The sequence below is a fragment of the Haloarcula terrestris genome (assembly GCF_031624315.1).
Lineage (GTDB): Archaea > Halobacteriota > Halobacteria > Halobacteriales > Haloarculaceae > Haloarcula > Haloarcula terrestris.
Genome location: NZ_JAMQOM010000002.1, coordinates 551,025 through 608,101 on the forward strand (window position 1 = coordinate 551,025; position 57,077 = coordinate 608,101).

Here is a 57,077-nt window from a genome sequence, read left to right on the forward strand (position 1 = left end):
GTCGGAACATTTAGCACCTTTGCACGAGTATTTCCTTTTGGTACAATCGCCATACGTGGCTACGGTGAGAAGGAGCCAGCAACTCGCTTGACTTCTTCTCCTCTCCCTGAAGTGGCTCTCACTGCGGGAACCACTGAATCGAGCCCTGAAGATACGGCTTGCAGTCCTTTGCGACCGTCAGGGAGCAAAATGGGTTGGGGCGGATTCGAACCGCCGACTTCCTCCGTGTGAAGGAGGTATCATAACCGAACTAGATCACCAACCCGATCCAATCGCTTCTATTCGAGCGCATCCCTTAAGAATTGCTTTCCGGCTACGCTTCCGTCTCTTCCTTGCCGCGGTAGTCGCCGATCTTCCCGCGGGCGTCAGCGATCGCTTCCTCGGCTTCGCCTTCGGCTTTCTCCTGCAGTTCTTTCAGGTCGGCCTTGACGGCCTCCAGTCGGCTGGGTTCTGGTTCCTGTTCTTTCCCGGTGAGTTCGCGGAAGCGCTCTTCGACCGGTTCGAGTTCCTCTTTCACGCCTTTGGTGGCGGTCTTGCCGGCGCGCTTCAGGTAGTACCGTGCGTCTTCGAAGTGTTTGTTCATATCTGTCCCTACGCGAAGGACGAATATATCTCTTGTGCCCGAAAAACGATGGAAAGCCCCAGCTAATCAAGGGAGGGCGAGCGTCCACGCAAGTAAACGCACAGCGCGGGTACGAACTGTTTTGCGCGACCATCTGCAACAAGGGGACATGTTCACACGGGTGTCGATTCCGACGCCGTTCCAGATCGGGGCAGTCAACGCATACATCGCGCGACGAACGCTCGTCGACCCGGGACCTGACAGCGAGGAGGCGTGGTCGCGTCTGGTCGAGGCGCTTGAGGCCCGCGAACTCTCACCGGCCGACATCGAACAAGTCCTGGTCACCCACCCGCACCCGGACCATTTCGGCATGGCGAACCGGTTCGCCGAGCGGGGGGCTCGTGTCGTCGCCAGCGAGCCGGCAGCGGAGATCATGCGTGATTTCGCGGCGCAACTGCACGCCGAGCAGTCGTACTTCGCGGACTTCTTCGAGCGCTGTGGGGTCTCTCGTGAGACTGCCGAGACGGTGACGCAGTTGCCGGAGGCGTTCCTGCCCTACGCCCAGAGCGTCGACACCGATCGTGTGCTGGCCTCGGGGGATTCTGTCACCGTCGACGATACCGAACTGACGGTCGACACTGTCGAAGGCCACGCCGCCGGCGAGATACTCTTCTCGTACGACGTTCAGGGCCGTCGTGAAGCGCTCGTCGGCGACAACGTACTGGGCGACATCACACCGAACCCGTTCCTCCAGATACCCGACGAGAGCGGGACGCGCCCGCGGATACTGCCGGCGTTCAACGAATCGCTTCGGTGGCTCCGCGAGCAGGGCCACGACCGCTTTCTCACCGGTCACCGCGAGCCAGTCGAGTCACCACGCGAGCGTATCGACGACATCCTCGCTGAACACGACCAGCGCACCACAGAAGTCGCTGATATCGTCTCCGGCGGGGTGACGACACCAAGCGACGTGATGACGGCGCTGTTTGGCGACCTGCCGGCCACTGAGTACTTCGCCGGGATGAGCGAGGCCGTCGGTCATCTAGACGTACTCGAAGTCACTGGGCGCGTTGAGAAACGCGAGAGCGGCGGCGTGTTCGTCTACGAGTCGGTGTAAAAACGATCGCGTTCAGACGGTTCTTACAGCAACTGCGCGGCCTGGAACGCGACCTCGTAGACGCGGCCGAAGCCGGGCAGCAGGAGCACCGTTACGATAGCAGCACCGACGACGGCGGTGTACAGCCCCATCGGGTAGGATTCGATGGTGCGGCTGCCGTTTGGCTCCTCGATCCACATCGCCTTGACGACGCGTGAGTAGTAGAACAGGCTGAGCGCGCTGTTGATGATGAGCGCGGCGGCCAGCGACCACGCGCCAACCTCAAGCGTTGCCGAGAACAGGTAGAACTTCGAGAAGAACCCGCCGCCGATCGGGAGGCCGGCGAGGCTGAACAGGAACACTGTCATCGCCGCACAAGCGATCGGAGCCTCTTTGGCGAGGCCGTTGTAGTCCTCGAAGGTACGGCCGATGCCCCAGTGTTCGGCCAGTGCGATGAACAGGAACGCGCCCGTGTTCATGAAGCCGTAGACGAGCAGGTGCGACATGCCGGCGCTCATACTGAGGCTCAGCCCTTCGCCGGAACTGGAGACAGCGGCAAGGCCGATGAGGACGTAGCCGGCGTGGCCAACACTGGAGTAGGCCAGCATTCGCTTGACTTTCTCCTGTGTCGCAGCGGCGAAGTTCCCGATGAACATCGTCGCGATGGCGAGGATCTGGAAGGCCATCACCCAGTTGATCGCGCCGCCAGCGGCGAGCAGGTCGCCGATGGGGAACGCGACGGCGAAGGCGCGGAACGCCAGCACGAAACCGGCGGCCTTCGATGCCGAGGAGAGGAACGCCGAAATCGGGGCCGGCGCGCCCTCGTAGGCCTCCGGGGCCCAGAAGTGGAACGGGACGGCGGCGGTCTTGAACGCGACGCCGCCGATAATCATCAGGATGCCGACGCCGAGTATGGACATCGGGACGGCGGGGTCACCGGCCTGGGCCTGAATCGACCCGTCGACGATGGTCTGGACCGTCCCACTGGAAATGGCCGTTGCGACGCCGTCGAACCGGAGGACACCGGTCGCGGCGTACACCAGCGAGATGCCGTAAGCCAGCACCGCCGAGGACACCGCGCCAATGAGGAAGTACTTCAGCCCCGCCTCGACGCTGCCCTTGTTCTCCTTGAGGAAGGCAACGAGCGCGTACGAGGGCAGCGACACGAGTTCCAGCGCGACGAAGGCCGTCGCCAGGCTGTTGGCCGCGCTCAGGAGGCTCATCCCGGTCGCGGACAGCAGGACCAGCGCGAAGAACTCGGCCTGGTAGCTGTGTTCGGCGACGTAGTCGTAGCTCGCGAGCACGACCAGCGTCGTGACGCTGCCGACGATGGCCATGAAGAACAGGGCCATCTGGTCCACCACGATCTGGCTGTTGAACAGCGCGACGCCGGTGCCACCGGCCATTCCCGTGCCGGCGGAGATGAACCAGCCGGCGAACCCGAACGAAACCAGCGAGCCGACGACCGAGATACCGGCGAGCAGCTCCGTGTTCGTCGTATCGGGGTCGACGGAGTCAGCGAGCAGCAACACGAGCGAGGCGAAACCCAGGGACAGGGCCGGTGCGAGCGCGGCCCAGTCAGGGAGTGCGACCATCTATGCACCACCTCCGAGTTCGAGAACCGGTGAAATCGAGTCCGTGATCATTCCAAAGGAGATGTCTGGAGCGACACCGAGTGCGATGACCAGCAGGAGCAACACGGCCAGCGGTGCCACGTCGTGGAACGCCGCCGGGCCGACCTCGTAGTCGGTCTCCAGGCTGAAGGCACCGAACAGCGTGCGCTGCATGGCCCACAGCAGGTAGCCGGCGACGATGACGATGCCGAACATTGCAAGCGAGGTCAACACCGGCGCGGCCCCGCCAAGCGTCGCCGCGTCGAACGAGCCCTGGAAGATGAAGTACTCCCCGGCGAAGCCGGCCATCAGCGGCAGGCCCATGTAGCCGAAGGCCGCGGCGACGAAGATGCCGACCGTCCAGGGCATGCGGTCCGCGAGCCCGGACATGTCCCCGACCATCCGCGTGTGCGTCGTGTTGTAGATGACACCGACGGACATGAACATCAGCCCCGAGATGAGGCCGTGGGCGATCATCTGGAAGGTCGCCCCGCCCATGCCGTAAGGCGTGAACGCGACCAGACCCAGGATGACGTACCCCATCGATGAAATCGAGGAGTAGGCGACGATGCGCTTGAGGTCCCGCTGTGCGAGCGCGAGCATCGCGCCGTAGATGACGCTGACCACGCCGATGATAGCCAGCGGGACGGCGAGGGCACGGGCTGTCTCAGCGAGCATCGTGAAGTTGAACCGCAACAGCGCGTAGGTCCCCATCTTCAGGAGGACGCCGGCCAGCATGACCGACACCGGCGTCGGGGCCTCGACGTGGGCGTCGGGCAGCCACGTGTGCAGCGGGAAGACGGGCACCTTCACCGCGAACCCGAAGAACATCAGGATGAACGAAATCGTCATCAGGTTCACTCCGGCGATGGTCGGCAGGCCGCTTGCGGTGCGGAACGCCTCGGCCATCGCGGGCAGGGAAAGCGACGTGAGGTCAGTGCTGAACACGAGCGCGAACAGGCCCGCGAACATGACCAGCGACGCCACGTTCGTGTAGACGAAGAACTTGATAGCGGCGTACTTCCGGCGCGGGCCGCCCCAGACGCCGATGAGCAGATACATCGGGATGAGGACGCCCTCCCAGAAGACGAACCAGAGGAAGAAATCCAGCGCGGAGAACACGCCGATGAGGCTCACTTCCATGAACAGCATCAGCCCGTAGAACTGGGACTGGCGCTCGTCGATGGGCGTCCACGCCGAGACGATTGCCAGCGTCGTCAGCACAGTTGTCAGCACCAGCAGCGGCATGCTGATGCCGTCGAGGCCGACGAAGTACGACACTTGCAGGTCACCGAGCGTCAGCCACGGGATCTGCTGGCTGAACGCGATGTCAGCCGGCGACAGCAAGGCGTTGCCCGTGCCGCCGTACTGCGTGAGGTACACCCAGTACATGTAGAGACTGCCAACCGCCGGGATCACGCTGATCGCGGCCGCGAGCTTCCCGGCGTACTTATTCGGGGAGAGGAACACGACACCGGTCCCGAGCAGGGTCACCAGCAGGAGTGCAGCGACCCACATTCAGAACCACCCTCCCATGACGCCGAAGGCAGCCAGCAATAGCACGAGCCCGAGCGTCAGCAGCGCCGCGTAGTTGCTGACGACGCCGGACTGAATGCGCCGGATGCGGCTGCCACCGAACAGGCTCACGCTGGAGACGCCGTTGACGACGCCGTCGACGACGCCCTGGTCGAACTTGTTCATCACACGAGCGATCGGGTAGGTGACACCCGTCGCGAGCCACACCTGATACTCGTCCTGATAGTAGTTGTGCATGAGTAGCGTCTTCAGACCGCCAAGCTTGTCCGTGTGCTCGACCGGGTCGGCACCGGCATAGAGGCTCCGTGCGACGAGCACGCCGGCGACTGCCAGTGCGAGCGAGAGACCGGCCGATGCCAGGAGCGTTCCGATAGCGCCGAGCGGTTCACCGGCAGCGACACCGCTCACGTCATGGAGCAGCGTCTCGTACCGAGCGAGGCCGGTTCCGAGTTGGGCGGGCCAGCCGCCCTCGTCGGGTCCGTGAAGCCACGTGTGCAGGAAGTCGATGTGTGCGCCGGTGAGTTCGGCGACGGGCTTCATGTTGATGAAGCCGATCGTCGCGGCGAGCACGCCCAGCACCGCCAGCGGGCCCTTGACGTTCCAGTGAACTGGCTCGGGGTCGCGTGCGGTGTCCGAGCGGGCGTCGCCGTGGAAGGTCAGGTACACCATCCGGAAGGTGTAGAAGCCGGTGAAAAACACGGCCAGTAGCCCCATCGCGTACGCAACCAGGTAGGCGACGCCGAGGCCGCCCTGGCTCCCGAGCCCGTGAATGAGCGCCTCGTACAGCACCTCGTCCTTGGACCAGAAGCCCGCGAACGGGAGGATGCCGGCGAGTGCGAGCGAACCGGAGAGGAACGTCCAGTAGGTCACCGGCATCCGGTCTTTCAGACCGCCCATGTCCCACATGTTCTCGTTGTGGTGCATGGCGATGATAACCGACCCCGCACCGAGGAAGAGTAGCGCCTTGAACACGGCGTGGGTCGTCAAGTGGAAGACGGCGGCGATGTAGCCACCTGACCCCAGCGCGAGCATCATATACCCGTACTGGGAGATGGTGGAGTACGCGAGCACCTGCTTGATCTCCTGTTTGACCAGGCCCATCGTCGCCGCGAACAAGGCGGTGAAGCCGCCGATAAGCGCGATGACAGCCAGCGCCGTCGGCGAGATGGCATAGAAGCCGTACATGCGCGCGACGAGGTAGACACCGGCCGCGACCATCGTCGCCGCGTGGATCAGTGCCGAGACCGGCGTCGGGCCTTCCATCGCGTCGGGCAGCCAGGTGTGTAGCGGGAACTGTGCGGACTTGCCGACGACGCCGCCCAGCACGAGCAGGCCGAGCACGGTGAACCAGGCCTGTGGCCCCATGCCGACCGTCTCAAGCATCGCAATCGCTTCAGTCTGGCCGTCGACGACAGCCTGTTCGGCCAGCATCGGGAAGCTCTCCGCGACGACCTCGCCGCCCTGCGTGATCGGGGCGAACAGGCCCGTTCCGAAGGTTGCGAAGATACCCACCACGCCGATGAGGAAGAAGTAGTCACCGAAGCGGGTGACCAGGAACGCCTTCTTCGCGGCGCTGGGCGGGCCGTCATCGCGGAACCAGAAGCCGATGAGCAGGTACGAACACAGGCCCACCAGCTCGAAGAACATGAACGCCATCAGGAGGTTGTTGGCGACGACGAACCCGAGCATGCTCGCCGTGAACAGGCCGAGGCCGGCGTAATAGCGCGGGAGTCCGGTCTCGCCCTCGTCGTTCATGTAGCCAAGCGAGAAGATGTGGACGAGGAACGAGATGAGACAGACGATAAGCAGCATGAGTGCCGACAGCGGATCCAGCAGGAGTCCGAAATTGAGCTGGAGCGAGTCGACGCTCGTGGTCCACTGGTACAGTATCTCGTTGTACGAGGTACTGCTGCCCGTGAACCCGCCGACAGTCAGCGCGACCCAGATCGACAGTAGCAGCGATCCACCCGTCGCGGAGATGCCCGCGAGCGCACCGCCTTTCGGCATGCGGTCGCCGGCAAACAGCGCGACGAGGAACGATACGAACGGCAGCAGGACAATCGCCGGAGCGTATGTGAATGCAGCCATCTGTTACCACCTCATCGTCGTCGCCTTCGTCACGTCCACGTCGCTGAAGTTGCGGTACAGGACCAGGATGATACCGATCCCGATGGCGACTTCCGCGGCGGCGAGTGCCATCGTGAACAGGCTAAAGACCTGGCCGGTGAGGTTCCCGTGTTGCAGCGAGAACGCGACGAGGTTGATGTTCGCAGCGTTCAGCATCAGCTCGACGGACATCAGGAAGATGAGCGCGTTCCGTCGCGTGAGGATGCCGAACAGGCCGATACAGAATATGGCCGCCGAAAGCAGGAGGTACGTCTCGGCTGGGATCACGAGTCGTCACCTCCGGGGCCACCGTCAGCGGCTACGGCCATGTCGTCGTCATCTGTGGTTTCCACACCGAGTGTCACCGATTCGCCGGCGACCTCGCGTCGAGCGAGCATGACGGATCCGACGAGTGCTGCCACCAGTACGATGTCGATGATTTCGAAGGTGACGAGGAACCCTTCACCGGGAACGGCCGTCTCGCCCTCACCCATGATCGCGCTCGGGGCGATATCGAACATCGCCGCGCCGAGGCTCTTGGTTATGGCCGCCCCCTCGCCGAACCCTGCCGGCGCGGGAAACGAGACGCCCATGAACACGGCCCCGAGGACGATAAACAGGGCAACGGCGGCCAGTCCCGCAACGAAACTCCCCTCCGTCTGTAGTTCAGGTTTCGTAGTCATGGTGTCACCTCGATCACCGACTCGTCCTCACGGGTCAGCATCACCGCGAAGGTGATGAGGACGAGGACGCCGCCGACGTACACCAGGATCTGCATCGTTGCGACGAACGCCGCCTGGTTCATTACGTAGAACACTGCGACGCTGACGAGTGACACGCCCAGTAACAGCGCCGAGTGCCAGACGTCCCGGACTAACACGACGCCCGCAGCGCTGCCCACCGTTACCATAGCGAACAGCGCGAACGCAATTGACTCTGCCAGTGCCATCTTACTTGGAGACTCTTTGCGGCGTCCCTTTGAAGATTCCTCTTTCGTCTCGCCAGTAGAGCCACTGTTTGCCGGTATGACCCCCATATTTCGGGACACTCTCGTCCCGGTGGCACACACCTATCAATGTCTGGATAGGTTCCGACGGCGGAGACCGTAACTCAACTCTGGGACTGACTGGAAAACCGGCTCCACTGAGCGGACGGTGGTTTCGGCACAGAACAAAACAAGCGCGACGCTTGTCCCGATAGCAAACCGCCGGAAAATCCGTCGCAGCAGGAGTTACTGGTAGTCGACTTCGCCGTCGCCCTCGCCAACCCGACGCCACCTTTTTCCGCGTCGGATTCGGTCACTCCATTCCCGACTCACTCTCTGCTCACGGCGACGAAGTCGCCGTTCGCATGGTCAGCGGGACCGGCGGCCCCGCTCGACTCGAAAAACGTGGGCGAAAAAGGCCGAGTGCTCGCGTTACTCGCACTCGGTGAAACCGCGCCTTCGGCGCGGTATGCTACCTGAACTATTGGTAATCCACTTCGCCGTCGCCTTCGCCGATCCACGCGCCCCGGTCGGGTTCACGGGACTCCAGCGGGTCGATGTCCTTGTACCACGGCACGTTCTTGAGTTGTTCCTTGTCGTAGGCGAACTCGTCTTTCGTGTCCGCGGTGAACTCGAAGTTCTGGGTCAGCAGAATAGCGTCGGTCGGGCAGACCTCCTCACACAGCCGGCAGTAGATACACTGGCCGATATGGAGGTTATACTGCTCGCCGTTGCGCTGCTCGTCCATCACGATCTGGATCGTGTTGTTCGGGCAGACGTTCTCGCACTGCCGACACCAGATACACCGCTCCTGGCTCCACTTGTGGACACCGCGGAAGCGGGGACTCACCTCGGGGGCGACATCCGGGTATTCCACCGTGAACGTCTCCCCGTCGAGGGCGTGTTTCATCGTCGTCGCCATTGATTTCAGGATTCCAATCATGAGAGGTCACCTCCAGTCGCTCGTCGGTCGGTGGCCGTCATTGGACGGTCACCCCGACGATAACTGCGGTCAGCAGTAGGTTCGCAAGCGACAGCACCAGCATTCCCTTCCAGCCGATCTCGATGAGCTGGTCGATCCGGACACGTGGGACCGCCGAGCGGGCCCACTGCGTGAACAGGAAGACGCCCCAGATCTTGATGAGGAACCAGACGATGCCCGGCAGGACCGGGCCGGCCGGCCCACCGAGGAAGATCGTGGCGATGATCGCCCCGCCCAGGAAGATGTGGATGAACTCCCCGAGATAGACGAGGACGAAGTACACCGAGGAGTACTCGGTCTGGTAGCCAGCGACGATCTCGGTTGGCGCTTCCGGAATATCGAACGGGTTCCGGCCGACTTCCGCGAGGTTCGCGATCATGAACAGCACGAAGGCGAACGGGTTCACGAAGGCGTACCACGACGGCAGCGGACCGATAAGGGACTGCTGCTGAGCCGCGACGATCTCGCTCATCTGGAGCGAGCCGGCGAAGATGACCACCGACGCGCCAGTCAGGATGAGCGGAATCTCGTACGCGAGGTTCTGTGCCACCGCGCGCAGACCGCCGAGGAACGAGTACTTGTTATTTGACGCGTAGCCGGCCATCACGAGGCCGACGGAGGCCATCGAGGCCGTCGCGAACACGTACGCGAGGCCGACCTCGGGGTCGGCGAGCTGAATGCCGTTGCCCATCGGAATCACGGCGAAGCCAAGCAATGCGGTGCTGGCGATGATTAGCGGTGCAAGGTCCCAGGCCGGCCGGTCAACGCCCTCGGGGACGATGAGTTCCTTCGACAGCAGGCGAACGGCGTCGGCCACAATAATGAACAGCCCGTACGGACCGATGCGGTCGACGGCGATGCGGTCGGTGAACGCGGCGGTAATCTTTCGTTTCGCCCACGGGCCGGCAAGCGCCGTGTTTGTCATCATGAGCGTCCCGATGAGCCCGGCTCCGATGAGGCTCATCACGATCATCACGCCCGTGTTGTTGGGGTCAAGTCCCAACAGGTTCGCGAGCGTTTCCGGTAACGGCGCCGACTGCATTACCGGTCCACCTCCCCGAGCACGATGTCGAGGCTCCCGAGCGAGGCGATCATGTCAGGGATGTACTCGCCCTGGGACATCTCCGGCAGTGTCTGCAGGTTCGAGAAGCACGGGCTGCGGATCTTGAATCGGGCCGGCTTGTCCGTCCCGTCCGAGCGGATGTAGATGCCGAGTTCGCCCTTCGCGCCTTCGACAGAGCGGTAGATCTCCCTGTCAGGGTCGGGGCGGAGGGTGCGGGGAACGTTGGCCTGGATCTCGCGGTCGTCTTCCGGCCACTGCTCCAGCAGGTCGACACACTGTTCGATGATACGAGCCGACTCCTCGACCTCCCGAAGGCGGACGAGGACGCGGCTGAAGTTGTCGCCACCCTGCTCGGTGACGACGTTCCAGTCGAGTTCGTCGTAGTAGCCGTACGGGTCGTCGCGCCGGAGGTCGTAATCGACGCCCGAGCCGCGTGCCACGGGGCCGGTCGCGCCGTACTGCTTGACCTGCTCCGGGGAAAGGACGCCGGTGTCGACACACCGCATCTGGAAGATCTCGTTGCCGGTGACGAGGTCGTGGATCTCTTCGAGCTTGTGCGGGAGGTCATCGAGGAAGTCGCGGATCTTCTCGAAGTACTCCTCGCGAGGCTCGGGCAGGTCCCAGGCGACCCCGCCCAGCCGCAGATAGTTGAACATCAGCCGCTGGCCGGTCAGGTCTTCAAGTAGGTTCTGGACGATCTCGCGGTCGCGGATGCCGTACTGGAAGACGGCAGTGAAGTCACCGAACACGTCCAGTGCGAACGTCGCCAGCGCGAGTTCGTGGGAGGCGATCCGGCACATCTCCGCCGACATCGTCCGGATGATCTGTGCGTACTCGGGAACCTCGATGTCCGCGAGGTCTTCGGCTGCGCGCGCGTACGCCCATTCGTTGAGGATCCCGGCGGAAATGTAGTCCCAGCGGTCCGGGTACGGCATGATCTGGTGCCGGTAGGTCCCCTGCTGACACATCTGCTCCTCACAGCGGTGCAGGTAGCCGATGTCGGGTTCGAGGTCGGCGATCTGCTCGCCGTCAAGCACTGTCTCGACGTGGAGCACGCCGTGGGTCGCCGGGTGATGTGGACCGATGTTGACGAACATCGTGTCCGGGTCGTCCTCGCTGCGCTGGTCGTCCTGGAGCGGGTTCGCGTGCTCGCGCAGAGAGACGATCTGTGGCTGGTCCTGGTTGTAGTCCTGGCTCAGGGGATGGCCCTGCCAGGTCTCGGGCAGGAGGATGCGACGCAGATCTGGGTGGTCGTCGTAGTCGATACCGACCAGGTCATACGCCTCCCGCTCGTGCCAGTCAGCGGTGTCGTAGACGCGAGCGGCCGACTCGTTGTGCGGGTCGTCTTTCGGCGACGGGACGATGATCGACAGCTCCTGTGTCGGGTCGTTGTACTTCCGCAGGTGGTAGATCGACTCGTACCGGTCGTCGTACTCCTGTGCCGTGACACAGGCACAGTGATCGAAGCCGGCCTCCTCTTTCAGCGTCGAAAGAACTTCTTGAACCTCGTCGGGGCGGATGACGAACCCCTCGGCGTTGACGTGCGCTTCGCGGTCGAGGACGTGGCCCCCGAGTAAGTCCGCAAGCGCGTCGTAATCGAGGCCGTCCTCTGTTACGCCGACATCGAGCGCCGTATCGCGTGATGGTTTTTCTAAACTCATGGCAGGTTAGGGAGAGTCGTTCCAGTTGTACCGCATGACGAGGTCTTCCTCGTCGATCTCGCTGGCGAGTTTGTCCACGAGCTCGTCCTGTTCGAGGTCGCCGAACTGCTCCAGTTCGTAGGGTTTGACCGTCACCGGCGAGGACTCGCCCTCGGCGATGCGCTCTTGGAGCTTGGCGACGCCGTAGATGAGTGCCTCGGGGCGGGGCGGACAGCCCGGGACGTGGATGTCGACCGGGATGACCTCCTCCGCGCCCTTGATGACGTTGTACCCTTCCTGGAACGGCCCGCCGGAGATGGTACACGACCCCATCGAAACGACGAATTTCGGCTCGGGCATCTGGTCGTAGACGCGCTTCATCCGCGGTGCGAACTTCGAGACGATGGTTCCCGGGACGATAATCACGTCCGCCTGCCGCGGAGATGCGCGTGGCACCCCTGAGCCGAAGCGGTCGAGGTCATGTTTGATCGCGTAGGTGTGGATCATCTCGATGCTGCAGCAGGCGATGCCGAACTGCAGCATGAACATCGATGACCCCCTGACCCAGTTCATGAACTTGTCGAACTTGGTCAGGATGAACGGCGTCGACCCGAACGCTTCGCGTAGCGTCGAGTTGAAGCGGTCGTCGGCCCCGTCGCCCATACGGGCCTCCTGTGTCGATACGTCTTCGACGGCCGGTGGTGTCTGGTCACTACTCATATGTGTCTGCCCCCTTCGTGGCGCGCGGACTGCGCACCCACTGAACTGCACCGTTACGCCAGGCCCAACCGAGTCCGACAACGAGCACGCCGATGAATACGACCATCGGCAGCAGTGCCTTGGTCATCCCGACTTCAGCGACGGCGTCGCTGTAGATGACCGTCCACGGGAAGATGAGGACGGTCTCGATGTCGAAGATGACGAACAGCAGCGCGACCATGTAGTACTGGATATTAAACTTGATCTGCTGGCTGCTGCCAGTCGGCACCTCGCCGGACTCGTAGGTGGTGCGTTTGCCTTGTTCCGGCACGCTGGGCCGCAAGAGGCTCGAAACTGCCATCATCGTCAGTGGGATGGCTAGCGCCACGACCGCGAGCGCGCCGATGGCGATCCATGGATTACTCATTCCGGTATCTCCTATCGTCTGCCGGTTAGAAGTACTCGCATATAAGGGTTCATTGTTCGGTTTTTCGGCCCTGTGGGTCGTTTAAGAGCCGACGATACAGCAGCCGGGAAATGTCATTGTTCCGACCCCATATCACGAAATTTGAAACCCATTGTCCGTTACTCTTCCCAGTACTCGTCTTTGAATCCCGGCGTCCCGAGTTCGTGGAGGTCGCGCGACACCTCGCCGACAGCAGTCTGTAGCCCCTGGTGATACGAGACGAGGCGGTCCCGAAGCTCGTCGTGTTGTCGTGCGAGAATCTGCGCGGCGGAGAGCGCGGCGTTGAACGACTTACCGGCATCGACCGCGGTCAGCGGTGCGCCCTGTGGCATCCCGATGACCGAGTCGACGGACTTCTCCTGGACCGGGACGCCGATGACCGGCAGCGGGTAGGCGATGCTCGCGGTCATGTTCGGCAGGTCCGCGGACTTGCCGCCAGCGCCGGCGATAATCACGTCGATGCCGCGGTCGGCGGCCGTCTCCGCGTACGCGTACATCAGTTCCGGCGTCCGATGGGCCGAGCAAACGAACGTCTCGAACGTGAACTGGCTTTCGGGCGCGTCGGTGTAGTCCGTCTGTTCCTCGAACCCGAGTTCGTCGGCGAGCGCTACGTAGGCCCCGGGCCGCTTGCCCTGGCCGCCGGCCATCGTCGGCAGGTCCGAATCCGAACCCATAATGATACCGACATCCGGCGTCAGATCGTTCGGGCGGTCCATCTCGGCCTCTTCGTGTAACTGGTCGATGAGCGACTGGACGCTGTCTGCGGGCATACAGCCGACTGGTACCGGGATCGGCGTAAGTGTAGGCGGTTTCCGGTCAGTCGGCCAGCGCCTGTTCCAGTTCGGCAAGCAAGGTCTGTGGTTCTGCGGGGAAGCATCTGAGCGGGTCGGTACGGCCGGAAACCTGTATTCTGAGCGCGTACCGCTTGCGATACGTGAGCGCGAGGCTCGCGGCACCGACCACAGCGAAGGCCCCGCCAAGGAAGACAGACCGGTCGAGTGACAGCAGACCGAACCCGATCAGTGCGACACTCATCACCGCCAGAAACCAGTCGATGTCCTGAAGGCTCACCTCGACCACATCGTCGAGATCGACGACCACCGGTTCGTCGTCGCGGTCGACCACCAGACGGTCGACACCGAGGACGACTGTTCCGCCGGTTCGGAGAGCGCCGGCGTACCGCTCGGTTCGAACGGGCAATGCAGTATCTGCAGTCACGCCGTCGGTGTCGTCGCCCACGGTCAGTCGTCGCTCACTGCGGGCGGGCGGTCGCCGCCGCGTCCACGGATGCGGTCTATCGCCGAGACGTATTCGCTGTCGTCCTCCGTGAGTGCGGCCCAGGCCGCGAGACCGCGCTCCTCGCGGGTCCCGGGAACAGTGTTGTCGAGGACGAAGGCGACGATACCGCCGACGACCATCCCGGTGCCGCCCATGACGAACAGCGTGGTCGAGACGACATCTGTCCCGAGTACGCCTCCCAGGACCGGAACGGCCGCCAGGCCCTGCTGGAGGGCCGTCGAACCGCCGACATCCATCCCCTGCCCGACCTGGCTCATGTACTCGGGCACCGCCAGACCGGCAAAGAGCGCGAAGCCGACGATGAAGACGTTCCGGTTGGCGTCGAGGTCGACGTACTTGAGTTGCGAGAGGCCGACGGCAGCGATCTGTCCGAACATGACGATGTAGAGCCCGCCGATGATCGGCGACGGGATGGTCGCGAATAGCTGGCCCGCCGGCCCGAAGTAGCCGACCAGAATCATCACGACGGCCCCGATCTGGACGACGTAGCGGGAGGCGACGCCGGTGATGGCGATGGCCCCGACGTTCTCAGTATAGGAGGTACAGCCGTTGCCGGTGCCCATGACGCCGGCGAAAACGTTTCCGATGCCCTCCATGCCGATGCCGTGGTTGATTCGGCGGCCGTTCGGTGCGCCGCGACCGGCAATGCGGGCGACGGAGTGGTAGTCGCCGAAGCTCTCGATAACGGAGGCGAGCATCCCGGCGAACATCCCCACGATGAAGCCCGGCGTGAACTGCGGGAGTCCCCACTGGAACGGGTAGACCGGCTGGACCAGTGGTGCGTTCGTTACCGAACCGAGCGAGACGTAGCTGACCGAGCCCGCGGCGAAGACGCCAGTGATCGAAAGGATTGCTGCAACGCTCCACGCAAATAGAATGCCCAGCAGTACCGGGAAGAGCTTGAACGCGCGGTGACGGCGGTCGAGATACTGCGAACACGCGACAATCGAGAGCATTGTCAGCCCGAGTAACCACCAGTTCTGGCCGGTCCCGGGGTCGCCCATATTCGGGTTCGCTATCTGTGGAACGTTGAACAGCGCCAGGCCGATGAGCGCGATGACCGGCGCGATGACGACCGGACCGACATACCGCTTCAGCTTCCCCATGAGGCCGCTGTAGCCGATCACCATCTCGACGATGCCGGCAACGATGACGGCCCCCTGTAGCTCGACGAGCATGGTCTGCCAGTCCGCCCCCTGCTGGGCGAGCACGCCGATTATCGCCAGCCCGGGTGCGAGCATGGAGAACGTCCCGCCCTGGACAATAGGGTATCTGTTCCCGAGCGTCGTCTGGGCGAGCGTCGCGATGCCGGAGACGACAAAGAACGTCCCGATGAGACGGCCGACCTGATCCGGCGCGGCCTCTAGCATCCCCATCGCACCCGCGAGCCCGAGCGGGATCGCCACGGACGCGCCGATCATGGTCAGGTAGTGCTGGACGCCGAGCAGTATCGCCTGCTTTCGCGGTGGCTTGTCGTCGATGCCGTACTCGACAAAGCCGGCGGTTGTCGGTTCCTCCGGTGTGGTCGTGTTCTGGCCGTCATCCGGTGGCGTCTCGTCAGTCATGCTCGCTACCCATGGCACTGCCACTCCCGATACATATTCTTTGCTCGTTGGCCCAGCGACGACGGTACGCCACCGCCTCGAAAGGAAAACGCTCTTGGCCCGCTCCGACACAGTCCTGAACATGAGCAACGGGGACGACGAGGCCGACGCGTCGGACGACGCCGAGGCAGCGGACGAGAACGACGTGACCGCCGAAGAACTGGAATCGCGTCTCACAGCGGCCGGTGAGGAGCTTGAGGCCGCAGAGACGGAGGCCGACCTCGACGACGTGGAGTCGTCCCTCGACGACATCGAGAGCGACCTCGAAGCCGCCGACCTGCCCGAGCCTGACGAGGACGACGACGAGGCCGAGGACCCGCGCGAGGAACTGGAGTCCCAGCTTTCGGACCTGCGCGACAACCTCGAGGAACAGCGCGGCCCCTACGCCGAGGACGTGGTCGCTATCGTCACCGACGCACAGGACACCGTCACCAACAGCGAGTGGACCGACGATGGCGAGGGTGAGGCCCAGGAAGCCGTCGAGACGTTCCTCGACGAGAGCGCAGAGTTCGTCGACCACGACGCCGACACTGGCGGCGATTTCGTCGCCGCCGGGGACGCGCTGGGGACGGTTGCCGACGCCATCGAGGCCGAGAACCTCGACCCCGACGAAGACACGGAGACTATTCAGGGCCTCCTCGAAGCGGCAGAAAAGCTTGATACAGGTCTCGACGAGGCCGAGGTCTGGGACGACCTGACGGTACAGGAGCAACTCGACGCCCGCGGGTTCTACGACGTGTTGACCAACGAGAACCGGAAGGACTTCCCGCCGGAGTGGAACGCCGCGAAGCTCCACGCCGAGGACGGGAACTTCGAGCAGGTCCTGTTCGCCTACGACAAGCTCGGGTCGGAGTTCTTCGACGGGTACATCGTCGACCTCCTGTACAACCTCGGTAGCGACGCCGAACCGGCCTTCGACGCGATGCATCAGCGCGCCCAGAAGCGCGACAAGGGGCCAATCGAGGTGCTTGGGAAAATCGGCGACGAGCGCGCGACCGAGACGCTGCACGACTACATCGACGGCGACGGCGACCCCGCACTCCAGAAGGTCACGCTGCGCGCGCTGGGCGCTATCGGCAGCGCGGAGTCGGTCCAGCCGGTCGCCAACCGACTCGACGCCGACAGCGAGGAAGTCCGCTCAGTCGCGGCCCGCGCGCTCGGCCTGCTCGGTGACACCCGCGCTATCGACCCGCTGGGCGACCTGCTCGAATCCGACGACAGTGATTCCGTGCGCGCCTCTGCCGCGTGGGCGCTCCGACAAATCGGGACCGAAACGGCACTCGATGAAGCCGCCCGCTACACCGACGACCGCGCGTATCTCGTTCAGGCCGAAGCAGAGAAGGCAGCGAGCCCCTGAGGCTGAGAAGGTTTTTATGCGAACGGGCGGCCAGACGCCCCGATGCGGTCGCTCGCCCCACTCATCTGCTGCGTGCTCGTCCTCGTAGCTACAGCCCCGTCCGCCGCCACTGGTCAGGTGTCATCGCCCACCAGGACAGCCAATAGCCCCGCGGAGCCGTCGATTCACGCGGTGTACCCGGACCCCATCGCCGGCGGCGATGAAGGTGAGTTCGTCGTCCTCGACGTTCCCGACGGGACCGATATCGGACAGTACGCCCTTACCGACGGCGACGGCACTGCCGACATTCCGAACACGACTGCGCGCGGGCGCGTCGTCCTCTCGACAGCACCGAACCGGACACGCGCTCTCACCGACCGACCAGTCGTCGGTTTCGACAGCCATCTCGCGCTGGCAAACGGCGGCGAGCGGGTTCGGCTCCAGCGAGGCAACAGGACCGTCGACACTGTCCGATACACCGACGCTGTCGAGGGCGAACTGGGCGTCGTGAACGGGTCGGTTATCCGCTGGCGGCCGCTGGGTGCGACGGACCATCCGGTCGTCCGCGCCGCCGGCGGCGAGGTACAGGCGTTCGCGCTTCCGGACTCGCCCGCCGCTCCGATTCGACCGATACGGAACGCCAGCGAACGGGTGTACCTGGCCGGCTACACACTCTCCTCGTCTAGAGTCGCCGACGCCCTCATCGCCGCCCAGCGCCGCGGCGCGACGGTCCGGGTCCTGCTTGAGGGGGAACCAGTCGGGAGTCGCACCGCCACTGAGGCCAGCACCCTCGACCGGCTAACTGATGCCGGCGTCTCGGTCCGGGTATTGACGGGCTCGCGTGCCAGATACCGCTACCACCACGCCAAGTACGCCGTTGCCGACGAGCAGGCTGTCGTGCTGACGGAGAACTGGAAGCCTGCCGGCACCGGCGGCAACAGCAGCCGCGGCTGGGGCGTCATCACGACGCAGCCGCGGGTCGTCAACGGGCTGAATCAGACGTTCCGATCCGATATTGGGTGGCAGGACAGCGAACGGTGGCAGGCGTACCGGCAAGGCCGACAGTTCGAGCGAGGGGAGCCAGCGGCGGGGTCGTACCCGAGTGAGTTCCAGACGGAGGCGGTGGCCGTCCAGCGGACGGACCTGCTTGTCACTCCGGACAACGCACAGGGCGCGCTCGTCGGGACGATAGACGACGCCAACGACTCAATCGATGTTATCCAGCCCACAGTCGGGGACTGGGACAGCCCACTGCTTCGAGCACTTCGCCGCGCTGCGTCGCGCGGCGTCGAAGTCCGCCTGCTCCTCAGTGATGCGTGGTACGTCCGCGAGGAGAACACGCAGACGGCACAGCGGTTTCGGGAGTGGGCCGACCGCAACGACGCGCCGCTGACGGCGAAGGTGGCCGACCCCGACGGTCGCTACGAGAAGATTCACGCGAAGGGGGCCGTCATCGACGAGGAGCGGGTCGTCGTCGGCAGCCTCAACTGGAACGAAGCAGCGGCGACCTCGAACCGCGAGGTCGTGCTGGTGTTGCACGGCAGCGATGCGGCGGACTACTTCGGCGCTGTCTTCGCCGCCGACTGGGACGCCGGCGGGTTCGACACGCCGGTCGGGATCGTTGTGGCTCTGCTCGGTATCCTCGTGGTGGCCGGACTCGCCGCTCGACGGCTCGTATTCGAGCGGTAGAAACCGAGTGTGGCGGTTCGCTGGCGCAGCGTCGCCGGCCTACACTTCTTCGGGCAGCGCCGTCGAGCTTCCGAGTTCTTCGTCGATCTCGGCTTCGGCCATCTTCTCGACGAGGGCGTCGATGACCGACTCGCGGCGACCCTTGACGAACTTGATGGAGCCGACGACGAGGTGGCCGCCGCCGGAGACACCGCCGCCGTCGACCTCCTCGGTCAGTTCGGTGACCATCCGCGGGATGTCCAGCCGGACGCCGTCCGAGCGCAGGACGGCGAAGTCCGGGCCGTAGCCGATAGTGATGACGGGGTCACCGGTCTCGGCGACCTTCCGGTCGTGGATCTCGCCGGTGGTCTTGCCCGGCGCGGGGTAGGTGAAGCGGTGGGCGTGGTTCTCCACGTCGATCGTGTAGAGGTGCGCGCCGTTGTCGAGGCGCTCGTGCTCGACGTGGCTCATGGCGGCGTCGAGCTGGTCCTCGACATCGCGCTCGGCGCGCTCGGCGAGGAAGTCGACGACCTCCCCGTGGCGGTCCCGGTCGTCACAGTCGACGTTCAGCACATCGGTGATGAGCTGTTCGCCGGAGTTGTAGCGCAGCCAGTGAGTTGCGTAGTCAAGCGCTTCGCCGATGTCGCGCAGGTCGCTCTCGTCGTAGTCCTTCTCGGCGGCGAGGTCGATGTAGTCCCGCATCGCCTCAGCTTCGGAGCGGTCCGACAGGCCCGCGACCGCAGGGACGTGCCGGAGATCCTCCGTGAGGTCGGGGTCGATCATCCGGGCGAGTTCGACACACAGCATCCCCGTGGTGATGCGGTAGTCCTCGTCGTGGAGGTAGGGGTTGACGTGTTGCTCGATGAGCGGCTCGACGGCCTCCGGGTCCGGGTGGTGGTGGTCGACGACGACCACCGGGATGTCGTAATGGCGGAGGTTGCGGTAGGCCGGCGTGTCTTCCTCGGTGGAGCCGTTGTCGAGCATCAGGAGCATCGGGAGCTTCTGGCCGTGCCGGGTGCGATCCTCAAGCGCGAAGTTGAGGTCCCGGGTCACGTCCTCCATCTCGTAGTAGGGGGCCTTGCTCGGCAGGCGCTTGAGGAGGTGCTGGGGCGCGCTGGCGTCCTCGTACTGGGAGGCGATGAACGACTCCAGTGCGACCTGCAGCGGGACGCTGGCACAGAGGCCGTCACCGTCGGCGTGGTGACGCATCCGGATCGGACGGCCCGAGAGGACGGTCTTTCGGAGTTCCGTCGCCACATCACGGAGGTCGTCCCACAGTTTCTCGAAGGCGGGCCATTCGACGAGTGGCTCAACGTCGGCCGGTTCGGCGGCCTCGGCCAGCGCCGCGTCGAGATCGCTCTCGATGTCGGCGGCCTCCTCGCCATCGAGGACAGTCAGCGATTCGGCCTCGACCTGCAGGCCGTCGTCGCGTTCCTCGGCGCGCCCGGAGATGCGGACGATATCGTCGATCTCAACGTCGGGGTGGGCGCGGACGCCGGCCTCTTCGAAGGCGGCACACGGGACGATGCCGGTCTCGTCGCGGACCTGGAACACGGTGGGGCCGCCGGTCTGTTTGATCTGGACGACCTGGCCCTCGATGACGACCGTGTTACCGGTGGCGTCGCCGAGGTCCGCGACGGTGGTCGCGTCGCCGTGGACGACGCGCTGTTCCTCGTAGTCGGCGACCCGCACTTCCTCGAAGCTCAGGTCGCCGTCGGGGCGGATCTCCCCGAGTTCGACGATGAGGTCATCGCCCACGCCGTACTGTCCCAGGAGATTCGAGTCGTGAACGAGCCCGGAGACAGCGTCGGAGAGGTCGACGAACACGCCGTATTCGACGGTGCCGTTGACAGTTGCGTGGTACAGTGCGCCTTCTTCGAGATCGTCGGACGTACATTGGTCCGCAAGATCATAGACGATGGTCCCGCCGTCGGGGACCGTGGCACCGTCACCGGTGCCAGTTGGCGAAGACATTTGCCAGTTCTTCGGCGGTCCTCGGTTTGTACTCTTCGGAATCGGTGGCGGGACGAACACAACGCGTAAAAAGCGGCCGGCCCGACTGCGTGGTATGGGGTTGTTCCGAACGAGCGGGATACTCGGGATCGCGGAGTCCGCACTCGAATTCGCGCTCGCAGCCTCCGAGGAGGCCCATCCCAACGAGTACATGGGCTTTCTCCGGGGCGATGACGCCAGCAAGCTCGGGCTCGACGAGGACGGCACGGTGCTGACCGACGTGCTGGTCATCCCGGGGACGGAATCGAACCCGGTCAGCGCGACCGTCAAGACGAGCATGGTTCCCAACGACATGCGGGCGGCGGGGTCGATTCACTCTCACCCGAACGGCGTCCTCAAGCCCAGCGACGCCGACCTCGCCACGTTCGGCCGCGGCGATGTGCATATCATTATCGGCTACCCGTACGGCCGCGACGACTGGAAGGCCTTCGACAGCGACGGCTCGGTCGTCGACCTCCCGGTACTCGACGTGGAGCCGCCGGAGGAGTCCTTCTTCGATTTCGACCAGGCCGACATCGACGCGGAGCTCCGCGAGGAGGAGTTCGACAAGTGACCCGCGTCGTCGCACAGGGCACGTTCGACATCCTGCACCCGGGCCACGTCCACTATCTCGCAGACGCCGCCGACATGGGCGACGAACTGCACGTCATCGTCGCTCGCTCGGTCAACGTCACTCACAAGGAACCGCCGGTCGTCCCGGACGAGCAGCGCCGGGAGATGGTCGGCGCGCTCAAACCGGTTGACGAGGCCCATCTCGGCCATCCGGAAGACATCTTTGTCCCCATCGAGCGAATCGAGCCGGACATCATCGCGCTTGGCTACGACCAGCACCACGACGACGACCAGCTACAAGCGGCGCTATCGGCACGGGGCATCGACTGTGACATCCGCCGGGCCAGTCCACTGGAAGACGAGGCGGCTGACCGGCTCCTGTCGACCGGCCGGATCATCGACCGGATCGTCGACGAGCGTAGCTGACTCGGTTCCGCAGTTTCCCACTCTTATCAGTACATTAGCAAAATTATTTTACACCCCTGTATCGCTAATGTAATCACCAGTTGGGACGATACAATGGGGATGGTCACAGTCAATGATGTCGATTCACGGTCGTACCGCGCTGTAGAGATACTGCTGCTCTTGCCGACCCTCCTGTTTGGGTTTCTCGGGCTCGGGTTGATCGTTGTCGGGATCGGGGGCGAGAGTGTAAGTAACGGGCCACTCGGAATGGCCAGCATCTTCGGGACGTTCGGCGTCTGGTACCTCGGCGGCATTGTCGTGGCGCTGATATCGTGGCTCGTAACGCCGGTTTTCCTCTACTTTGATACAAAGAAGGTGCAGGATGCAGACGTGGACTGGGACCCAAATCCAGTCCTGTATGCGGTCGCCAGCTTCTTCCTCGGCTACCTGATGAAGCTGCACCACCTGTACAAACGGCATCAATATATTGTCGACTGGGTTGACCGGGACTGGTGGTGGATGGTTGTCGCTATCGGGACCGTGCTGCCGCCCGTTTGCCTCGTTCTTGGGGGCGTACTTGCTTCGAGCGGCAGCGTCGGTATCGGACTTGTTTTGATTGGCGTCGGGATCCTCACCGCCGTACCGTTCTCTGTCGCCATCTACCGCGATGCGACCTACGTCCGTCTTCAGTCCGGGACCTGGCAGCCTAACCCGGGGAACTACGTCAATCTCGGTGTCTTTTTCCTGATTCCCGGGCCGATAGTGTACCCCATAATCGGTTGCTACTACCTGTTTCGTCGCCACCGGGCTATCGGGACACTGTAATCGGTGACTCAGCCGTCCCTGTTCCGGCCCGAGATACGAACGTGGTGCTCACAGTTCCTGGGGGCGTGATGTGAGTGTCCGCCTGATTCCAGGCGAACCACAGTATTCATCCCGCAACAGTAACAGTCGCCTCCGAGACGACGCGTTCGTCGGAAGTGTCCGTGCCGGCCTCGACTGCCAGCGTGTACTCGCCGGTCGACGCGTCGTCCGGGACCGCGATGGCCAGGCTGCCGGTCACCGAATCAGCGACGGGGTCCCAGACTAACTCGGGCGGATAGGACTCCCGAACGGCAGTCGGCTCCGGTTCGAAGCCCTCGTGTGTTACCTGCCAGCTCTCGGGAATCTCGGCTAGCTGCCACGTCATGACGCCGACGGACGAGGCCTGCACCTCAATCGTCGCCGTCTCGCCGGGCGCGGCGGTCGCGTCCGACGTTTCGATACCGAGACTGCCGCCCGAGCCGCCGGGCGCGCCACAGCCCGAGAGACAGAGCGTGCCGGCCGAGAGGGCAAGCATGGTTCGACGGGTTCGCATACCGGGTGTTCCAGCGGCTGGGGGAAAACGGTTCGCACGGAAACTGCGACACTGTGTCCGGATCGAGCTTCCGGCGGGCAGAGAATGACGCAAAACTCCCGCAAGAACTGCGCATTCGTGTGTCTTCTCCGGCTGGTGGTGTAAAAGACGACCATGAATACCAGGGGTTGGAATTTATCAGGCCGGTGATTGTCCCCGGCCGCGAAGGAGAAACCGCCATGCCAGCCACCGCAAGCGCGGTCGTGTTACAGACAGGAAGCCCAGCGATCACCGGCGAGGCCGCCAGGTACCTCGCCGGGGGGCTCGCGGCCCTCGCCGTCGGGTTAGCGGCGCTGGGCTCCGGGTTCGCCGAACGTGGTATCGGTGCGGCGGCGGTCGGGGCCATCGCTGAGGACCCCGATATGTTCGGCCGTGGACTCATTCTCACCGTCCTGCCCGAAACGCTCGTCATCCTCACGCTGGTGACGGTGTTCGTCGTAACGTAGCGAAAGTATAGATTAAAAATCAACGCACACCTGATCGCACTGCTGTCGTGCGATCAGTGTGTAACTCGTTTCAATTGTGACTATAGCCGCTTTCGCGGCTTCCTCCACTTTTTTGCCCCGGCTCAGACGGTTGGCATACCGAGCGTCGCCGAGAATGTGTACCGCCAGTTCTTCAGATAAGGTCGGCCTCGGCGAGGCGGTCGACGGCCTCTTCCAGTCGCTCCTTGCTGTTGGCGTAGGAGATACGGGCGTAGCCGGGCGTCCCGAACGCGGTCCCGGGAACGGTGGCGACCTGGGCCTCGGAGATGGCCTGGTCACACCACTCCGTATCATCGCCGTCGGGCGCGATTTCGGGCATCATGTAGAACGCGCCCTGTGGTTCGGGGACGTGGACGCCGTGGTCCTCGAACAGGCCCATGAGGAACTCGCGGCGCTCGGCGAAGGCCTGTCGCATCTCCTCGACGGCGTCGTCGGTGTTCGTGATGGCCTCGACACCGGCGTGCTGGACGAAGTTCACGGCACACGAGACTGAGTGGGAGTGGACCTTGCCGGCCTGGGAGATCAGCTCTTCCGGCCCGGCGAAGTAGCCCAGCCGCCAGCCGGTCATCGAGTAGGCCTTCGAGAAACCGTTGAGCGTGATGGTTCGGTCCTCCATCCCATCGAGCGTACCGAGCGAGATGGCTTCTGCGCCGTCGTAGGTAATCTCCTTGTAGATCTCGTCGGAGATGACCGTGATATCGTGCTCGACGGCGAGGTCGCGGACGCCCTCCATAGCCTCGCGGGAGTACACCGCACCGTGGGGGTTGCCCGGCGAGTTGACGACGAGCAGTTCCGTCTCGTCGGAGACGGCGTCGGCGAGGTCGTCCAGCGCACCTTCGAGCTGGAAGTCGTGGGCGGCGGTGTCGACACGGGTCAGCGAGCCGTCAGCGAGTTTCGCCATCGCCTCGTAGGACACCCAGGCCGGATCCAGCAGGGCCACCTCGTCGCCGTCGTCGATGACAGTCTGGAAAATTTCGTACAGGGCCTGCTTGCCACCGGGCGTGACGATGAGGTTCTCCGGGCCGTACTGGGTGAGGCCGTCGTCGTGGAGCTTGTCGGCGATGGCTTCCTTCAGCTCGGGGATGCCGTTGGAGGACGTGTAGCCGGTGTGGCCGGCGTCGAGTGCGTCCTTGGCGGCGTTCTTGATGTTTTCCGGCGTGTCGAAGTCGGGTTCGCCGACGCTCAGGTCGACGACATCTTTCCCCTCGGCTTCCAGCTCTGCGGCCTTGTTGCTGATTGCGAGGGTCGCGCTCGGTTCTACACGTTCGACGCGGGAAGCGAAGTCCATAGTCATTGTTCGAGTTCCGTGGCGAGGTCGATCGCGCTCTGGACGGCCGACGCGCCCTTGTCAGTTCGGGCCTCGGCTTCGTCCTGGCTCATGCCCGGGCCGATGATGCCCAGCGTGACGGGGGTATCGCGGTCGAGGGACACGTCGGTCAGCCCCTGTGCGGCGGCGGTGCCGATGACCTGATCGTGGTCGGTGTCGCCGCTGATGATTGCGCCGAGGACGGCGACGGCGTCGATGTCCGACCGGCGCGCGAGCCGGTCGGCTGCCAGCGGCGTGTCGTAGGCCCCCGGAACGGCGAGCGACGCGACGACCTCGGCGTCGTTGTCGTCGGCGGCCTCGCGTGCGCCGCGCTCCATCTCGTCGATAACTGCCCCGTGTTTGTCGTACTGGGCGACGACCAGCCCGAGCTGCACCATACCTGACACCCGGGCAGGGGCCACTAAAGAACTACCGTTCCGTCCCGCTCCAGCCGGTGGCAACCACAGTCTATCAGCCCCGTGACACCTGTTGGAAACCAGAAAGATTCTAATGCCCCATGTGCTTGAGCCAGATATGGCTGCGCCGTCCCTGCTGTCTGCTCTCCACGATCTCCGGGACCGGAGCCGGTCCTGGGTTGCGGACGACCCCTACGCCACCGTCAAGCTCGTTGTCGCCGTGACGCTTCTCGGGCTGGTCCTCAGAGTTGCGGCGCTCGGGAGCCGCGTCGCCCACTTCGACGAGGGTCGGGTCGCCTACTGGGCGCTCAATCTCCGCGACTCCGGCTCCTTTGCCTACCGATACATCATCCACGGCCCGTTCATCCAGCACGTCGATAGCTGGCTGTTCACCGTCGCCGCGCCGACTGATTTCACGATGCGGCTCCCGGTGGCGATCATCGGCGGCCTGCTCCCACTGACGGCGCTGCTCTTTCGAGAACACCTCCGGACTGACGAGACTGTTCTCACAGCCGCTTTTCTCGCGCTTAATCCGGTCCTCCTGTATTTCTCGCGGTTCATGCGCAGCGACGTACTGGTCGCGGCGTTCATGTTCACCGCCTTCGGCCTGCTGGTTCGGTTCGTCGACACCCGCAAGCCGCGCTATCTCTACGGCGTTGGGGCGTTCATGGCGCTGGGATTCGCCTCGAAGGAGAACGCCATCGTCTACGTGCTGACGTGGCTCGGTGCGACCGGCCTCCTGCTGGCGAAGGTGCTCGTCCTTCCGAACGGCTACCGCGACGCGTTTGGCTTCCTCCGGAGCGTCCCGAGCGCCGGCGCGATCTGGGGGCGACTGCGAGGGCGCTTCTGGGCTGACGTGTCCCTGGTCCGCGATATCGGCCGCTCGTTTCGGGACCGCCACGACAGCGCCGCCTCCGTCCTCGCGGCGTACGCGAGCCACATCGTTCTCGCCGCACTGGTGTTCGGTCTCGTCTCGCTGTTCTTCTACGCTCCGCGTGGGGCCGGCGTCGCCGGCATCGAACACCCGCCAGCCCCCGCGGCAAGCGGTGACGTGAACTTCTGGTCCGGGGTGACGAACCCGTCGCTGTTCCCCGAGCTCGTGCAGGTGACCTGGGAGCGCGTCGTCGACCAGTACACCGAGTGGTTCTCGCCGGCCTCGGAGAAGGCCACGACGACGGAAACCGGCCTCGTCGAATCCATCGAGACGTTCTACGAGAGTGTTGACGGCCACTACGAGATACTGTTGAAGGCGCTTGGCTACACCGCGGCACCGTTACTCCTGTTCTCGGTGTTCGGGTACGCGCTCGACCGGCTCGGAACCGTCGAGCCGCGCCACCTCGTCCCGTTCCTGGTCTACGGCGGTTACGTCTCCATTCTGGGCTACCCCATCGGGACCGATATCGGCGCGCCGTGGCTCGCCGTCCACGTCGTCGTTCCGCTGTCGGTTCCAGCCGCCGTCGGACTCGCCGCCGTGATTCGGTGGGGGAGCGAATCGCTGTCGGCCGAGGATGTGACCGGTGTTGCAATCGCCGCGACAATCCTCTTGCTCGTGACTGCACTCGTCGGTAACACGGCCGCCACGCGAGTGTACACGAACGACCATCTGGAGGGCAATCCGCTGGTTCAGTACGCCCAGCCACAGGAGTCGCTCCGGGCCGATCTGACGGAGATGGACCGCATCGCCACGGCCCACGGAAACGGGACAGATGTCGTGATGTACCACGGGGAGAGCGGCGACGCCTACGACGGCGGCGACGCCTACGTCAAGGAAGACCGCAGCGAGTGGAACGACTCCTGGTGGGTCACCAGACCGACCTGTCTGCAGTGGCACAACTCGCTCCCGCTCCCGTGGTACTTCGCGGCCGACGACGTGAACGTCTCGTGTGAGAACCGACCCGAGGTCCTCCTCGGGCAGGCACAGGAGGGACAGCCCCCGATAATTATCACCCAGCAGGTAGACAGCACGGTGCCCACCGACCGGCTGGAAGCGGCCGGCTACGAGCCCCGAACCCATCGGATGCGGACGAAGTACAGCTCCAACGACATGACCGTATGGGTTCACGAATCATACGGGCGAGAAACCAACGCTTAACCCCGCCGCTGTGGAAGCGCGCGGTATGACGCTCACGTCACCAGGACCGACTGTCGGAGTCGTCGGCGGTGGCCAGCTCGGCCGGATGCTGGGCGAGGCGGCCGCGCCGCTGGGCCTCGAACTGCTCGTGACCGACCCGACGCCGGACTGCCCGGCCGCGCCGGTCGTCCGCGACCAGCTCGTCGGCGACTTCGACGAGGAGGAGACTCTGCGGGAACTCGCCGAGCGCGCCGACTACCTCACGTTCGAGATCGAACTGGCCGACCCCGACGTGTTAGAGCGGGTCGCTGAGGAGACCGGCACACCGGTCCATCCCGACCCCGAGACGTTGCGGACGATTCAGGACAAGCTCGTCCAGAAGCGCCGGCTCGCAGACGCCGGCGTCCCGGTGCCGGCGTTCCGCGCCGTCGACACCGCCGAAGACCTCCGCGAGGCCTGTGAGGACCTGGGCTACCCCGCGATGCTCAAGGCCCGGACCGGCGGCTACGACGGCCGCGGGAACGTCCCCGTCGAGACCCCCGAAGATGTCGAGGACGCCGTCGACGCCATCGCCGGCCCCGCGATGGTCGAGGAGATGGTCGACTTCGAGCGCGAACTCGCGGTCATGGGCTGTCGCGGTGCGGACGAACGGGACACGTTCCCGGTCACCGAGACGATTCACCGCGAGGAAATCCTCCGGGAGTCCGTCGCGCCGGCCAGAGCGTCGAAAGCCGTCCGCGAGCGCGCGCGAGATGTCGCCCACGACGTGCTCGACGTGATGGACGGTCGCGGCGTGTTCGGCATCGAGCTGTTCGAGACGAGCGACGGCGAGATCCTGCTCAACGAGATCGCACCGCGCCCGCATAACTCCGGCCACTGGACTATCGAGGGGTGTCACACCTCGCAGTTCGAGCAGCACCTGCGTGCTGTCACCGGCAAGCCGCTTGGGTCGACCGACCAGCGGTTCCCGACCGTCTCGACCAACATCCTCGGCGACGTTGCGGAACGGCAGCCGGCGGAGCTGGAGGGCGAAGACGACGTGTTAGCGACGCCGCGGGCACACCTGCACTGGTACGGCAAGCGCGAGGTGTACGAACTCCGGAAGATGGGCCACGTGACGCTGACCGGAGCGGACGCGGACGACCTGCTCGCCGACGCACGCACGCTCCGGGACGGACTGACCTTCGAGTGAGCGGCACGGACTGACCTTCGAGGGCCGCGAGTCGGAACCGAGCGGTCTTTGGCCGTTCGGTTCCGAGTCCGAGTATGGAACGACGGGCCTTCCTCCGGGCTGTCGGGCCGGCGGCCGCCGCCGGACTGGCAGGCTGTCTCGGCGGCAGTACCGCTACGGGCGACTACGACGTGGGGATGTCGGCGGCGGCGTTTCGCCCAGTACGGATCGCCGTCGAACCGGGCACGACCGTCCGATGGCTCAACACGAGCAAGCAGGGCCACTCGGTCACTGCATACGAAGGCGAAATTCCCGACGACGCCGACTACTTCGCCTCCGGCGGGTTCGACACCGAGCAAGCGGCCCGCGACAACTGGGGGAGTTCCTCCGGCGGGACACTGTTCGAGGGCGAGGACTTCACCCACACCTTCGAGGTACTCGGCGAGTACCCCTACTTCTGTATTCCACACGAGCGAGCCGGGATGGTCGGGACCGTCGTCGTAACCGAGAATCCGGAGACAGTGACAGGCGACGCGTAGCGCCCGTGCTGTCCCGGCGACGAATAGCGAGTAGCGCCTGTGCTGGTGCCCGACTGCGGGAGCGCCCGCCTCAGTTTTCCTGAATAGGGTCCGGAACGGAGATGCCGGCCGCCGGCGCGTCGTCGCTCTCGTCGCTGACGCTGACCGTCAGCACCGGCATCGGAGCGACGCGCACGACCTTTTCCGTGACGCTGCCAAGCAGGTACCGGTCGTATCCGGTCCGGCCGTGGGTCCCCATGACGATGAGACCGATATCGTTTTCGGTGGCGTAGGCGACGATGCCGGCCGGCGGATTGCCCCATCGGACCTCCCGAACCGCGTCGAGTCCGGCGTCGAGCGCGCGCTGGGCGACCGCTTTCGTCGCGTCCTCCCCGTCCGCAGTGAGTGTTTCCTCCACGCGCTGTTGCACGTCGTCGGGCACCGACCCGTACGCCCGGTCGTCGACGACGTGGACCGCGTGGACCTCGGCCCCGAACCGCTCGGCCAGTGCGACGCCGTGGTCGGCGACCACGCTCATGTCTCCGCTTCCGTCGGTCGGAATCAGCACTGACTCGTACATGTATTATGTTACCATATGCCACAGTATAAACCCACGTCTACGGGTTCGCCGTTGCGACTCGGGATCTCACTACGACGGAAAAAGGTCGAGCGTCGGTGCTGAACCGCGTTAGGCTTCGACGTCGACGTCCTCTTCGTCCACGTCGACGGCCGTTTCCTCTTCGGCGGCGACTTCTTCCGGCCGCGCTTCGAGTGTGGTCTTCTTGATCTCGACGCGTCGGAGCGGGTAGATGTCCTTGGCCTCGCCGTAGATGGCCGAGGAGAGGCGACCCTCGACGACGCTGTCGATCAGCTGCTCGAAGGTGCGGTCTTCGGCCGTCTCGCGGACGAGGTCGATCATCGTCCGGCGGATGGCCTTCTCCTGGGAGGCGTCGGCCTTCTTCGTCGTCACGGCGACGGGCTGGACCTGGACACGGTAGTCGTCCGTGGTCAGCACGGTGACGTAGGCTTCGACCTTCGAGGAGCCGCGGCGGACGAGCGAGCGGAGGTAGTCCCGCGTGAGCTCGTGGCGGATGAACTCCGTGTACGCCGAGTCCGAGGCGACCTCGTTGATCTTGAAGGTCAACTTCGTGTTGTTCTCGCTGGCGTCGTTGGTCAGTTCGCCGAGCGTTGTTTCGATGGTGCGTCCGAGCACCTTGTCCGGTTCGTCTGCCGGTGTCTTACCGAGAACCTCCCGGTCGAACTGCTCGGGAGCCTGCACGGTGTACCACCGTTTCTGTTCTGCGCGCTTTGAAACGCTTCGTTCACTCATGATTGGATTGTGTGTGTTGGTCTGCGAGCTGTGCTGCAACCCGGATGTTGACGACGTAGTCGTCGACGGTCGCCTGTAGGCCGCCGGTCGAGTCACGCTCGACGGTCGTGACCACGGCGTCGCCCTCGACGCGCGTGGTCATCTCGTCGGTGTTGTCGGGCCGCACCGCGCGTGCGACGCGTTCGGGCGAGTCGTGTGTCGTGCGGATCTCCGCCCGTCTCATACTGCCTCCCGGAACGCTTCGATGAAGTCGGCCGTCGAAACGTCGAACCGAGCGCGTGCCCGGTCGCCGGTCCCGACGGCGTCACCGCCGACCGTCTCGGCGGCTGCGTGCATCGTTTCGGCCACGTCCCGGCCGTCCGTGGCGCGGGCCGCGGCCTCCGTGTCGGTGACGACGAGCGTCACCGGTTCCGGCGCGCGGAACTCCGCGAACAGTCGGGCGACGGTGCCGGTCGGCATCGCGTCGCCGCGGGCGACGAACAGGCCGTCGTACCGGCCCGTGGTCGCCTCGGCGACCGCTTCGTGAGCGCGTGCCGCGTGGCTGCGCCAGGCTGCCAGCGCGTCCTCGCGGACGGCTTCGTGGCCGAGTGCGAGCGCGACGCCGGTGCCGGGCTGTTCCCGTGCGACGGCGTCGAGTACGTCGGCGTAGCCGCCGACCGTCTCGAAGGGGCCACCCACCCTTGGGCGAAGCGCGCGCTGGACTGCGTCGGCGGCCCGGGGCGGCGCGTCCGCGGTGACGGCCAGAGCAACCAGCGACGCGAGGCGTCGGTGGTCGTCGGCTGCGAGGGAGTCAGCCTGTGCCGACTCCGCGTCGAGACCCAGTTCGGCGAGTGCAGCCCGCGCTGTGTCGGCAGCACCCGAGAAGGGCGCGACGAACAGCGTCGAGTGGGCCAGCCCGTCCGCGAGGTCCGCTGTCGGAACGGCGACGCCGGGCCGGCGTTCGAGCCCCGCCTGCTCGGCGGCTTCGGCGATGGTCCCGTCGACTTCGCCGGCGGCAATCGTGCCGGCCAGGGCGAGCGCGGGGTCGGCCGTTCCGCCGAGTTCGCGGGCGGTTTCGAAGGCGGTCGCGGCGGCGCGGTCGGTCAGCGTCACGTCGGCGGTCGACTGCGTGCGGCCGATGGCGACGGTGATGTCGGTCTCCGTGGTCCGATCGGGGTTCTCGAACGGGCGGACGACGCTCGCCTGGAACGGCGTGTCGTCCAGCGCCTGCGCCAGCAAGCCGGTCGCCGCAAGCGCCTCGCCGGTCGCGTCGCTGACGAGGCGCACGAAGGCGGCCTCGCGGAGCGACCCGGCGAGCTCGCCCGGCGATGTGGCTGGCGTCGGTTCCCGACCGGTCGCCGACATCTATTCGAGACCCAGGGCTTCGACGGCGTTGTCGTAGCTGTAGGTGAAGTCCTCGTCGACCTCGTCGCCGCGGTAGTAGTCGATGAGGCGTCGGATCTTCGACTGCGTGTTCTGGAGCGCACGCTTGTTCTGGTAGTCACCGGGGTTTTCGTCCATGTGATCGCGCAGGCGGACGGCCCGCTCGAGCAGGTTCCGAAGGTCCTCCGGCAGGTCCGGCTCGGCCTCGTTCTCCTCGAGGATCTCGGTGACTTTCTTGCCGGTCGCGAGCGAAACGTCAGGGATCGGCGTGCCCTGAACGCCTTCGTCGCGCAGCTTCAGGCCGATCTCGCTGGGCGAGTGGCCCTGTTCGGCCAGTTCGACGACGCGCGCTTCGATGGCGTCTTCGTCGACATCACTCCACTCCGGGGGTTCGTCTGCCGCCGGTTTGTCCGAATCGGACGAACCGCGACGGCGTGTATGCATTCGTGCCATTGTAATCTGGTTGGAACGGCACAGACCGCTGTGCTGCAACAGGTTTCGATGCGGTGTTGGCGCTGGTGCGCCGAACACGGCCGCAATCCCAAGCCGTGAAAGTCCACGGCGAGTCAGATTTGCGGTCGTGCAGTTCCCGTTGTCGTGTCGGCGGTCACGCGACTAAACCGTTTTCATCTCCACACGGACCGTCAGCCCGTCGACATCCTGGCCACTCAGCTTATACGGAAAGAGATGCTCCACAGGGTATGCACGGTAATGGTCAGGCACCAAACCGGGGACAAAGTGGCCCGCTCGGGCTCATCCTCGTGTTCGCCCTCGTCATTGCCTCGACGACGGCTGTTGTCGTCATCGGTGCAGAGGCCATCACCACCACACAGGGCCGACTGGATGTCGAACGCACCGAGAACACGATGACGCAGTTCGACTCGAAGGTCGCGCTCGTCGCCCTCGGCCAGTCGAGTGTCCAGCAGGTCGACCTGCCCGCCAGCAGCGGATCAGCGTACGACGTTCGCGGGGACGCGGGGTGGATGAACATCACCTACACCAACGCCACCGGCGACGTGACGACCATCAGGAACGGGTCCCTCGGGGCGGTCGTCTACGACGGCGACGGAGCGGAGATCGCGTATCAGGGCGGCGGCGTCTGGCGGACCGACGCCGACGGCCAGGCGGTCATGATCTCGCCGCCGGAGTTCCACTACCGGAGTCGGACGCTGACGCTCCCCCTTGTGACCGTCTCCGGCAACGAGCGAATCGAGCAACGAGCCGCCGTCACGCGCAACGACACGACCCAGTACTTCCCCGACACGGCCCGGGACGAGGCCCTGCGGAACCCGCTCAACGGGAGCGATATCAACGTCACCGTCCAGAGCGACTACTACCGCGCCTGGGGGTCGTACTTCGAAGAGCGGACCGACGGGACGGTCACCTACGACCACTCGGCGGAGACAGTGACCGCCGAGCTCGTCATCCCGTTCAACGCGACCTTCGAAAACAGTGTTGCCACTACCGCTCCTGAAGGCCTGACAGTGAACGGTGGCGACCCAATCGACAATAGTGAACAGGGAATCGCCTTCCCTTCAGTCGACGAACGAATCGAAGACACGGTTTCGGACTGCGAAAGTAGTAGTTGTAAGTCATCGACCTCGACAATCGATGCTGGCGGCACCTATTATTACACCACCGATCCCGGGGACCTGACAGTCAATGATCCCGGAGACAACGTCACCATTGTCATCAATACGGGCGGGTCCGCGTTCAGTACCGATACCATCGAACTCACCAATGTCGACGACAACCATCACGTTACTATCCTCGTCCGACACTCGATGGATCTCAACGGCGACTCTGTCAACCATGTCGACGGTGACGCCAGTGAATTGAAGGTTCTCGTTCATTCTGACGGAGACGTAGACTCTAATGGGAAGTCGGATTTTGTCGGTCTCCTTATTGCTCCGGGGTCGTCGTGTGACATGAACGGCGTTGGGTATCTCGAGGGTGCCATTATCTGTGAAACCGTAACTGTCAACGGTAATTCAGGAACCGTCAAGTATAATGATGCTGTCCAAGAGCTCGACCTTGACCTGACCGACCCCAGCGATACGCAGATCACGTATCTCCACGTCTCGGTTAACGACGTGAACGTGACCGACGGCTGACCTACCGCTCGAAGTCGATCCGTATGTCGTGGCTGACGACGTACACGCGTTCGACTGTCCCACTCGTCGGGTACTCACAGCGCATCAGTGTCTGTGTCTGCGTGGGGCAGTCAAAGCCCTGTCCGAGGAAGTACTCGGTCCACAGCGGCGCTCGTGGTGACTCGATTCTGACGGAGACGTTGCTCGCTGCGCCCGCAGTGTCGTTATACCGGACGGCGGAGCCGTCGTTGAGCGTCCGGATGAGCGCGGTCGACCCGCCGACGCTGGTCTGGTTCGACGACCGGAGGACGACCATATTGAGCAGGAGGCGGTCGTTCCGGATCACGTGTGGTGGCTCCCGGATGACAAGCCCGCCGTCGGGGTTCGTCCTGAAGACGGCCCCCATGTTGTACACCAGGCGCTGGTCGCGGTCGTTGCGGTAGACGATGGGCGACGAGGTCCGGTTCAGGACGGGCGTCCCGTTGACAGTCACGTTCAGCGTCGTCCCCTCGGCGGTGTACAACGTCGATTCGCCGACGCTGACCTCCGTCCCTCTGCTTGGGGCACCTCGCATGTACACGTCGGCGACGTTGTCGGCGAGGATGTCGAAAGCCCGCTCCGCGTTGTCGAGTTGCTCGTTTTGCTTTACGTCCTCCAGCGTACCGAGCCCGCTGACGGAGACGACAGCGACCGCGGAGATGACGAGGCTGAACACGAGGACGTATCCGAGGACTTCGCTCGCCGCCCGAGCGTCCGTCGGCTCACCCATCCTGTACCTCCAGCGCGTCGCTTGCCCCGTTGTAGGCAACCTTGACCGTCCCGCCGTCGACCGTCGATTCCCGGAGGGTCGTTCGGTTCGTCACGCTCACCGTGACTCTGACTTCGGGAGCAGCCGATGTCAGGACGAGCCGCTCTGCACTCGGATCGAGAGACAGCCGATAGCTGCTTCCGGACACCCGTTCCGGGAACGTCTGTCGGGTGGTGGCCGTCAGCGACGTGCCGCTGCTGTCTGCCGCTACCACCAGTCTATCGACACGCTCGAATTCCGCGGCCACCTGCTGGCCGATAACTGACAGTTCCTCCCTGATGACGCTCTCCTGTCGTTGCTCGACGAAGCCGGTCCCAGCTACCAACAGCCCGGTCACCAGAACCGCTGTTATCGCCAGCGTGAGGGCGTACCCGAGCGGCGTCGAAACGGCACGGGACTCACGCATCCGGCTCACCCGGTGCGACCCGCACCGACGTATTGTACCACACGTCCGGTCCGTCGTACACGAACTGGACTTCGGCGTCGTAGATGGCATCGTCGGACAGAGTTGTCAGTAGGATTGACGGGCCGCCACCGGAGTAGACGACCATCTCGAAGTCACCGGTTGTGTAGTTCGTGTTCTTGAAGTGGACATCGTACTCGTCCCCGGCCCCGTTCCCGAACCAGAAGTTCGCGCCGCTGTCGTTCCGCCGCAGCGCATCGCAGGGCTGACCGTTTACCAGTCCGGCTGTCACCTCGATTCGGTTCGCTGTCGACGATGGAACTGAGCAGCGTTCGGTCCGGTTCTCCGACGCTGACGTTCCATTTCGAAACGTTTTGACGTGTACATCACTGGTGGTTTCCCAGATCTGTGCCCGCCAGCTGTTCCGATCACCGGTGGCCGTTGTGTCGTTAACCTTCACGACCAGCGGGGTACTCTCGCCGGGGAGGTCGGAGGCATTGAACACCAGTCCACGGGTTCCGTTTGCACCCGAAACTCGCTCTACGCTGTCGGCGACGGTGTAGCTGTTATTCGTCCTGTCGATAGCGCCGCTGACACGCTTGCCGTTCCGATGGCCGGCGTACGTGACGTTGCTGAGCGTTCCGGAGGTTGCTGACAGGGCTTCGGTCTGGGTACTCACGTTCCGCAGGCTTCGGTTGAACGCATCGACCGGAGCGGACGGGTTGTAGTGGTTCGCTTGCTCGATGGCCGTGCCGGCGTTTGCCTCGGTGGCTGCCCTCGCTGCCAGCGCCCCGCTGCTCCCGGCTGTCTCGCCCCGGCTCGCAAGGTTCTCGGTGAAAATAGCCGAGTTGACCACCAGGGCCAGTCCGATGAAGACAAGCGCGAGCGCGAGTCCGGCGACCAGCAACAGCTGTCCGCGGCTGTCGTCTCTCAGATGCGCCACGAGACCACCTCTACACGGACCGTGTTGTAGACGGTGTCCCCTCTGTCCGGGATGGGGAACCCCGACGCTTCAGACAGCGTCGTCTCGTTTTGCGTCCCGTCGGTGTCGTACAGATGATCGTCGTCCGTCAGCGTGATGGTGTACGAGGCCGACACCGCGTTGTCGCTCGGGCGGCCGTTGTACAAGTAGATGATCGGGCTCTGGCTCCGGTCGCCACGGAACCTGATGTAGACGTTGTATGCGATGCCTCGCTCGTCGAAGACCCGCTCCAGCATCCCGCCGAACGTGTTGCTCGGCGGCGTGCTGGCGTACACGCCGAGACCCGTCCCGCTCGCGTTGTGGTACTGAGCGCTGCTGTTGTCCCAGTACAACAGCGCGGGTTTGAGGGCGTTCCGCTCCGCCGCGGTCGCTAACAGCCCGTCGCTGATCGCCCGCTGCTGGTTCTCGATGTGTTGGCTCGACGTGCTCGCAGACAGCGGCGTCACTGCCGTCATCTGCAACGCGAAGATGAGTCCCGTCAGGAGCACGAGACTGGCGACGATAGCCTCCAACGTGTGTGCTTGCCCCCGCATCTACCACACCTCCACAACGACGGTCACGTCTTGCCCGTCTAACCAGACGACTCGCAACGCCGTCACGGTCGCCTCGTTGTCCGCCGGCAACGGCTGTCCCCGTGTCAGGATCACATTGGCGGTGTCCTCTGCGTCCGGACAGGCAGTCGCCGCGACCAGCGAGTCGTCGCTGTCGTCCCAGCAGAGCGTGTCACGGGCCGTCGCCGTCGACGAAGCGTTCCCGACGACGGTCACGTTGGCGTTTTGCGTGGCGGGATCGAGGCCGAGCTGTTCGGCGAGGGATGTGTCCTCGAACTCACACCCTGAAGACTCATCGAAGAACTGGACTGTACAGTCCGTTCGCAGCGAGTACGGACTCCGTGGCGACCCGAGTACCGACTTGGTAAGGTGGTCGACGGCCCGGTCTGCGGTGACAGTCTGTGCCTGTGCGCTGGCCGTGAACGGCGACAACAGCCCCGGAACGAACAGGAAAATGAAAATGAGGACCCCGAGAAAGAGGCTAATGCCGATGGCGAAATCGAGGTTCGTCTGTCCCCGCGACGCGGCTCCCGCTTGTGGCTTCTCGTTTGAACGCCTGCGTGTCCTGTCCCCTTGCATGCTCACTCCGGCCAGTAGTGTCTGCTTGTCTCTGACGCTGGATACTCTTGTACATTGTGGCCCCCGGGGTGGTGACGGACGCCACTGACTCACACCCCCGCAACGGTTCGATGCCTTTATCAAAAGCCACTGGATACGATTAGGTGCAACGCGGGCTCGTAGATCAGGGGTAGATCACTCCCTTGGCATGGGAGAGGCCCCGGGTTCAAATCCCGGCGAGTCCATCCTAATTTTACCGTCGTGGGCGGGAGCTTGGCAACACAATTAGACAGGTCAGGGATATAGCCCGGCGGATTTTATAATGAACCAGACAATCGAAGTCACAATGCTATTCAACCAAGATATTAGGAAAAAGGCGGTCAGAGACATTACTAAGCCAATAATTACGCGCCGTTCTCCGGATTCAATTAAAAAGTTGGCCGTGGTGAATCGCCAGACGTAGCTTGATTTCACGGTTTCAGCGACTTCTTGATGTTGTGAACGACACATATCAAAACGAGCTCACGAAATTCACCGTACCAAGTTCGCGCACGCACGGCGTCGCCGAGCGTGCGCTTAATCGTCGAGAAGACGGTTTCACACATCGCTCTCTGGCGGTATCGAGGCCCATCGATCCGCGCGTTATGCGCGTGATCGATGGGCCGGAACTCTCGATGTTTAATCAGCGGTCTTACGCCCTCTTCGCGGAGTTTGTCGCGTAAATCCATCCAGTCATAGCCTTTGTCCGCAGCGAGGCTGGCGAGGTCGCCCGCATTGCGGCGGGCGACCTGCCAGCCGAGCTGTGTGTCGTGGCGTTTCTCGGTCGTACCGTGAACGTCCAGAATGGCTTGGCTTTCCGTGTCGATGAGAGCAGTCGCTTCGAGCGTCTGAACCCGGTAATTCGTCCGGCGGCAGTAGTGCTTGCTAGCGTTTTCTCGGTCGAAAAATGTCGCGTCGATCGCGGCGTGACCACTCGTGTCGTGCAGCTGCGCCGAGAGGCGCAGCAGCACTCGCCAGAGTGCTGTCTTGATTCTATCAAACCACTTGACTAGCGTGGAGTGATCGGGGAGATCGGCCGCGTCGAGGCCGATATCCCCGAGTATTTGTGGCATCTCGCTTAGCAAATCGAATGCTTCTCGGTAAGATTTTTCCAGGTAAACCCGCAGACAGTGCAGCGATACCACCGCATACTCGGCGAAGCCGCCACCCCCTTCGGGGGCGGCGACTTCGCCTCACTCACCAACAGCATTTTTAGCTAACTGAACGACGTTGCTCGTGAAGCGGGAAATTTTCGACATAGGCATCGACGGTTTCCCGCTTCAACTTCCTAGTTCTAACGGTCGAAACCGACGCTGTCCAGCGATTCACCAGAGCCAAAAAGTCAAATTGATCCCAATCCGCGTTACGCAGGTAGCTCCTGATCCTCCATATACAAACAATGAGTACTCCGAACGCAACTACGGCCTGTAGAAATGTCACTACAGACAGTAATTCAGTCAACATATAGGATGATAGCATTGGCAGAAATATAGTATTGCTGAACAGTCATTGTGATATCAGTAAATCCAGGCTACGACACACAGTCGGTAGTCTGTACCGGGTGGATGCTCGTTGAGAGTGAATATGTGCAGTTAGTGTATCTCTGATAGAACTGTTATCGATACGAGGTGAAACAGTACACTTATGTGTAATAGTTGGTATGTAATTGAATATGTTCGAGTGGGGCAGCCGGGGGGCTGGAGACCGGGGTGTATCGCACGTTTTGGGCGTGGTGTTGTTGGCGAGTGCAGTTATCATCGGTGCCGTACTGATCGTCCAGGTGGGCCAGCAGACGATTGGTGATGTCAACAACGACGCGAACGTCGAGCTCGCAGAAGAGGTGATGCTGTCGGTGGATCAGAGCTTCCAGCGGTCGGACACCGACGAGTCAATCGAGATCCCGGATCGTGTGCGGTCCGATGTCGACGTTTCAAGCGAGGCGGCGTACAATCTAACGCTGAACGGACGCCCGGCTTGTTCAACGGGGAACCGCTCGCTACAGACGATGCGATATCAGGAGGACGGGCAACAGGTCGGCTACCAGGGCGGGGGCGTGTGGCGGATGACCGAGTCGGGGGCAACGATGTCATCGCCACCTGCGGTGAACTACGATGAAGGGGCGCTGTCGCTCTCGTTCGCGAACATCTCGGGACAGCAAATTAACGGTGATTCCGTGTCAGTTCACACGGATAGGAACGCTACGCGCAACCATGAACAGGCGCTCGGCGAGGCCTTATACACTAACTGGTCCTACGCGAAAGCCCGAAGCAAACTAAACAATGAGAGCACGCTCTCGGGGACACAGAAATGTGACCCGCGGCGAGTCACTGACGCGAATCTGACAATCAAGAACAGTGACTATGCTCGCGCGTGGGCAGACTGGGCACAGAGTACATACGACGACAAGTACGTCGAGGTGACGCCGAACTCGGCCGAACCAGGTGAGACGATCCACATCAGATTCGCACTCGGTGACGTGAGCGATCCGGCGTTCGAGGTGGATCGCATGTCAGTCAAGGAGAACTCGTCGGATAATCAAAAAGCACTGGTAACCGCTACGGTCCGGAACACCGGTGGCTTGCAGGACACACAGGCCATTCAGTTCAATCGGTCGGGCGCATCGAAGAACAAGACGGTCGAAGTCACACTCGCTGAGGAGGAATCGATCACTGTAAACAAGTCGCTGAACGCCGATAACGGTACGCACAACTTTACCGTGGCATCTAACGATGACGAAGCCTACGAGATAATTAACTATACGTCAGTTCCCGGGTCACCATCGCTAAATATCACCAACGCCTCGATTCCTGCATCAGCGCGGCTAAATCAGGTCCCATCGGCTACCGTTACAGTCAACAACACTGGTACTATGACGGCCGATCAGAACGTCACGTTCCTCGTTAACGGGTCAGTCAACGCCACGCGGAGCGTCACGATCCATCCGGGCAACAATACAACGGTCGACTTCGGGCCGGCGATGCCGACCAGCGAGAACGGGACCTACGACATCGAAGTCACGACGGACGACGATACGTATTCTCAGTCCAGTGAGGACGGCCACTACTTCGTTGTCGGTGACTCAGGCGTCTACGAGATCACGTCAGTCTCGCCACCCGGTGGACTACAGAGCGGCGAGAAAGCAACTATCGGTGCGACCATCGAAAACACCGGTGACGTTCGGAAGTCAGAGGTCGCTACGATAACTATCAAAAACGAGTCCGGGACAGAAGTGTACTCGGAGTCAAAAACACTCACGCTCGATGGGACCCGGAGTGGGGCCGAAAACGAGACGGTGTCAATTACGAGTGGTGCGCTCACTACACCGTCGTACAGCAACTACACGTATATTGTCGAGACGCCGGACGACACTGTCAACGGAACGTTCACCGTCGGTAAGTCGGCCCCGCCGGTGTTCGATGTCACCAGCGTCTCCGTCGATAATCCGGTCGGACCGGAAAACGAAACCGAGGTCGGATTCACGGTCACGAACACCGGTGGAGAGCCGGATAGTCAGACGCTTCGCATCAGTAGCGACTGGACGGACGATACATCGTCGGATGAGCAACTCGACCCCGGTGAGAATACGACAGTCACACAAACGGTTACTGCTCCGTCCGAAGAGGGTTTCTACCGCCTGAACTTCACTACTGAAAACCAAACCACTTGGCGGATATTGAACGTCCAGTCGGATTTGGTCGTCGAACGAGACGGCTCGGGACTCACCACGAAGGAGCGAGTCAACGCTTCAATTGAACTTAAAGGAGCAGAGCTCGAAGGAAGTGGGTGGGATTACATAAGTCACGCCTATGTAACCATGTCGTTAGATGTCCAAAACCAGTCTGGACAGCACACGATTCCACTGTGGCGCGATGTCGGCTATGACTTCGAAGACGGGGATGTCAACGGCCCATACGCCGAACGACGACTCATCAACGATGCGTATGCTGACCCGTACGAGTACTCGAAAACATTTGAAAAGAATTCGAGCATTTCTGTCGTCGCCAAGTCATACAGCTGTCATCGGTATGAGTATACTGGAGTCACATTTAAAATAAATGAGAGATGGTACGATACCGCAAGATGCAGCGACCCAGCTGGAGTCCGTATTTCGATTAGCGATCCTGAGAACAGTCAGAACGTCGATATCCTAGCCGACGGGGAGCGGCTACCCGGGTACGGCCAGGCAGAGCCAGAACAGCGTAGTCTTGAAGATATGCTCGGTGAGCAACGGCTTAACGAGACCGAAGACAGCGACCGCGCGTCGCTGAACCTCGCCGACGGGGAACGCGTGTTCCTCTATGAACTCTCGAAAGAGGACGCAAATCCCGACAATGCTGGGAGTACAGGTGACCCGGACTACAACGACGCAGTCGTTCTCTTCCGGACGAACGCTCTCGAACGGGATGTCACGGAGCCGCGGTTCAAGATACTCGACGTTGACGCTCCGGCCCGTGTTGACGAGAACACAGACGCGACGGTAACAGCGACTATCAAAAACGTTGGTAACGCTAGCGGTACCGCGAAACTCACCACCACCTTCGACGGCAGCCCATACAGTGTGAAGACTGAAACTCTCGAAAGCGGCTCGAGACACCAATTCGATATCGACTTGGCGACTTCGAGCAAGACCCCGGGCCAGTCGTACCAGTACAAGCTTAACCTTACCAATCCAGACAGTAATGCGACCGCTGGCGGGAAGGAGTGGGGCGGGAACGTCTACGTCGGCGAGGAAGACGGACCGTTCATGCAGGTCGATTCGGTGCGGGCCCCAGGCACAATCAACGACGACGAGTCTGCAAACGCAACAGTCACCATCGCGAACGTCGGTGAGGCGAAGGGAACTGCCGAAATCGAACTCTATACGAAGAACACGGACCACCCCAGTCCGTCCTTCTCCCAACATGACTCTGCAACTATTTCACCACTCAATTACAGTGAGACGGAGCAGCTAAACCTCAGTCTGCCGACCGACCGCGGTAACTACACGTACTACGTGACGACTCGGGACAGCACGTCGGCCAAGCAGTCGTTCTTCGTCGGCCAGTCACACGTCGTGGTGAACGACACGCAGGGAGTCAACATCGGCGCAGAGGCGTACGATACCTCGACGCTCATCGAACGCCGCGGGGGCGCACAGCGGATGACCGTCGAAGTCCTCAATACCGGCACAGTTGGTGACGACCGGAAGGTAAAACTCACCGTCGAGAACAAGAGCGACGGGGGGACAGCGTTTACTGGGTCGACGACCGTCACAGCCGGCAGCGGCGACCTGACTGGCGTCGAGGAGTACCCAGCGTGGGCTGGCTACGATGTCGATCTTGACCCCGGTTACTACACCTACGAGGTTGCCGTGTACAACGAAACGTCCAGCGACCCCGAAGACACCGCGACTGGTGAGCTGTATCTCAAAGAAATCGACGAGCGTGGCGCGACCGGCAATGACTCACCGATCTCGATTGATTCCGAGATGGTGACTATCGGCGGCTGAGATTTCGGTCCCGCGATGTTGCGTCGACCGGTGGTCAGTCAGACGCTGTCTGATACCCGCTACGTGTCGTGGCGGTTGCGCTTCACCGCCTGTCCAATTGCAGACTGCGATGTTTAAACTATCTTATCAGGGCCGGAGCCGCTGGTAATATGGCCGTACGGGATCGCTCAGGCCGGTCAGTTGTCCCTCACAGCTTTCGAAGGAAACTGCACACAGCGGTCGCTCGCCGGGGGAAGCCACCGAAAGAAAAGCGGGTCTGTGTGTCGCCGAATTAGCCGAAGAGTTCGCCGAGGCCTTCGCCGCTTGCCTCGTCGTCCTCGTCGTCATCGTCGTCGCCGCCGTCGTCGGCAGCCTCTTCTTCAGCGTCTTCCTCAGCTTCCTCGGCCTCGTCAGCGTCACCCTCGGCGGGTGCGGCCGCGCCGCCGCTTGCCGGCACCGGTGCCGCAGCGGCCTGGTCGACGGCCTCCTCGATGTCAACGTCTTCGAGGGCGGCGACGAGGGCCTTGACGCGGGACTCCTCGACATCGACGCCCGCAGCGTCGAGCACGTCGGTGAGGTTGTCTTCGTTGATCTCTTCGCCCGATTCGTTCAGGATGAGTGCAGCGTATACGTATTCCATTGTTGTAGTGTGAGTTGTTAGAACATCTCTCCGAGTGCGTCGCCGGCGTCGCCGTCATCGTCGGCCTCATCGGCCGCGTCGGAATCGGCGTCCGCCTCGTCCTCGGATGCGGTGTCCTCGTCTTGGTCGTCAGTCGGTTCTTCGGTGGTCGCGTCGGCCTCGACGCCCTGAAGCTCCTCCGGGAGCGCCTCCTCGTCGTCGATCTGCGAGGCGAGCGCACGGACCTGTGCGTCGGCCTTGCTCACGAGGTCAGGCACGACTTCGGGGTCCTCGATGGCCGCCTGAAGCGCGAGGCTCTTGGCGTCGCCACGAGCGGACTGGAGCATTGTCGGGGCCGTCGTCGCGGTCGGATAGTCGGCGTTGACCGAGAGGTTGAACGCTCGGCCGGCAGCCGCCTGGATGTCGCTCCGGTACTCGTCGACATCGAGTTCCAGTTCCTCGGGTTCGAACAGCACGCCGTCGGCGAAGACGGCACGAAGGTCGAGACCGACTTCCTTCGGTTCGATGCCGAGTTCGTTCAGGACGTTCGCGAGTTCCTGGGAGACTTCCTCGCCGGTGTCGAGCACGACCGAGTCAGAAAGGACCTGAATGGAGCCTTCCTGGATGCGTGCGTCGGCACCGACGCTCTGGAGTTCGCCCACGAACGGGCCGGGGTCGACGCCAGTGTCGCCTTCCGGAATCACGATATCGTTCGGGGCCACCTCGCCGGCACCGATGGGTGCGGGCGTCTTGGAGGCCTCGAGTTCCTGGAACAGCGAGAACGGGTTGTTGTCAGTCCCGATAAGACCGACCTGCCCGGTGATGTAACCGTTGAGGTCTTCGAGCCCGTCGTCGACTTCGTCGAGCGCACGCTTCAGAAGCGTGTTCCGGGAGACACGAAGTTCGGCGGTCCCGTGCAGGTCACGCCGCATGTCCTGCAGTTGTCGGGACGGGATCCCGGCGATGTTGACGACGCCGACGCTCTCGTAGGACTCGATCATGTCCACAATGGCGTCGACCTCTTCCTGCTTCCACTCGGGGATGGTTTCGGTCTTGCGTTCGGATTCGGCGCTCATATCAGGCCACCTCCATCGCAGGCCCCATCGTCGTCTTCACGTAGACGCTGTCGATGTTGAGCGGGCCCTTCTCGAGGTCCGCGTGCAGACGGCGGAGGATAACGTCGATGTTGTCCGAGATGTCCTCGGCGGACATGTCCTCCGCGCCGACCCGCGTGTGGAACGTTCGCCGTTCCCCGCTGCGGAGCTGCACGGTGTTTTTCATGCGTTCGATGACCTCGACGACATCGTCGTCGGGGTCGAGCGGTTCCGGCATCTTCCCACGCGGACCGAGGACGGTCCCGAGGTAGCGACCGATGTCCTGCATCAGATCCTTCTCCGCGATGAAGAAGTCAGTGTCATCGGCGAGGTCCTTGGCGGCGTCGTCGTCGCCACCCAGTTCCTCGAGTTCGTCCTCGTCGAGTACGTCGTCTGCGACTTCCTCGGCACGGAGGGCGGTTTCGCCCTCAGCGAAGACCACAATAGTGGTCTCCTGACCGGTGCCAGCAGGAAGCACGACGGACTCGTCGACGCGGTTCGACGGGTCGTTAAGATCTAAGTCGCGCAGGTTCACAGCGAGATCGACCGTTTCGCGGAAGTTCCGCTCAGGTGCGTCCTCGAGTGCGCGCGAGACTGCGTTCTCTATTTCCTGATCTGCCATTGTTCACCTCCGTAGTACGCCAATCGGCTTCTACGGGTCAGTGAAACAGGCGGATGCCTGTCTCGTAGGGGTAGACGCCAATGCGACACTTAAACCCGTCGAACCAGCCCAAGGGCCGCTGACGGGCGTGTTTCCGGTTCGCAGGGGCCGGTCGGTAACGGCGGTTCGACCGATTGCGCAGCGGCTCGGTAGCGTCGAAAGCAAGGAAAAACACACGCAAGTCGCGTGTAGCAACGCCAGTCCGACTTACGCTTGTGCTTCGGCCGCGAACACGTCGTCGTACTCGCCCGCGTCGATGCGCTCCTTGAACTCGCGTGGGTTCTCGCCTTCGATGGTGACACCGAGCGAGGTACAGGTGCCGACGACTTCCTTCGCGGCGTTCTTCAGGTCGTAGGAGAGCAGGTCGGAGTGCTTCTGCTCTGCGATCTGTTTCACCTGGTCGACCGTGAGGTCAGCGACGAAGTCCTCCTGGGGTTCGCCGCTGCCGGTCTCGAAGCCGGCTTCGTCCTTGATGAGTTCAGCCGTCGGTGGGACACCGACTTCGATCTCGAAGGAGCCGTCGTCGTCGTACTCGACGGTGACGGGGACTTCAGTGCCGTCGAACGCTGCCGTTTGGTCGTTGATCTCCTGTACGACTGCCTGCACGTCTACCGGTGTCGGGCCGAGTTCCGGACCGAGCGGCGGGCCAGGGTTGGCCTCTCCACCGGGAACGAGGACTTCAATAGTTCCAGCCATACATAGTGGAATCCTCGCGGCAGTTTAAAGGATTGCGTTTCGCGGATCGCTGCGTGAGGCCCCCACACGCACGAACGCTCACCGTTTAGAGCCTATCGACAAGCGGCATCCGCCAACTCAGGCGATCGTCACGCCGTTTCGTGCGAGGAAATCGCTTGCGTCTTTGATTTCGACTGGGGAGCCGATTATCCGAACCCGTTCACCGTCGTGGTGAACGCTTACTGTGAACCGCTGCTCCAACTCCTCACGGATGCCGTCCAGCGCACCCGCTGGCAACAGTATCTGCGTACTGTCGCGGAATCGACTCGCCGCACCCATTATCGACATATGACGGAGGGCAGCCTATAGGTGTGTCGAATTACATGAGTGGCGTTTGACCATTCTGAACGCCAGGACAACAGTGTTCTCACGCGCCAGTGGGGGAGCGTCGGCGAGGGAGGAAAGCCTTATTCGGTGTGAGGGGCCGACATACACCTAATGGGGCTCGAAGAGGAGATTCAGGAACTCGAAGACGAAATCGCCAGCACTCCCTACAACAAGTCTACAGAGGCCCATATCGGTCGGCTGAAGTCCAAGCTCGCGGAGAAAAAGGAGAAGCTGGAACAGCAGGCGTCTTCAGGCGGTGGCGGAGGCTATGGCGTCGAAAAACACGGCGACGCGACCGTCGCGCTCGTCGGGTTCCCCAGCGTCGGGAAGTCGACGCTGTTGAACGCCCTCACCAACGCCGAGTCCGAGACAGGGGCCTACGAGTTCACCACGCTCGACGTGTATCCGGGGATGCTCAAATACAAGGGCGCGAACATCCAGATCCTCGACGTTCCCGGGCTCATCGAGGGAGCCGCTGGCGGCCGCGGCGGCGGCAAAGAGGTGCTGTCCGTCGTCCGAACCGCTGACCTCATCGTTTACCTCATCTCCGTCTTCGAAATCGACCAGTATGACCGCCTCAGTGAGGAACTGTACAAGAACAAGATCCGCCTCAACCAGGACCCGCCGTGGGTCAACGTCCGAAAGAAGGGCAAGGACGGCATTTCCGTCAACACCGCCAGCGACGTAGCACTCGACGACGAGACCGTCAAGGCGGTTCTGCGCGAGCACGGCTACGTCAACGCCGACGTGACCATCGGCTCGGATATCGATATCGACCAGCTCGTTGACGGCGTGATGGACAACCGCGTGTATCTGCCTTCCCTCGTCGCCGTCAACAAGGCCGACCTCATCGAGCCCGACTACCTGCCCAAGGTAGAAGACGAACTCCGAGAGCGGGACATCGATCCCGACGAGGCCATCTTCATCAGCGCCGAGGAGCAAAAAGGACTCGACAGCCTCACCGAACGCATCTGGGAGGAACTGGGTCTCATTCGGATCTACATGGATAAACCTGGTCGAGGCGTCGACCGCGAGGAGCCGCTGATACTCCGAGAAGGAGATACGGTCGATGACGCCTGCGAGAAACTCGGCGGGAGCTTCGACGACCGGTTCCGGTTCGCTCGCGTGACCGGGCCGAGCGCCAAACACGACGAACAGCAGGTCGGTCGCGATCACGAACTCGCGGACGAGGATATCCTCCGCATCGTCGCCAATCGATAACTTGCTTGCTTTACGTCACTCGCGTGCACGCGCATGTCTGTGCAGAGTAGATGCGTTCATGGGTATAGAGTCCTGCCACCACGTATGGACCACGGTCCCCGACGCCGCCTCGTCGCCGTCGTCATTGCCGGGCTTGTTCCCTGGACTGCGGTGCTGATCGGGACAGAACTGACGCTTGTCTTCTCGTTTGGCCTGTTCAACACGAACCCGCCGGAGCTACTGCCCGTCTACGACTACTTTCTCCGGTTTACTGGTAGACTCCCGCAATTTATCGAGTCGTGGGGATCGGGCGTCTTGCTGTACGTGTTTGCCCTGAGCAGTGCCGTTGCTGGCGTCGTCTGGCGCGAAGACGTTCGGCTCACGGCCCTGGCCCTGGCAGGTGCAGGGCTGTCCCAGATTCCAGTGTTCCTGGGATTCAACAGACGACTCAACTACGTGGCCGTCCCGGTCGGCTCCCTCGTCTTGCTCGCCGTCGTCTGGTGGTACTACCTGCCAGCGATCCGCAGCGACTGAGTAGCGCAGCGGTCCCCGTATTGAATCCGGACGGAACCACCTGTGGCGGTAGCCTTTTCGCCCGCTCGCACTATGGGCCGTGTATGTGGTCACTCGATCATACGATGATGCGCGTTGCGGATCTGGACGCGTCGCTCGACTGGTATCAGACACATTTCGACTACGAGGAGAAGGGTCGCTGGGAGGCCGACACCTTCACAAACGTCTTCCTCGGGCCGGAGGACGTTCACGACGAGGGCGCGCTGCTGGAACTTACCTACAACCACGACGGGCGCTCGTACACGATGGGCGACGCGTGGGGGCACATCGCTGTCCGCTGTGACGACGTGTACGACGCCTACGACGAACTGATGGACGCCGGTGTCGAGGACTACCGCGATCCGGACTCCTGTGGCGGCTCCTACGCCTTCGTCACGGACCCCGACGGCCACGAAATCGAAATCGTCGAGCGAGATCACGGCGCGAAGTGGTCCCTCGATCACACGATGATCCGCGTCGAGGACGCCGAGCAGGCCATCGGCTGGTACACCCGAAAGCTCGACTACGACCTGTTCCGCCGGGAAGAGTTCGACGACTTCGCGCTGTACTTCCTCAAGCCCGAAGACGCCCCCGACGAGGCCATGTCGGTCGAACTCACCTACAACTACGACGGCCGGTCCTACGAACTCGGCGATGCGTGGGGCCACGTAGCGGTCCGCACCGACGACCTCCACGGGGCCTGGGAGACGCTGCTGACCCGCCACGCCGAGGACTACCGCGATCCCGAGAGCTGTGACGACCGCTACGCGTTCACGAAGGACCCCGACGGCCGCGAGATCGAAATCGTAACGAACTGACGGCGCTGGTTCGTAGTAATCACAGACCGCGATCTCTTCTTGCGCAGGTAGCGACCTTCCCTGTAAGTGGCTCCTGATCCAGCAGTTATCCCGTGGAGAGAACCACTGTCTCAAGCCGCTGCCAGCGCCACCGTTATCTAAATCCGTGCGTCAGACGACCGAATGACAACCGTGCGAAATGAACCGCAAGCCGCCTTTACCGCACTCTAGCCGCCGCTGACGGCAGTTCTGGACTGTGGCAGTTCATGACGGTCAGATGTCCTAACCACAAAACATTTATAATAGACAGCTAACGTTACGACTGTACCCCTACCCATGGCGCCAGAAGTGAGTACACCGGTTCGGTCTATGCGCGATCCTCGCGTTCCGACCACGTGGAAAACGGCTGGGGCCGCCCGATAGCAACAACAAACTATGACAGATACAAACGAAAAATTGCGCAGCCTGTTCCTGGCCGCGATCATGGTGTTCTCGGTATTCGCCATGACAACCGGCTTTGCGGGCAGTGCTGCCGCGGCTAATTTGGACGCTGGGACGTTCTACAGCGGCCAAGATGTAGAGCTTGACGTATCGAATATAGACAGTAGCGAATTCGAGGTCCGGACCCTCGACGACAGCGGTGACAATGACCAAGTCGGCTCGCTACGCCGCTCGCTCTCGCCTGAAGACGGTGTCATCGACTTCGAACTCGACGGCCGTCTTAGCGAAGGTGAGTTCGTCATCGTCAACGATGATGGTAACCCAATCGATCTTGACACTGGGGACATTGGTGAAGCCAACGATGTCCAGCCTAGTGAAACATTCGAGGTCGTTCCGCAGGACCTGACCGCTGACTTCGATGATGATGAGGTCGGCACCTCCGGTGACTCGGCTGATGTCGACTTCGAGATCGCGTCCGATGTCCGGAACGGCTACACGGTCAACGTCTCGGCTGATGGACTTGACCGAGATGAGCTCTCGGACATCCTCACTCGATCGGGCGATCTTACCGACGATCAGGTACTCGACGACCCAGACACCGAGAAGGATGACCTCGAGGGTCTCAGCAAGGACCTCGGCGACGCAGACCGCCAAGAGGCCGAAGATGAGTTCTTCGACGACACCGAGAAGGTCCAGATCACCAGCGCAGAAGGTGACTACACGCTGGACTTCACGGACATCGACGAAGGTAACTACACGTTCGAGACGAGCGTGGTTGACGCCAACGCCTCGGACACGGACGACATCGAGGTTGTTGACACCGGTGACGACGAAGGGTCCTTCGAAGACGGCGTCGTCACTGAGGAACGCGGTGACGTGGCAAACATCACCATCCAACTCGACAACACCGACGAAGCAACCGTGCAGATCGGTGACGAAGAGGACGATAACTACTACGCCATCGCCGAAGTGACTGACGACAACAACGACGACGAAGTCAGCGTCAAGTTCAACAGCTTCCAAGCTGGCGCCGGTGATGCTGACGATGTCATTGTCCCTGGTGACGGCGAAACCACTATCGATGCTGTCGAACAGGGTGGCGCCTTCCATGACGATCTGGATGAGGAGGGTGCCGCTGCTGGCGACGATATCCTTGAAGCGACGGACTACGACATGCTCGTTGTTGAAGGCCACAACGTTCTCGATAATGACGACACCAACCTCGACATTATCGAGGAAGAGGACGACGTCGGAACGCTCTCCCTCGGAGAGCGGTCCACTGAAAACGTTCAGGTATGGCGCGCTCCGAGTGACACGTACGGTGACGACATCAACGACCTCGAAAGCGATGAAGCCGCACCGGTCTACGATCTGATCGAGGCCGGTAACATCACGGAAACCGACGAAGCGGCGATTGACGATGTCAACGACGACATCATCGTCCAGGTCGAGGCATCCGGTTTCGAAGGTGTCTTCACCGACAATAACGGTGACATCGATACGAGTGACTACGGTGGTCTCTCCGCCGCCGAGGATGAGGATGACCTCAATGGTAATCCAGCTGTGTTCCAGCACGGATTCGAAGATGCTGACCCTGGCGCAAACACCGATACCGCTGTTACGGACATCGGCGCGCTTGAAGATGGTGACTACACGGTCATCTACGACGAGGCCAACGACACGCACTTCGTCGCCATCGACGGAGCGGCTCTCGCTTCGGAAGATGCACTTAACCTTGAAGACGAAGACGAGTACGCGGCAAACTTCACTGTCTTCGACGGAAACAGTGACCTTGTCGACGATGACGACGACAGCGAGACCGTCACCGACGACGTTGAGTTCTTCGAGGCCGACGCAACGCTGAACAACGAGAACGACATCACTGTCCAGGCCGCAGCTGGGCAGCAGATCTCTGGGACGACCAACGTCGCACCCAGTACCGAAGTGACGGTCCGCCTCCGCAGCGAAACGAGCAGTAGTCCGTTCCTGCTCCAGCCGGAGACAGCCGTCACGCCGAACGGGACCTTCACTGCGACCGCTGACTTCAGCGAACGCAGTCCCGGTGCGAACTTCACGGCACAGACCCGTGTCGCTGGTACGAACGTCGGTGACGATGTCGACGGAGAGATCGTCGACAGCCCGACAGCCACCGTGAGCATCAGCGACCAGGAATCCGACGGCAGTGAAGTCACGGTCGACAGCGTGCAGATGTCGGCCGGCGGCTTCATCGCCATCCACGAGGGTGACGCAGGTGGCGATGTCATCGGTAACTCCGAGTACCTTAACCAAGGTAGCCAGGAGGACATCACGATCACGCTCGACGAGCCGATGGACGAGAACTTCACTGCGGTTGCGATGCCGCACCTCGACACCAACGGTAACGAAGAGTACGAGTTCTCCGGTGGCTCCACGGACGGTCCGTACACCACCAACGGCTCTGCTGTGACGGACAGTGCGAACGTGACCGTCTCCGCTGAGGAACCGACGGACACTGAAGAGCCGACGGACACCGACGAGCCGACGGACACCGACGAGCCGACGGACACCGAAGAGCCGACCACGATGGACCCGGGTACTGACGAACCCGAGACCACCACCGCTGCAGACGGTCCCGGCTTCACGGCAGTCGTGGCGCTCATCGCGCTCATCGCTGCTGCGCTCCTCGCTGTCCGACGCAACAACTAACTGGAGTAACTCCAGTCCCTGAACACCGTTCTTTCTTTCGACGCTACGCTAATAGTGCCGACAGAAGTCCACAGCGGTCTAATAGTACCGTCGGGTTAGAGAGCTACTCCGTTCGCTTCTGAACGCCTAACTGCTGGTCGTCAGTCGTGACTGGGTCACAGTCGAATGCTGGAGCGACGCGGAAGTAATCCAACACCTGGCGGACATCTCCCTCGATCTCTGTCGACATGAGACCGGATTCGGCGATCGTCTGGCCCTGCTGTTCGTAGATCGCTCGGGGTGACGTGGTCGGTGGGACACGGGCACTCCCCGTTTCGTTCGTCGTATACCGTCGGTCCACCTGCGATTCGTACCGGTTACGGTTGATGACCCACCGCGTCCCATTGGCTCGTGTTTCCACGACAACGGTGGGGTACTTCGTGATGTCTCGGTCGCCTGCGGCATCGAGGAGCAGGTCGTACAGCTCTCGTGAAAGACTCGTCTGTAGGACGTTTCGAGCATTGCAATCGACCTGGGCCAGTAGTTCACTGTTTACTTCGGCGAACGTCTCCGCGGCCGCCTGTTCATCCCCTTCGAGATAGAACACGTCGGTGAACTTCCCCGGATTGTTGGCCTGTGTCAGCCCCGCGGTTCCCGTGACTTGAACCGCCCGCACCTCGGCCCGCTCGTCGAAATTCAACTCAGCCCGGGATACGCCGGTCTGTGGCGCTTCTTTGAGTTTGTCATACAACTGCGTCATCCTCTTGTCGATCTCATTCTGATTTTAGTTGTATATTACTTACTTACCAGTTATCGAGAGTGGTCTCTGGTTCACGTTCGTCACGACAGGCTGTAATCTCACAGAATCACGGAGTAACTCTCTAGTCGGGGGAAACGACCAGAACGGTATTTTGCCCAGACTGCCGGACAGAGCGGTGTTTCGATTGGCTCTCTCCGATATGCACCCGAGGACAATTCAATCATATCCATTTCGAAATTACATACAATTTATAAAACATTATTGAGTGACAGTTACTTGTAGTATACTTACCACCTTTATTCCACAAAGCATTTACCACACTTCGGATAATGTACCGATACCCCTACCCATGGCGCCAGAAGTGAGTACACCGGTTCGGTCTATGCGCGATCCTCGCGTTCCGACCACGTGGAAAACGGCTGGGGCCGCCCGATAGCAACAACAAACTATGACAGATACAAACGAAAAATTACGCAGCCTGTTCCTGGCCGCGATCATGGTGTTCTCGGTATTCGCCATGACGACCGGCTTTGCGGGCAGTGCTGCTGCTGCATCTAATTTGGACGCTGGGACGTTCTACAGCGGCCAAGAAGTACAGATTGACGTTGCAAATACAGACGGTGACGGTGTCGACTACGAAGTCCGGACCGTGGACGACAGCGGTGACCAGGACCAAGTCGGCTCACTGCGCCGCACGGTTGCAACTGAAGACGGTGTCATTGATTTCGAGCTCGACGGTCGCCTTGCAGAAGGTGACTTCGTCATCGTCCGGTCTACAAGCGGGGACGTTGTCAGGCTGGACACCGGGGAAGAAAACCCCATTTCGGCAGCGGATCCGGCCCCTGAAAACGGCCTTGCAGGCGTTGAAACATTCGAGGTCGTCCCGCAGGACCTAACCGCTGACTTCGATGATTCTGAAGTCGGTACCTCTGGGGACTCGGCTGATGTCGACTTCGAGATCGCATCCGATGTCCGGAACGGGTACGCGGTCAACATCTCGTCCGATAACCTCGACCGAGATGAGCTCTCGGACATCTTCTCTGGGGCGAGTGACACACCAGATAACGACGGCTTCATGATTATCGATGAACGGGACGAGCGCAGTAATCTCGTTGACATCAGCGACGACTCCGAAGCCGATGAGGAGTTCTTCGATGACACCGAGAAGATCCAGATTATCAACGCAGAAGGTGATTACACGCTGGACTTCACGGACATCGACGAAGGCAACTACACTGTCGAGACCAGCGTGACCGACGCCAACGCCTCGGACTCGGACGACATCGAGGTTGTTGACACCGGTGACGACGAAGCGTCCTTCGCAGAGGGCGTCGTCACTGAGCAGCGCGGTGACGTGGCAAACATCAGCATCCAACTCGATAACACCGACCAAGCGACCGTGCAGATCGGTGACTACGAAGACGATAATTACTACGCCATCGCTGAAGTGACTGACGACAACGACGACGGCGTAGCCCATGTCAAGTTCAACAGCTACGAGGCTGGCTACGGGGATGGCTCCGCTGTCATTCTCCCTGGTGACGACGAAACCACCATCAATACTGTTGAACAGGGTGGCAACGGCTTCCCCAACGAAGAGACCAGTGTTGGTGACGATATCCTTGAGGCGACAGACTACGACATGCTCGCCGTTGAGGGTCACAACGTTCTCGATGACGAAACCGACCCCCGCCAGACTATCGAGAACGAAGACGACGTTGGAACGCTCTCCCTCGGAGAGCGCTCCACTGAGAACATTCAGATATGGCGCGCTCCGAGTGACACGTACGATGATGATATCACCGACCTCGAAGCTGATGAAACCGCACCGGTCTACGACCTGATCGAGTCCGGTAACATCACGCAGACCGATGAAGCGGCGATCGACTCTGAGGTCGATGTCGACGATGACATCGTCGTTCAGGTCGAGGCCTCCGGTCTTGAAGGTCAGTTCGTCGACAGTAACGGCGACATCACTACGGATGGATACGGTAGCGCATCCGGTCCAGAAGAGGGTGGTACTGGTAGTGTGTTCCAGCTCGGGTTTGAGGATGCTGACCCTGGTGCAAACACCGATAGCCCTATTGAGGACATCAGTGACTCCGTTGAAAATGATGAATACAGCGTCATCTACGACGAGGCCAACGACACGCACTTCGTCGCTATCGACGGGGACGCCCTCCAGAGTGGGCTCGGGACTGAAGACGAAGACGAGTACGCGGCAAACTTCACCGTCTTCGACCAAAGCAGTGACCTTGTCGACAGTGACGACGACAGCGAGGTCGTCACCGACGACGTTGAGTTCCTCGACGCCGAGGCGACGCTGAACAACGAGAACGACATCACTGTCCAGGCTGCAGCTGGGCAACAGATCTCTGGGACGACCAACGTCGCACCCAGTACCGAAGTGACGGTCCGTCTCCGCAGCGAGACGAGCAGTAGTCCGTTCCTGCTCCAGCCGGAGGCAGCTGTCACGCCGAACGGGACCTTCACTGCGACCGCTGACTTCAGCGAACGCAGTCCCGGCGCGAACTTCACGGCGCAGTCCCGTATCAATGGCCGGAATGTCGGTGACGATGTCGATGGGACGATCGTCGACAGCCCGACTGCCACTGTGAGCATCAGCGACCAGGAATCCGATGGTAGCGAAGTCACGGTCGACAGCGCACAGCTGTCCAGCGGTGGCTTCATCGCCATCCACGAGGGTGACGCAGGCGGCGATGTCATTGGTAACTCCACCTATCTCAACCAAGGTAGTCAGGAAGACATCACGATCACGCTCGACGAGCCGATGGACGAGAACTTCACTGCGGTTGCGATGCCGCATCTCGACACCAACGGTAACGAAGAGTACGAGTTCTCCGGTGGCTCCACGGACGGTCCGTACACCACCAACGGCTCTGCTGTGACGGACAGTGCGAACGTGACCGTCACCGCTGACGAACCGACGGACACTGAAGAGCCGACGGACACCGAAGAGCCGACCGACGAGCCGACGGCCACCGACGAGCCGACCGAAGAGGCCACCACGATGGACTCCGGTACTGACGAAGCTGAGACCACCGCTGCAGATGGTCCCGGCTTCACGGCAGTCGTGGCGCTCATCGCGCTCATCGCTGCTGCGCTCCTCGCTGTCCGACGCGACAACTAACTGGAGTAACTCCAGTCCCTGAACACCGCTCTTTCTTTCGACGCTACGCTGGTAGCGGCAGCGCTACCGACAGGCGGTCTGACGACGACACCGCACAGTAGCGCAACGACAAAACATATACGCCGGTTTGGCTAACGTACGAGCAATGAGTAAGGCAGTCCTGCAAGCGGGTGTCGATATTGCCGGACTGTCGTTTGACCCGGTCACGGTCTCCGAGCCGCTGATGTGGCTCGTCCTCGCGGCATTTCTGGGGAGCGTCGCCGTCGCCCAGTACGACAAGCGACTGGCCCGTCCCGTCGGGACGGTCGGCTGGGTGCTGTTTGCGGCGTACTGGCTCGTTCTGGCCCCCCATTTTATACTGATACAGAAAAGCGTCGTCGAGGGGCTGGGCAGCGTGATCGCTGTGCCGCTGTCGCTGTACACCGGCTATCTGCTCTGGCACGGCCGAGAGTCGCTGCTGGTGTTGACCCGTGCCATCGGTGTCATGGGCGTCATCTACGTCCCCTTCCTCACCATCGGCCCGCTCCGACAGACGATCATCGAGGTCGTCACCGATCAGGTCGCGTTCCTGATGACCCTGGTCGGCCATGACCCGGTGGTAGTCGATGGACTGTCGTACAACGGCGTCGAGATCACGTCGAAGCAGTACCCCTACGAGAACACGTTCTGGTTCGACGGGACCGACCGCCCGATAACGTACACCATCATCCTGGCGTGTACGGGCATCGGCAGCATCTCCATCTTCGCCGGCGGGATACTGGCGGTCGCGGCCCCGTGGCGGCGGAAGCTCCGCGTGTTGGTCGCAGCCGTCGGCGTCATCTACGTGTTGAACCTGATCCGGAACCTCGGCATCGCGCTGGCGTTCGGCCTCCAGAAAGCCCAGTTCTTCCCGGAGACGGTGATGACGCTGTTCGGTCTCAGCGACGCACAACTAGTGTCGTACTACATCGTCGACCGGATACTGGCGCAGTTCGGGTCCGTCATCGTCCTCGTCGCCCTCACGTGGGTCCTGATGCGGGAGCTGCCGGAACTCACTGTCATCGTCGAGGACCTCCTGTTTCTGGTGACTGGCACGGAGTACGATCTCGGGACCGCCTTCGACGAGAACCAGTCTGAGCCAAACACCGCGACGCCCGGCGACGACTGAACTGCATCGAAGGAGCGGCGTCGCTATTCTAGATCGGCACCAGCGAGTGACTCTAAGGCGTCGGCTTCGAGCGGATGCAGCTCGCCGGGAATCACGAGCAGGTGTAGCGGCGCCCCGAACGACTGCGCGGCGAGATCATCGAGCGTATCGGCGACCACCAGCGGGTCGGAACTACCGGCTCTGGCAACGACGACGCCGAGGGTGTCCGGGAACGATTCTGACAGCAGGTCGGCGGCGTGGCTAGCAGTCATGTACGTGTCATCGCTCTCGTCCCAGTGAGGGTCGTCGACCTTGATATCGAGATACACGAGCGTATGCAGGTCCCGGTCCCGGTTGTCCTCAATAGTG

General features: G+C 62.4%; 54 protein-coding genes, 2 tRNA genes and 1 pseudogene (1 of these 57 only partly in view). 19 read left to right on the forward strand and 38 right to left on the reverse strand.

The annotated features are described in order from the left end of the window. Positions 1-190 precede the first annotated feature (190 nt). Positions 191-265: transfer RNA gene (locus tag NDI54_RS06785), tRNA-Val, on the reverse strand. Positions 266-313: 48 nt separating this feature from the next. After that, positions 314-583 carry a DUF7553 family protein gene (locus NDI54_RS06790; protein WP_310895702.1) on the reverse strand — a complete coding sequence of 90 codons (270 nt, stop codon included), beginning with the start codon at positions 581-583 and terminating at the stop codon, positions 314-316. Positions 584-731: 148 nt separating this feature from the next. Between NDI54_RS06790 and NDI54_RS06795 the strand changes: the two genes are divergently transcribed. Then, positions 732-1,679 carry an MBL fold metallo-hydrolase gene (locus NDI54_RS06795; protein ID WP_310895703.1) on the forward strand — a complete coding sequence of 316 codons (948 nt, stop codon included), beginning with the start codon at positions 732-734 and terminating at the stop codon, positions 1,677-1,679. Between the two features lie 23 nt (positions 1,680-1,702). On the opposite strand, the gene NDI54_RS06800 is transcribed toward NDI54_RS06795, so the two are convergent. The 14 genes from NDI54_RS06800 to NDI54_RS06865 form a co-directional block, all read right to left on the reverse strand. Next, positions 1,703-3,253, reverse strand: coding sequence for an NADH-quinone oxidoreductase subunit N (locus NDI54_RS06800; protein WP_310895704.1), 1,551 nt, complete (start codon positions 3,251-3,253; stop codon positions 1,703-1,705). Then, positions 3,254-4,789, reverse strand: coding sequence for a complex I subunit 4 family protein (locus NDI54_RS06805; RefSeq protein WP_310895705.1), 1,536 nt, complete (start codon positions 4,787-4,789; stop codon positions 3,254-3,256). It lies immediately after the preceding gene. Next, positions 4,790-6,895 carry an NADH-quinone oxidoreductase subunit L gene (gene nuoL, locus NDI54_RS06810; RefSeq protein ID WP_310895706.1) on the reverse strand — a complete coding sequence of 702 codons (2,106 nt, stop codon included), beginning with the start codon at positions 6,893-6,895 and terminating at the stop codon, positions 4,790-4,792. Between the two features lie 3 nt (positions 6,896-6,898). Then, complete coding sequence (gene nuoK, locus NDI54_RS06815; RefSeq protein WP_151100195.1) at positions 6,899-7,201, reverse strand: NADH-quinone oxidoreductase subunit NuoK; 303 nt, start codon at positions 7,199-7,201, stop codon at positions 6,899-6,901. Beyond that, the gene (locus NDI54_RS06820) at positions 7,198-7,596 is read right to left on the reverse strand and encodes a proton-conducting membrane transporter (RefSeq protein WP_310895707.1); all 399 of its coding nucleotides are present in this window, start codon (positions 7,594-7,596) and stop codon (positions 7,198-7,200) included. Before NDI54_RS06820 ends, nuoK begins: the two co-directional genes overlap by 4 nt. Next, a complete protein-coding gene (locus tag NDI54_RS06825; protein WP_004591678.1) occupies positions 7,593-7,862 on the reverse strand; it encodes an NADH-quinone oxidoreductase subunit J in 270 nt (89 codons plus the stop codon). Before NDI54_RS06825 ends, NDI54_RS06820 begins: the two co-directional genes overlap by 4 nt. A gap of 517 nt (positions 7,863-8,379) precedes the next feature. Further along, entirely contained in the window at positions 8,380-8,841 is a 462-nt protein-coding gene (locus NDI54_RS06830) for a NuoI/complex I 23 kDa subunit family protein (protein ID WP_004518194.1), read from the reverse strand. Between the two features lie 37 nt (positions 8,842-8,878). Further along, positions 8,879-9,922, reverse strand: a complete 1,044-nt coding sequence (locus NDI54_RS06835) for a complex I subunit 1/NuoH family protein (protein ID WP_310895708.1) — start codon at positions 9,920-9,922, stop codon at positions 8,879-8,881. Next, the gene (locus NDI54_RS06840; protein WP_310895709.1) at positions 9,922-11,604 is read right to left on the reverse strand and encodes an NADH-quinone oxidoreductase subunit D; all 1,683 of its coding nucleotides are present in this window, start codon (positions 11,602-11,604) and stop codon (positions 9,922-9,924) included. Before NDI54_RS06840 ends, NDI54_RS06835 begins: the two co-directional genes overlap by 1 nt. A gap of 6 nt (positions 11,605-11,610) precedes the next feature. Then, positions 11,611-12,303, reverse strand: a complete 693-nt coding sequence (locus tag NDI54_RS06845) for an NADH-quinone oxidoreductase subunit B (protein WP_004957101.1) — start codon at positions 12,301-12,303, stop codon at positions 11,611-11,613. Then, complete coding sequence (locus NDI54_RS06850; RefSeq protein ID WP_310895710.1) at positions 12,296-12,709, reverse strand: NADH-quinone oxidoreductase subunit A; 414 nt, start codon at positions 12,707-12,709, stop codon at positions 12,296-12,298. The genes NDI54_RS06845 and NDI54_RS06850 overlap by 8 nt, the downstream gene beginning before the upstream one ends. Before the next feature lie 158 nt (positions 12,710-12,867). Further along, entirely contained in the window at positions 12,868-13,518 is a 651-nt protein-coding gene (locus NDI54_RS06855; protein WP_310895711.1) for an AIR carboxylase family protein, read from the reverse strand. A 46-nt stretch (positions 13,519-13,564) separates the two neighbouring features. After that, a complete protein-coding gene (locus NDI54_RS06860; RefSeq protein WP_310895712.1) occupies positions 13,565-13,987 on the reverse strand; it encodes a hypothetical protein in 423 nt (140 codons plus the stop codon). Positions 13,988-13,989: 2 nt separating this feature from the next. Further along, the gene (locus tag NDI54_RS06865; protein WP_310895713.1) at positions 13,990-15,612 is read right to left on the reverse strand and encodes a uracil-xanthine permease family protein; all 1,623 of its coding nucleotides are present in this window, start codon (positions 15,610-15,612) and stop codon (positions 13,990-13,992) included. A gap of 121 nt (positions 15,613-15,733) precedes the next feature. Between NDI54_RS06865 and NDI54_RS06870 the strand changes: the two genes are divergently transcribed. Continuing rightward, a complete protein-coding gene (locus NDI54_RS06870; RefSeq protein WP_310895714.1) occupies positions 15,734-17,008 on the forward strand; it encodes a HEAT repeat domain-containing protein in 1,275 nt (424 codons plus the stop codon). Between the two features lie 42 nt (positions 17,009-17,050). After that, positions 17,051-18,676: a phospholipase D-like domain-containing protein gene (locus NDI54_RS06875; RefSeq protein ID WP_310895715.1), complete on the forward strand. Its 1,626-nt coding sequence runs from the start codon at positions 17,051-17,053 to the stop codon at positions 18,674-18,676. 39 nt (positions 18,677-18,715) lie between these two features. On the opposite strand, the gene NDI54_RS06880 is transcribed toward NDI54_RS06875, so the two are convergent. Continuing rightward, complete coding sequence (locus NDI54_RS06880; RefSeq protein ID WP_310895716.1) at positions 18,716-20,629, reverse strand: DHH family phosphoesterase; 1,914 nt, start codon at positions 20,627-20,629, stop codon at positions 18,716-18,718. 94 nt (positions 20,630-20,723) lie between these two features. Between NDI54_RS06880 and NDI54_RS06885 the strand changes: the two genes are divergently transcribed. The 3 genes from NDI54_RS06885 (at position 20,724) to NDI54_RS06895 (ending at position 22,450) form a co-directional block, all read left to right on the forward strand. Continuing rightward, entirely contained in the window at positions 20,724-21,221 is a 498-nt protein-coding gene (locus NDI54_RS06885; protein WP_310895717.1) for a Mov34/MPN/PAD-1 family protein, read from the forward strand. Further along, entirely contained in the window at positions 21,218-21,646 is a 429-nt protein-coding gene (locus tag NDI54_RS06890) for an adenylyltransferase/cytidyltransferase family protein (protein ID WP_310895718.1), read from the forward strand. Before NDI54_RS06885 ends, NDI54_RS06890 begins: the two co-directional genes overlap by 4 nt. Positions 21,647-21,739: 93 nt before the next feature. Continuing rightward, positions 21,740-22,450 carry a hypothetical protein gene (locus NDI54_RS06895; RefSeq protein WP_310895719.1) on the forward strand — a complete coding sequence of 237 codons (711 nt, stop codon included), beginning with the start codon at positions 21,740-21,742 and terminating at the stop codon, positions 22,448-22,450. Between the two features lie 106 nt (positions 22,451-22,556). Here the strand turns inward: NDI54_RS06895 and NDI54_RS06900 are convergent, their stop codons facing one another. Next, positions 22,557-22,982 (reverse strand): hypothetical protein, encoded by a 426-nt coding sequence (locus tag NDI54_RS06900; RefSeq protein ID WP_310895720.1) that lies wholly within the window; start codon positions 22,980-22,982, stop codon positions 22,557-22,559. A 218-nt stretch (positions 22,983-23,200) separates the two neighbouring features. Between NDI54_RS06900 and NDI54_RS06905 the strand changes: the two genes are divergently transcribed. Further along, complete coding sequence (locus NDI54_RS06905; RefSeq protein WP_310895721.1) at positions 23,201-23,467, forward strand: ATP synthase subunit C; 267 nt, start codon at positions 23,201-23,203, stop codon at positions 23,465-23,467. 172 nt (positions 23,468-23,639) lie between these two features. Here NDI54_RS06905 and NDI54_RS06910 read toward each other — a convergent pair whose 3' ends face one another. Beyond that, entirely contained in the window at positions 23,640-24,800 is a 1,161-nt protein-coding gene (locus NDI54_RS06910) for a pyridoxal phosphate-dependent aminotransferase (protein ID WP_310895722.1), read from the reverse strand. Next, a complete protein-coding gene (ribH, locus tag NDI54_RS06915) occupies positions 24,797-25,210 on the reverse strand; it encodes a 6,7-dimethyl-8-ribityllumazine synthase (protein ID WP_310895723.1) in 414 nt (137 codons plus the stop codon). Before ribH ends, NDI54_RS06910 begins: the two co-directional genes overlap by 4 nt. Positions 25,211-25,346: 136 nt before the next feature. On the opposite strand from ribH, the gene NDI54_RS06920 reads away from it, so the two are divergent. The 3 genes from NDI54_RS06920 to NDI54_RS06930 all read left to right on the forward strand — a co-directional run bounded on the left by NDI54_RS06920 (position 25,347) and on the right by NDI54_RS06930 (position 29,009). Beyond that, entirely contained in the window at positions 25,347-27,320 is a 1,974-nt protein-coding gene (locus tag NDI54_RS06920; protein ID WP_310895724.1) for a flippase activity-associated protein Agl23, read from the forward strand. Between the two features lie 25 nt (positions 27,321-27,345). After that, the gene (locus tag NDI54_RS06925; RefSeq protein WP_310895725.1) at positions 27,346-28,491 is read left to right on the forward strand and encodes a 5-(carboxyamino)imidazole ribonucleotide synthase; all 1,146 of its coding nucleotides are present in this window, start codon (positions 27,346-27,348) and stop codon (positions 28,489-28,491) included. A 74-nt stretch (positions 28,492-28,565) separates the two neighbouring features. Beyond that, positions 28,566-29,009 carry a plastocyanin/azurin family copper-binding protein gene (locus NDI54_RS06930; protein WP_310895726.1) on the forward strand — a complete coding sequence of 148 codons (444 nt, stop codon included), beginning with the start codon at positions 28,566-28,568 and terminating at the stop codon, positions 29,007-29,009. 70 nt (positions 29,010-29,079) lie between these two features. Here the strand turns inward: NDI54_RS06930 and NDI54_RS06935 are convergent, their stop codons facing one another. The 5 genes from NDI54_RS06935 to NDI54_RS06955 all read right to left on the reverse strand — a co-directional run bounded on the left by NDI54_RS06935 (position 29,080) and on the right by NDI54_RS06955 (position 32,133). Beyond that, positions 29,080-29,568, reverse strand: a complete 489-nt coding sequence (locus tag NDI54_RS06935; RefSeq protein WP_310895727.1) for a universal stress protein — start codon at positions 29,566-29,568, stop codon at positions 29,080-29,082. A 108-nt stretch (positions 29,569-29,676) separates the two neighbouring features. Further along, positions 29,677-30,318, reverse strand: coding sequence for a 30S ribosomal protein S3ae (locus NDI54_RS06940; RefSeq protein WP_137684168.1), 642 nt, complete (start codon positions 30,316-30,318; stop codon positions 29,677-29,679). Next, positions 30,311-30,541, reverse strand: coding sequence for a KEOPS complex subunit Pcc1 (locus tag NDI54_RS06945; protein ID WP_004518217.1), 231 nt, complete (start codon positions 30,539-30,541; stop codon positions 30,311-30,313). Before NDI54_RS06945 ends, NDI54_RS06940 begins: the two co-directional genes overlap by 8 nt. After that, positions 30,538-31,662, reverse strand: a complete 1,125-nt coding sequence (locus NDI54_RS06950) for a hypothetical protein (protein WP_310895729.1) — start codon at positions 31,660-31,662, stop codon at positions 30,538-30,540. The genes NDI54_RS06945 and NDI54_RS06950 overlap by 4 nt, the downstream gene beginning before the upstream one ends. Continuing rightward, entirely contained in the window at positions 31,663-32,133 is a 471-nt protein-coding gene (locus NDI54_RS06955; protein WP_004957060.1) for a 30S ribosomal protein S15, read from the reverse strand. Between the two features lie 248 nt (positions 32,134-32,381). Between NDI54_RS06955 and NDI54_RS06960 the strand changes: the two genes are divergently transcribed. Next, positions 32,382-33,794, forward strand: coding sequence for a DUF7289 family protein (locus NDI54_RS06960; RefSeq protein WP_310895730.1), 1,413 nt, complete (start codon positions 32,382-32,384; stop codon positions 33,792-33,794). Position 33,795: 1 nt separating this feature from the next. Here the strand turns inward: NDI54_RS06960 and NDI54_RS06965 are convergent, their stop codons facing one another. The 5 genes from NDI54_RS06965 to NDI54_RS06985 are packed head-to-tail and all read right to left on the reverse strand — an operon-like array spanning position 33,796 to position 37,096. Further along, a complete protein-coding gene (locus tag NDI54_RS06965; RefSeq protein WP_310895731.1) occupies positions 33,796-34,542 on the reverse strand; it encodes a DUF7289 family protein in 747 nt (248 codons plus the stop codon). Continuing rightward, positions 34,535-34,987 carry a DUF7266 family protein gene (locus NDI54_RS06970; protein WP_310895732.1) on the reverse strand — a complete coding sequence of 151 codons (453 nt, stop codon included), beginning with the start codon at positions 34,985-34,987 and terminating at the stop codon, positions 34,535-34,537. Before NDI54_RS06970 ends, NDI54_RS06965 begins: the two co-directional genes overlap by 8 nt. Further along, positions 34,980-35,927 (reverse strand): DUF7261 family protein, encoded by a 948-nt coding sequence (locus NDI54_RS06975; protein WP_310895733.1) that lies wholly within the window; start codon positions 35,925-35,927, stop codon positions 34,980-34,982. The genes NDI54_RS06970 and NDI54_RS06975 overlap by 8 nt, the downstream gene beginning before the upstream one ends. Beyond that, the gene (locus NDI54_RS06980; RefSeq protein WP_310895734.1) at positions 35,915-36,499 is read right to left on the reverse strand and encodes a DUF7288 family protein; all 585 of its coding nucleotides are present in this window, start codon (positions 36,497-36,499) and stop codon (positions 35,915-35,917) included. The genes NDI54_RS06975 and NDI54_RS06980 overlap by 13 nt, the downstream gene beginning before the upstream one ends. Next, entirely contained in the window at positions 36,500-37,096 is a 597-nt protein-coding gene (locus NDI54_RS06985; protein ID WP_310895735.1) for a DUF7287 family protein, read from the reverse strand. A 152-nt stretch (positions 37,097-37,248) separates the two neighbouring features. On the opposite strand from NDI54_RS06985, the gene NDI54_RS06990 reads away from it, so the two are divergent. Continuing rightward, positions 37,249-37,320 (forward strand) — tRNA-Ala (locus tag NDI54_RS06990). A 225-nt stretch (positions 37,321-37,545) separates the two neighbouring features. Here the strand turns inward: NDI54_RS06990 and NDI54_RS06995 are convergent. Further along, positions 37,546-38,373 (reverse strand): annotated as a pseudogene (locus tag NDI54_RS06995) (IS5 family transposase). A gap of 413 nt (positions 38,374-38,786) precedes the next feature. On the opposite strand from NDI54_RS06995, the gene NDI54_RS07000 reads away from it, so the two are divergent. Beyond that, positions 38,787-42,602, forward strand: coding sequence for a DUF7289 family protein (locus tag NDI54_RS07000; protein WP_310895736.1), 3,816 nt, complete (start codon positions 38,787-38,789; stop codon positions 42,600-42,602). Between the two features lie 271 nt (positions 42,603-42,873). Here the strand turns inward: NDI54_RS07000 and rpl12p are convergent, their stop codons facing one another. The 5 genes from rpl12p to NDI54_RS07025 form a co-directional block, all read right to left on the reverse strand. Further along, positions 42,874-43,221, reverse strand: a complete 348-nt coding sequence (gene rpl12p, locus NDI54_RS07005; protein ID WP_310895737.1) for a 50S ribosomal protein P1 — start codon at positions 43,219-43,221, stop codon at positions 42,874-42,876. 17 nt (positions 43,222-43,238) lie between these two features. Then, positions 43,239-44,276 carry a 50S ribosomal protein L10 gene (locus NDI54_RS07010; RefSeq protein ID WP_310895738.1) on the reverse strand — a complete coding sequence of 346 codons (1,038 nt, stop codon included), beginning with the start codon at positions 44,274-44,276 and terminating at the stop codon, positions 43,239-43,241. Between the two features lies 1 nt (position 44,277). Beyond that, positions 44,278-44,916, reverse strand: a complete 639-nt coding sequence (locus tag NDI54_RS07015; protein WP_008313127.1) for a 50S ribosomal protein L1 — start codon at positions 44,914-44,916, stop codon at positions 44,278-44,280. 246 nt (positions 44,917-45,162) lie between these two features. Beyond that, positions 45,163-45,651, reverse strand: coding sequence for a 50S ribosomal protein L11 (locus tag NDI54_RS07020; protein WP_310895739.1), 489 nt, complete (start codon positions 45,649-45,651; stop codon positions 45,163-45,165). A 117-nt stretch (positions 45,652-45,768) separates the two neighbouring features. Continuing rightward, entirely contained in the window at positions 45,769-45,969 is a 201-nt protein-coding gene (locus NDI54_RS07025) for a VNG_1110C family protein (protein ID WP_310895740.1), read from the reverse strand. A 159-nt stretch (positions 45,970-46,128) separates the two neighbouring features. On the opposite strand from NDI54_RS07025, the gene NDI54_RS07030 reads away from it, so the two are divergent. From NDI54_RS07030 to NDI54_RS07045, 4 genes are all read left to right on the forward strand, one after another. Continuing rightward, positions 46,129-47,238, forward strand: coding sequence for an OBG GTPase family GTP-binding protein (locus NDI54_RS07030; RefSeq protein WP_310895741.1), 1,110 nt, complete (start codon positions 46,129-46,131; stop codon positions 47,236-47,238). An 84-nt stretch (positions 47,239-47,322) separates the two neighbouring features. Next, positions 47,323-47,751, forward strand: coding sequence for a TIGR04206 family protein (locus NDI54_RS07035; protein WP_310895742.1), 429 nt, complete (start codon positions 47,323-47,325; stop codon positions 47,749-47,751). Positions 47,752-47,834: 83 nt separating this feature from the next. Then, complete coding sequence (locus tag NDI54_RS07040; protein WP_310895743.1) at positions 47,835-48,587, forward strand: VOC family protein; 753 nt, start codon at positions 47,835-47,837, stop codon at positions 48,585-48,587. Positions 48,588-49,001: 414 nt separating this feature from the next. Next, positions 49,002-51,692 (forward strand): DUF7282 domain-containing protein, encoded by a 2,691-nt coding sequence (locus NDI54_RS07045; protein ID WP_310895744.1) that lies wholly within the window; start codon positions 49,002-49,004, stop codon positions 51,690-51,692. Between the two features lie 103 nt (positions 51,693-51,795). Here the strand turns inward: NDI54_RS07045 and NDI54_RS07050 are convergent, their stop codons facing one another. Further along, on the reverse strand, positions 51,796-52,431 hold the full coding sequence (locus NDI54_RS07050; RefSeq protein ID WP_310895745.1) for a hypothetical protein: 636 nt from the start codon (positions 52,429-52,431) through the stop codon (positions 51,796-51,798). Positions 52,432-52,879: 448 nt separating this feature from the next. Between NDI54_RS07050 and NDI54_RS07055 the strand changes: the two genes are divergently transcribed. Both NDI54_RS07055 and artA read left to right on the forward strand, forming a co-directional pair. Beyond that, positions 52,880-55,582 carry a DUF7282 domain-containing protein gene (locus tag NDI54_RS07055; protein WP_310895746.1) on the forward strand — a complete coding sequence of 901 codons (2,703 nt, stop codon included), beginning with the start codon at positions 52,880-52,882 and terminating at the stop codon, positions 55,580-55,582. 145 nt (positions 55,583-55,727) lie between these two features. Beyond that, complete coding sequence (artA, locus tag NDI54_RS07060; RefSeq protein WP_310895747.1) at positions 55,728-56,729, forward strand: archaeosortase A; 1,002 nt, start codon at positions 55,728-55,730, stop codon at positions 56,727-56,729. Positions 56,730-56,752: 23 nt separating this feature from the next. Here the strand turns inward: artA and dph5 are convergent, their stop codons facing one another. Next, positions 56,753-57,077 carry the end of a diphthine synthase gene (dph5, locus tag NDI54_RS07065; RefSeq protein ID WP_310895748.1) on the reverse strand. The gene runs 455 nt beyond the window's last position, so the window shows 325 of its 780 coding nt (coding positions 456-780); the start codon falls outside the window, past its right edge; the stop codon is at positions 56,753-56,755.

Bases quoted from the DNA above. Each gene is read 5' to 3' on its own strand.
- NDI54_RS06790 (WP_310895702.1), bottom strand. From the start codon at position 583: ATGAACAAACACTTCGAAGACGCACGGTACTACCTGAAGCGCGCCGGC.
- NDI54_RS06795 (WP_310895703.1), top strand. From the start codon at position 732: ATGTTCACACGGGTGTCGATTCCGACGCCGTTCCAGATCGGGGCAGTC.
- NDI54_RS06800 (WP_310895704.1), bottom strand. From the start codon at position 3,253: ATGGTCGCACTCCCTGACTGGGCCGCGCTCGCACCGGCCCTGTCCCTG.
- NDI54_RS06805 (WP_310895705.1), bottom strand. From the start codon at position 4,789: ATGTGGGTCGCTGCACTCCTGCTGGTGACCCTGCTCGGGACCGGTGTC.
- nuoL (WP_310895706.1), bottom strand. From the start codon at position 6,895: ATGGCTGCATTCACATACGCTCCGGCGATTGTCCTGCTGCCGTTCGTA.
- NDI54_RS06820 (WP_310895707.1), bottom strand. From the start codon at position 7,596: ATGACTACGAAACCTGAACTACAGACGGAGGGGAGTTTCGTTGCGGGA.
- NDI54_RS06825 (WP_004591678.1), bottom strand. From the start codon at position 7,862: ATGGCACTGGCAGAGTCAATTGCGTTCGCGCTGTTCGCTATGGTAACG.
- NDI54_RS06830 (WP_004518194.1), bottom strand. From the start codon at position 8,841: ATGATTGGAATCCTGAAATCAATGGCGACGACGATGAAACACGCCCTC.
- NDI54_RS06835 (WP_310895708.1), bottom strand. From the start codon at position 9,922: ATGCAGTCGGCGCCGTTACCGGAAACGCTCGCGAACCTGTTGGGACTT.
- NDI54_RS06840 (WP_310895709.1), bottom strand. From the start codon at position 11,604: ATGAGTTTAGAAAAACCATCACGCGATACGGCGCTCGATGTCGGCGTA.
- NDI54_RS06845 (WP_004957101.1), bottom strand. From the start codon at position 12,303: ATGAGTAGTGACCAGACACCACCGGCCGTCGAAGACGTATCGACACAG.
- NDI54_RS06850 (WP_310895710.1), bottom strand. From the start codon at position 12,709: ATGAGTAATCCATGGATCGCCATCGGCGCGCTCGCGGTCGTGGCGCTA.
- NDI54_RS06855 (WP_310895711.1), bottom strand. From the start codon at position 13,518: ATGCCCGCAGACAGCGTCCAGTCGCTCATCGACCAGTTACACGAAGAG.
- NDI54_RS06865 (WP_310895713.1), bottom strand. From the start codon at position 15,612: ATGACTGACGAGACGCCACCGGATGACGGCCAGAACACGACCACACCG.
- NDI54_RS06870 (WP_310895714.1), top strand. From the start codon at position 15,734: ATGAGCAACGGGGACGACGAGGCCGACGCGTCGGACGACGCCGAGGCA.
- NDI54_RS06875 (WP_310895715.1), top strand. From the start codon at position 17,051: ATGCGGTCGCTCGCCCCACTCATCTGCTGCGTGCTCGTCCTCGTAGCT.
- NDI54_RS06880 (WP_310895716.1), bottom strand. From the start codon at position 20,629: ATGTCTTCGCCAACTGGCACCGGTGACGGTGCCACGGTCCCCGACGGC.
- NDI54_RS06885 (WP_310895717.1), top strand. From the start codon at position 20,724: ATGGGGTTGTTCCGAACGAGCGGGATACTCGGGATCGCGGAGTCCGCA.
- NDI54_RS06895 (WP_310895719.1), top strand. From the start codon at position 21,740: ATGGGGATGGTCACAGTCAATGATGTCGATTCACGGTCGTACCGCGCT.
- NDI54_RS06900 (WP_310895720.1), bottom strand. From the start codon at position 22,982: ATGCGAACCCGTCGAACCATGCTTGCCCTCTCGGCCGGCACGCTCTGT.
- NDI54_RS06905 (WP_310895721.1), top strand. From the start codon at position 23,201: ATGCCAGCCACCGCAAGCGCGGTCGTGTTACAGACAGGAAGCCCAGCG.
- NDI54_RS06910 (WP_310895722.1), bottom strand. From the start codon at position 24,800: ATGACTATGGACTTCGCTTCCCGCGTCGAACGTGTAGAACCGAGCGCG.
- ribH (WP_310895723.1), bottom strand. From the start codon at position 25,210: ATGGTGCAGCTCGGGCTGGTCGTCGCCCAGTACGACAAACACGGGGCA.
- NDI54_RS06920 (WP_310895724.1), top strand. From the start codon at position 25,347: ATGGCTGCGCCGTCCCTGCTGTCTGCTCTCCACGATCTCCGGGACCGG.
- NDI54_RS06925 (WP_310895725.1), top strand. From the start codon at position 27,346: ATGACGCTCACGTCACCAGGACCGACTGTCGGAGTCGTCGGCGGTGGC.
- NDI54_RS06930 (WP_310895726.1), top strand. From the start codon at position 28,566: ATGGAACGACGGGCCTTCCTCCGGGCTGTCGGGCCGGCGGCCGCCGCC.
- NDI54_RS06935 (WP_310895727.1), bottom strand. From the start codon at position 29,568: ATGTACGAGTCAGTGCTGATTCCGACCGACGGAAGCGGAGACATGAGC.
- NDI54_RS06940 (WP_137684168.1), bottom strand. From the start codon at position 30,318: ATGAGTGAACGAAGCGTTTCAAAGCGCGCAGAACAGAAACGGTGGTAC.
- NDI54_RS06945 (WP_004518217.1), bottom strand. From the start codon at position 30,541: ATGAGACGGGCGGAGATCCGCACGACACACGACTCGCCCGAACGCGTC.
- NDI54_RS06950 (WP_310895729.1), bottom strand. From the start codon at position 31,662: ATGTCGGCGACCGGTCGGGAACCGACGCCAGCCACATCGCCGGGCGAG.
- NDI54_RS06955 (WP_004957060.1), bottom strand. From the start codon at position 32,133: ATGGCACGAATGCATACACGCCGTCGCGGTTCGTCCGATTCGGACAAA.
- NDI54_RS06960 (WP_310895730.1), top strand. From the start codon at position 32,382: ATGCACGGTAATGGTCAGGCACCAAACCGGGGACAAAGTGGCCCGCTC.
- NDI54_RS06965 (WP_310895731.1), bottom strand. From the start codon at position 34,542: ATGGGTGAGCCGACGGACGCTCGGGCGGCGAGCGAAGTCCTCGGATAC.
- NDI54_RS06970 (WP_310895732.1), bottom strand. From the start codon at position 34,987: ATGCGTGAGTCCCGTGCCGTTTCGACGCCGCTCGGGTACGCCCTCACG.
- NDI54_RS06980 (WP_310895734.1), bottom strand. From the start codon at position 36,499: ATGCGGGGGCAAGCACACACGTTGGAGGCTATCGTCGCCAGTCTCGTG.
- NDI54_RS06985 (WP_310895735.1), bottom strand. From the start codon at position 37,096: ATGCAAGGGGACAGGACACGCAGGCGTTCAAACGAGAAGCCACAAGCG.
- NDI54_RS07000 (WP_310895736.1), top strand. From the start codon at position 38,787: ATGTTCGAGTGGGGCAGCCGGGGGGCTGGAGACCGGGGTGTATCGCAC.
- rpl12p (WP_310895737.1), bottom strand. From the start codon at position 43,221: ATGGAATACGTATACGCTGCACTCATCCTGAACGAATCGGGCGAAGAG.
- NDI54_RS07010 (WP_310895738.1), bottom strand. From the start codon at position 44,276: ATGAGCGCCGAATCCGAACGCAAGACCGAAACCATCCCCGAGTGGAAG.
- NDI54_RS07015 (WP_008313127.1), bottom strand. From the start codon at position 44,916: ATGGCAGATCAGGAAATAGAGAACGCAGTCTCGCGCGCACTCGAGGAC.
- NDI54_RS07020 (WP_310895739.1), bottom strand. From the start codon at position 45,651: ATGGCTGGAACTATTGAAGTCCTCGTTCCCGGTGGAGAGGCCAACCCT.
- NDI54_RS07025 (WP_310895740.1), bottom strand. From the start codon at position 45,969: ATGGGTGCGGCGAGTCGATTCCGCGACAGTACGCAGATACTGTTGCCA.
- NDI54_RS07030 (WP_310895741.1), top strand. From the start codon at position 46,129: ATGGGGCTCGAAGAGGAGATTCAGGAACTCGAAGACGAAATCGCCAGC.
- NDI54_RS07035 (WP_310895742.1), top strand. From the start codon at position 47,323: ATGGACCACGGTCCCCGACGCCGCCTCGTCGCCGTCGTCATTGCCGGG.
- NDI54_RS07040 (WP_310895743.1), top strand. From the start codon at position 47,835: ATGTGGTCACTCGATCATACGATGATGCGCGTTGCGGATCTGGACGCG.
- NDI54_RS07045 (WP_310895744.1), top strand. From the start codon at position 49,002: ATGACAGATACAAACGAAAAATTGCGCAGCCTGTTCCTGGCCGCGATC.
- NDI54_RS07050 (WP_310895745.1), bottom strand. From the start codon at position 52,431: ATGACGCAGTTGTATGACAAACTCAAAGAAGCGCCACAGACCGGCGTA.
- NDI54_RS07055 (WP_310895746.1), top strand. From the start codon at position 52,880: ATGACAGATACAAACGAAAAATTACGCAGCCTGTTCCTGGCCGCGATC.
- artA (WP_310895747.1), top strand. From the start codon at position 55,728: ATGAGTAAGGCAGTCCTGCAAGCGGGTGTCGATATTGCCGGACTGTCG.